Annotated in this window: 41 protein-coding genes and 2 tRNA genes (2 of these 43 running past the window's edge); 21 read left to right on the forward strand and 22 right to left on the reverse strand. The window is 41.1% G+C overall.

What is annotated here, in order from left to right:
- Together R2Q66_RS16300 and R2Q66_RS16305 are read right to left on the reverse strand one after the other, a co-directional pair.
- Window positions 1-2,102, reverse strand: the 5' portion of a protein-coding gene (locus R2Q66_RS16300) for a DNA gyrase/topoisomerase IV subunit A (RefSeq protein ID WP_316750887.1). 1,042 nt of this gene lie to the left of the window's left edge; 2,102 of the gene's 3,144 nt are visible here — the first part of the coding sequence; the start codon lies at window positions 2,100-2,102; the stop codon falls past the left edge of the window.
- A 149-nt stretch (window positions 2,103-2,251) separates the two neighbouring features.
- A complete protein-coding gene (locus tag R2Q66_RS16305) occupies window positions 2,252-2,740 on the reverse strand; it encodes a cytidine deaminase (protein WP_316750889.1) in 489 nt (162 codons plus the stop codon).
- A gap of 166 nt (window positions 2,741-2,906) precedes the next feature.
- Here R2Q66_RS16305 and R2Q66_RS16310 point away from each other — a divergent pair, with 166 nt between their 5' ends.
- Genes R2Q66_RS16310 through R2Q66_RS16320 form a run of 3 tightly spaced genes read left to right on the forward strand, consistent with a single transcriptional unit; the run spans window position 2,907 to window position 11,368 of the window.
- Complete coding sequence (locus tag R2Q66_RS16310) at window positions 2,907-8,096, forward strand: translocation/assembly module TamB domain-containing protein (protein ID WP_316750891.1); 5,190 nt, start codon at window positions 2,907-2,909, stop codon at window positions 8,094-8,096.
- Window positions 8,080-10,365, forward strand: a complete 2,286-nt coding sequence (locus R2Q66_RS16315; protein ID WP_316750893.1) for a BamA/TamA family outer membrane protein — start codon at window positions 8,080-8,082, stop codon at window positions 10,363-10,365. The genes R2Q66_RS16310 and R2Q66_RS16315 overlap by 17 nt, the downstream gene beginning before the upstream one ends.
- A gap of 7 nt (window positions 10,366-10,372) precedes the next feature.
- A complete protein-coding gene (locus tag R2Q66_RS16320; RefSeq protein ID WP_316750895.1) occupies window positions 10,373-11,368 on the forward strand; it encodes a YihY/virulence factor BrkB family protein in 996 nt (331 codons plus the stop codon).
- A gap of 78 nt (window positions 11,369-11,446) precedes the next feature.
- Here R2Q66_RS16320 and R2Q66_RS16325 read toward each other — a convergent pair whose 3' ends face one another.
- Window positions 11,447-13,381, reverse strand: coding sequence for a DNA topoisomerase IV subunit B (locus R2Q66_RS16325; protein ID WP_316750897.1), 1,935 nt, complete (start codon window positions 13,379-13,381; stop codon window positions 11,447-11,449).
- A gap of 109 nt (window positions 13,382-13,490) precedes the next feature.
- Here R2Q66_RS16325 and R2Q66_RS16330 point away from each other — a divergent pair, with 109 nt between their 5' ends.
- The 5 genes from R2Q66_RS16330 (at window position 13,491) to R2Q66_RS16350 (ending at window position 19,041) form a co-directional block, all read left to right on the forward strand.
- The gene (locus R2Q66_RS16330) at window positions 13,491-14,849 is read left to right on the forward strand and encodes an APC family permease (RefSeq protein ID WP_316750899.1); all 1,359 of its coding nucleotides are present in this window, start codon (window positions 13,491-13,493) and stop codon (window positions 14,847-14,849) included.
- Between the two features lie 49 nt (window positions 14,850-14,898).
- Entirely contained in the window at window positions 14,899-16,266 is a 1,368-nt protein-coding gene (locus tag R2Q66_RS16335; RefSeq protein ID WP_316750901.1) for an MFS transporter, read from the forward strand.
- 89 nt (window positions 16,267-16,355) lie between these two features.
- Window positions 16,356-17,708: a DEAD/DEAH box helicase gene (locus R2Q66_RS16340; RefSeq protein ID WP_316750903.1), complete on the forward strand. Its 1,353-nt coding sequence runs from the start codon at window positions 16,356-16,358 to the stop codon at window positions 17,706-17,708.
- 402 nt (window positions 17,709-18,110) lie between these two features.
- On the forward strand, window positions 18,111-18,602 hold the full coding sequence (locus R2Q66_RS16345) for a BON domain-containing protein (RefSeq protein WP_316750905.1): 492 nt from the start codon (window positions 18,111-18,113) through the stop codon (window positions 18,600-18,602).
- Between the two features lie 16 nt (window positions 18,603-18,618).
- Window positions 18,619-19,041 (forward strand): SH3 domain-containing protein, encoded by a 423-nt coding sequence (locus tag R2Q66_RS16350; protein ID WP_316750907.1) that lies wholly within the window; start codon window positions 18,619-18,621, stop codon window positions 19,039-19,041.
- 211 nt (window positions 19,042-19,252) lie between these two features.
- Here the strand turns inward: R2Q66_RS16350 and R2Q66_RS16355 are convergent, their stop codons facing one another.
- From R2Q66_RS16355 to R2Q66_RS16380, 6 genes are all read right to left on the reverse strand, one after another.
- Window positions 19,253-20,278, reverse strand: coding sequence for an SAM-dependent methyltransferase (locus tag R2Q66_RS16355; protein ID WP_316750909.1), 1,026 nt, complete (start codon window positions 20,276-20,278; stop codon window positions 19,253-19,255).
- Between the two features lie 285 nt (window positions 20,279-20,563).
- Complete coding sequence (locus tag R2Q66_RS16360) at window positions 20,564-21,292, reverse strand: acyl-CoA desaturase (protein ID WP_316750911.1); 729 nt, start codon at window positions 21,290-21,292, stop codon at window positions 20,564-20,566.
- Between the two features lie 118 nt (window positions 21,293-21,410).
- The gene (locus R2Q66_RS16365; protein ID WP_316750913.1) at window positions 21,411-21,908 is read right to left on the reverse strand and encodes a phosphoheptose isomerase; all 498 of its coding nucleotides are present in this window, start codon (window positions 21,906-21,908) and stop codon (window positions 21,411-21,413) included.
- Window positions 21,909-22,388: 480 nt separating this feature from the next.
- The gene (locus R2Q66_RS16370) at window positions 22,389-22,751 is read right to left on the reverse strand and encodes a response regulator transcription factor (protein ID WP_316750915.1); all 363 of its coding nucleotides are present in this window, start codon (window positions 22,749-22,751) and stop codon (window positions 22,389-22,391) included.
- Window positions 22,752-22,858: 107 nt separating this feature from the next.
- The gene (locus tag R2Q66_RS16375) at window positions 22,859-24,043 is read right to left on the reverse strand and encodes a PAS domain S-box protein (protein ID WP_316750918.1); all 1,185 of its coding nucleotides are present in this window, start codon (window positions 24,041-24,043) and stop codon (window positions 22,859-22,861) included.
- 15 nt (window positions 24,044-24,058) lie between these two features.
- Window positions 24,059-24,280 carry a helix-turn-helix transcriptional regulator gene (locus R2Q66_RS16380; RefSeq protein WP_316750920.1) on the reverse strand — a complete coding sequence of 74 codons (222 nt, stop codon included), beginning with the start codon at window positions 24,278-24,280 and terminating at the stop codon, window positions 24,059-24,061.
- Window positions 24,281-24,424: 144 nt separating this feature from the next.
- On the opposite strand from R2Q66_RS16380, the gene R2Q66_RS16385 reads away from it, so the two are divergent.
- Genes R2Q66_RS16385 through R2Q66_RS16400 form a run of 4 tightly spaced genes read left to right on the forward strand, consistent with a single transcriptional unit; the run spans window position 24,425 to window position 26,952 of the window.
- Window positions 24,425-25,087, forward strand: coding sequence for a hypothetical protein (locus R2Q66_RS16385; protein WP_316750922.1), 663 nt, complete (start codon window positions 24,425-24,427; stop codon window positions 25,085-25,087).
- Window positions 25,087-25,806: a hypothetical protein gene (locus R2Q66_RS16390; protein WP_316750925.1), complete on the forward strand. Its 720-nt coding sequence runs from the start codon at window positions 25,087-25,089 to the stop codon at window positions 25,804-25,806. The genes R2Q66_RS16385 and R2Q66_RS16390 overlap by 1 nt, the downstream gene beginning before the upstream one ends.
- A gap of 3 nt (window positions 25,807-25,809) precedes the next feature.
- Window positions 25,810-26,577: a hypothetical protein gene (locus tag R2Q66_RS16395; RefSeq protein ID WP_316750927.1), complete on the forward strand. Its 768-nt coding sequence runs from the start codon at window positions 25,810-25,812 to the stop codon at window positions 26,575-26,577.
- Window positions 26,578-26,592: 15 nt separating this feature from the next.
- The gene (locus tag R2Q66_RS16400) at window positions 26,593-26,952 is read left to right on the forward strand and encodes a hypothetical protein (RefSeq protein ID WP_316750929.1); all 360 of its coding nucleotides are present in this window, start codon (window positions 26,593-26,595) and stop codon (window positions 26,950-26,952) included.
- A gap of 13 nt (window positions 26,953-26,965) precedes the next feature.
- Here the strand turns inward: R2Q66_RS16400 and R2Q66_RS16405 are convergent, their stop codons facing one another.
- The 10 genes from R2Q66_RS16405 to R2Q66_RS16450 all read right to left on the reverse strand — a co-directional run bounded on the left by R2Q66_RS16405 (window position 26,966) and on the right by R2Q66_RS16450 (window position 43,807).
- Entirely contained in the window at window positions 26,966-28,282 is a 1,317-nt protein-coding gene (locus R2Q66_RS16405; protein WP_316750932.1) for a DUF3887 domain-containing protein, read from the reverse strand.
- 144 nt (window positions 28,283-28,426) lie between these two features.
- Window positions 28,427-30,151, reverse strand: coding sequence for a RagB/SusD family nutrient uptake outer membrane protein (locus R2Q66_RS16410; RefSeq protein WP_316750935.1), 1,725 nt, complete (start codon window positions 30,149-30,151; stop codon window positions 28,427-28,429).
- Between the two features lie 18 nt (window positions 30,152-30,169).
- Window positions 30,170-33,403 (reverse strand): TonB-dependent receptor, encoded by a 3,234-nt coding sequence (locus tag R2Q66_RS16415; protein ID WP_316750937.1) that lies wholly within the window; start codon window positions 33,401-33,403, stop codon window positions 30,170-30,172.
- 435 nt (window positions 33,404-33,838) lie between these two features.
- Entirely contained in the window at window positions 33,839-34,660 is an 822-nt protein-coding gene (locus R2Q66_RS16420; protein WP_316750939.1) for a glutaminyl-peptide cyclotransferase, read from the reverse strand.
- A 21-nt stretch (window positions 34,661-34,681) separates the two neighbouring features.
- Window positions 34,682-35,554, reverse strand: a complete 873-nt coding sequence (locus R2Q66_RS16425) for a hypothetical protein (protein ID WP_316750941.1) — start codon at window positions 35,552-35,554, stop codon at window positions 34,682-34,684.
- Window positions 35,555-35,631: 77 nt separating this feature from the next.
- Window positions 35,632-37,407, reverse strand: a complete 1,776-nt coding sequence (locus tag R2Q66_RS16430) for an aryl-sulfate sulfotransferase (protein WP_316750943.1) — start codon at window positions 37,405-37,407, stop codon at window positions 35,632-35,634.
- A 20-nt stretch (window positions 37,408-37,427) separates the two neighbouring features.
- Window positions 37,428-39,056 carry a RagB/SusD family nutrient uptake outer membrane protein gene (locus R2Q66_RS16435; protein WP_316750945.1) on the reverse strand — a complete coding sequence of 543 codons (1,629 nt, stop codon included), beginning with the start codon at window positions 39,054-39,056 and terminating at the stop codon, window positions 37,428-37,430.
- 30 nt (window positions 39,057-39,086) lie between these two features.
- Entirely contained in the window at window positions 39,087-42,107 is a 3,021-nt protein-coding gene (locus R2Q66_RS16440; protein WP_316750947.1) for a TonB-dependent receptor, read from the reverse strand.
- 516 nt (window positions 42,108-42,623) lie between these two features.
- Window positions 42,624-43,499 carry an AraC family transcriptional regulator gene (locus R2Q66_RS16445; protein ID WP_316750949.1) on the reverse strand — a complete coding sequence of 292 codons (876 nt, stop codon included), beginning with the start codon at window positions 43,497-43,499 and terminating at the stop codon, window positions 42,624-42,626.
- Between the two features lie 38 nt (window positions 43,500-43,537).
- Window positions 43,538-43,807 (reverse strand): hypothetical protein, encoded by a 270-nt coding sequence (locus R2Q66_RS16450; protein ID WP_316750951.1) that lies wholly within the window; start codon window positions 43,805-43,807, stop codon window positions 43,538-43,540.
- A 200-nt stretch (window positions 43,808-44,007) separates the two neighbouring features.
- Between R2Q66_RS16450 and R2Q66_RS16455 the strand changes: the two genes are divergently transcribed.
- The 9 genes from R2Q66_RS16455 to R2Q66_RS16495 all read left to right on the forward strand — a co-directional run bounded on the left by R2Q66_RS16455 (window position 44,008) and on the right by R2Q66_RS16495 (window position 51,571).
- Window positions 44,008-44,667 (forward strand): hypothetical protein, encoded by a 660-nt coding sequence (locus R2Q66_RS16455; protein ID WP_316750953.1) that lies wholly within the window; start codon window positions 44,008-44,010, stop codon window positions 44,665-44,667.
- 139 nt (window positions 44,668-44,806) lie between these two features.
- Window positions 44,807-44,880: transfer RNA gene (locus R2Q66_RS16460), tRNA-Ala, on the forward strand.
- 93 nt (window positions 44,881-44,973) lie between these two features.
- A tRNA-Tyr gene (locus R2Q66_RS16465) sits at window positions 44,974-45,056 on the forward strand.
- Window positions 45,057-45,255: 199 nt separating this feature from the next.
- Window positions 45,256-46,038, forward strand: a complete 783-nt coding sequence (locus R2Q66_RS16470; protein ID WP_316750955.1) for a hypothetical protein — start codon at window positions 45,256-45,258, stop codon at window positions 46,036-46,038.
- Between the two features lie 1,046 nt (window positions 46,039-47,084).
- Window positions 47,085-47,579 carry a GNAT family N-acetyltransferase gene (locus tag R2Q66_RS16475; protein WP_316750957.1) on the forward strand — a complete coding sequence of 165 codons (495 nt, stop codon included), beginning with the start codon at window positions 47,085-47,087 and terminating at the stop codon, window positions 47,577-47,579.
- Window positions 47,580-47,859: 280 nt separating this feature from the next.
- Entirely contained in the window at window positions 47,860-48,702 is an 843-nt protein-coding gene (locus R2Q66_RS16480; RefSeq protein ID WP_316750959.1) for a helix-turn-helix domain-containing protein, read from the forward strand.
- Between the two features lie 139 nt (window positions 48,703-48,841).
- On the forward strand, window positions 48,842-49,447 hold the full coding sequence (locus R2Q66_RS16485; RefSeq protein WP_316750961.1) for an ankyrin repeat domain-containing protein: 606 nt from the start codon (window positions 48,842-48,844) through the stop codon (window positions 49,445-49,447).
- Window positions 49,448-49,451: 4 nt separating this feature from the next.
- Window positions 49,452-50,867, forward strand: a complete 1,416-nt coding sequence (locus tag R2Q66_RS16490; RefSeq protein ID WP_316750963.1) for an amidohydrolase family protein — start codon at window positions 49,452-49,454, stop codon at window positions 50,865-50,867.
- A gap of 59 nt (window positions 50,868-50,926) precedes the next feature.
- Window positions 50,927-51,571, forward strand: coding sequence for a response regulator transcription factor (locus tag R2Q66_RS16495; protein WP_316750965.1), 645 nt, complete (start codon window positions 50,927-50,929; stop codon window positions 51,569-51,571).
- A gap of 65 nt (window positions 51,572-51,636) precedes the next feature.
- Here the strand turns inward: R2Q66_RS16495 and R2Q66_RS16500 are convergent, their stop codons facing one another.
- The 3 genes from R2Q66_RS16500 to lpxB form a co-directional block, all read right to left on the reverse strand.
- Window positions 51,637-53,172: a RagB/SusD family nutrient uptake outer membrane protein gene (locus R2Q66_RS16500; protein ID WP_316750967.1), complete on the reverse strand. Its 1,536-nt coding sequence runs from the start codon at window positions 53,170-53,172 to the stop codon at window positions 51,637-51,639.
- A gap of 32 nt (window positions 53,173-53,204) precedes the next feature.
- Window positions 53,205-56,402, reverse strand: a complete 3,198-nt coding sequence (locus R2Q66_RS16505) for a TonB-dependent receptor (RefSeq protein WP_316750969.1) — start codon at window positions 56,400-56,402, stop codon at window positions 53,205-53,207.
- Window positions 56,403-56,906: 504 nt separating this feature from the next.
- On the reverse strand, window positions 56,907-57,671 hold the 3' portion of the coding sequence (gene lpxB / locus R2Q66_RS16510; RefSeq protein ID WP_316750971.1) for a lipid-A-disaccharide synthase. It continues 342 nt past the right edge of the window; the window shows 765 of its 1,107 coding nt (coding positions 343-1,107); its start codon lies off the right edge, out of view; its stop codon occupies window positions 56,907-56,909.

Genomic DNA, 57,671 nt, shown 5'->3' on the forward strand with positions numbered 1-57,671 from the left:
TGCACTTGCAGGATCTTATCATCCCCATCAAATTCTCCAAGATATTTACCTCTGCCATCCACATTTAACCTTCTCAACAAGTCATCATACCAGATTTTCAATCCTGATAAGGTAGACACCCCTTTACTTTTCAGTAAGATCTTTTTGATCGGGTATTTGGAAACGATATTTCCCTGCGAACCACGTCCTTTGATGGCGATTTCCGCAAGATCCAGATCGAACTGCGTTTTCTTTAATTTCGTATGTGGTTTCAATAAGACCGTCACGATTTCTGCTTCCCCGTTAGGGTTGGCTGTAAAGTAAAGCACTTTAGAGCCTTTACTTCCTTTAGTCAGGTCGTATTCCTTATCACGGGTAATGCCGACTACCGCAAAGCGTTTCACGTAAGAAATTCCACTTGCCCCATCCTTATAGATCAGGTTGTAAATCGTACGCTCATCGCCTTTTTTAAACACCTGCGCATGTAAGATTCCCTTACCTACAAAGGTTTTATCAGCCACCTTGGTGATGATACATTTTCCATCTTCCCTGAATACGATCACTTCATCGATATCCGAACAATCGGCTATAAACTCATCTTTACGCAAACCGGTACCAATGAAACCTTCTTCTCTGTTCAGGTATAACTTCACATTGGCTAAAGCCACTTTAGACGCTTCTACCCTATCGAACAAGCGGATTTCTGTTTTCCGTTCTCGTCCTTTGCCATATTTATCCAGTAATTTCTGGAACCAGGCAATGGCATAATCTGTTAAGTGACGTAAATGATTTTTTACGACTTTAATCTCATCCGCCAGTGTTTTCATCTGATCATCCGCCTTCTTCACATCGAAGCGCGTAATGCTACTCATCGGTTTATCGATCAGCTTTTTGAAATCCTCCGGCAGGATATCTCTGTACAATTGCGGCATAAAAGGAAGGAACAATTTGTTCAATACCTCTACTACAACGTCAAAGTTGCCTGAATTTTCGTATTCGGCATTTTTATACATTCCCTCCTGAATAAAGATTTTCAGCAAGGAGCTAAAGAAAATCTTCTCCTGAAGTTCGTTCAGTTTAATTTCTAATTCCAGTTTCAGTAAAGCCTTGGTGTTGTTCGTATTCTCGATCAGAATATCGTTTACACTTAAAAAGTGAGGCTTATCTCCTTTGATGATACAAGTGTTTGGGGAGATAGAAACTTCGCAGGAAGTGAAGGCATACAGTGCATCAATGGTCACATCCGGAGATATTCCAGGCGCCAGCTGCACTACAATTTCCACATGAGCGGCGGTATTGTCTTCAATCTTCTTGATTTTAATCTTTCCTTTATCATTTGCGGAAAGGATACTATCGATTACAGAACCGGTAGTGGTGCTGAATGGAATCTCCGTAATGACTAAAGTCTTCTTATCTTTCTCCGTGATTTTAGCTCTTACCCTGATTTTACCACCACGCATACCTTCATTATAAGCAGAAAAATCTGCCATACCACCGGTAAAGAAATCTGGTAATATATTTGGGCGATGACCTCTAAGCACTTCTATGGAAGCTTCCAGCAATTCGATAAAATTGTGGGGCATTACTTTCGTGGCTAAACCAACTGCAATACCTTCGGCACCCTGGGCCAATAATAAAGGAAACTTTACAGGTAAAGTAACAGGTTCATTGTTACGGCCGTCATAACTCAACTGCCATACGGTAGTATCCCCGTTGAAGACCACTTCATTGGCAAATTTCGACAAACGTGCTTCAATATAACGTGGTGCAGCAGCGCTATCACCGGTAATCGGGTCGCCCCAGTTACCCTGACAATCGATCAGCAAATCTTTTTGGCCGATCTGTACCATGGCATCGCCGATAGAGGCATCCCCATGTGGGTGATACTTCATCGTGTTCCCGATAACATTTGCGGCTTTATTGAAACGTCCGTCATCCATCTCTTTCAGCGAGTGTAAAATACGTCGCTGAACAGGCTTCAAACCGTCGTTAATGTGTGGTACGGCTCGATCCAGGATAACATAAGAAGCATAATCGAGGAACCAGTTTTCATAAAGTCCATTGATAGGAATTACGGTATGTTTGCTTTCTTCGTTTACGTTTTTTTCTATTTCGTCGCTCATCAAAAATGGATTGGATTCTGTAAATATAAGGGTTGAAATCGAAATTTTAAGCAGCGAGTTCCCAACAGTCTTTCGTTAAGAAAACCAGCATTAGGAAAGAGATATAGCTTAATTAGCCAGGAAGAACACGCCCCGGTTAGCAAAAACAATTATACTGACAGTCGCGTTTCCTTAAACAGGAAAGGCACCAGATTTTTTATCCCTTTAACTTTTAAAATTTCCCCGTTGATGCAATAAAACAAGACTACAATTTCTTGTTTTTGTCGCTGTTCAAACTCAGCCATGACCTGTAAACAGCCACCACAGCAAGTCACCGGATTTTCGATCACAAAGTTATCAGTTTTAGCGGTAATTACCATACTTTCAATCACTGCGTCAGGATCTTCTGAACCGATCTTAAACAGGGCTACCCTTTCCGCACATAAACCAGATGGATAAGCCACATTTTCCTGATTGCTGCCCAGAACTATTCTGCCACCTTTTAGCTGTACTGCCGTCCCTACTTTGAATTGCGAATATGGAGAATAAGACGTTTTCAATGCTTCCTCTGCCTTTAAGCACAAGGCTTTATCCTCCTCATTTAACTCTTCCAGTCCACTAAATGCCTGGTAGCTGATTGTGAAATTTCTTTCTTCCATGGGCTAAACATACAAATTCCGTGGCTTCCCTAAAAATCAATTTTGTAACCCTCGTCATAAACAATTTTATTATATTGATTGTACTTATAGGTATAAGCGGCTAAAACCTGCCCGGTGGCATGGTTTTAGTTAACCCGTAATACTACAAACTATCAATTTAAGCCAATTGAATAAATATCTACGCAAAAGTTTAAAAGTCATTTTATGGATCATCGCCAGCCTCATTTTGCTGGTGGTCCTGCTGGTACTTTCCCTACAGATTCCTGCTGTTCAAAATTTCGTAAAAAACCAGGCCATCAGCTACTTAAAAAACAAGACCAAAACAGAGGTGAGCCTGGAAAGCATCCATATTGCCTTCCCTAAGGACATTGTGATGAACAAGTTCTATATCGAAGACAGAAAAGGTGACACTTTGCTGTATGCGCAGAAATTGGCAGTCGACCTGGATCTCTATAAGATCTTCAACAATAAAATTGAGGTCAATAATATTTCTTTAGAAAAAATCAGGGCCAATGTGACCCGGATTAATCCGGACACAACTTTCAATTTCTCCTTTTTAGTGGACGCATTTATGTCCGATCAAAAGAAACCGGAAGATCAGGTGGAAAAAGACACCACCTCTACTCTTAAATTTTCGATCAATAAAATCAGTCTGGATGATATTGGTATTGTATATCGTGATGATGTAGCAGGAAACGAGATGAAACTTAATCTTGGTGAATTTAAAACCAATATTAAAGACTTTGATATGGATCAGCAGCGCTATGTAATCCAATCTCTTTCCTTAAAAAACACGGACTTAAAATATGCGCAGCGCAAACCACTGACGCAATTAAAAGCGCATCTGGAACAAAGTATTGATACGGCAAAAACGGAATCTGGAAAACTACCCTTAGTAGAGATCCAGAACTTCGCTTTTAACAACGTAAAGATTGGATTTGATGATCAATTGTCGCAAATGAGCGCAGATGTTAACCTGAATGAGGTAATACTGACGCAATTAATTGCCGATCTAACCAATAATAAATACAATGTTGGAGAAGGTAAAATCAACAATTCTACGGTAGATTATAAAGCGGCGGCTTCACAAATGAAGGCCAAGGTGAATCTGAAAGAATTCTCTATGAGTAAATTGATGGCTGATTTAACCAAAAGCAATTACCAGTTAGAACAAGCCAGCTTAATCAATTCTGATATCCTGTTTGCGTTTAAACCCGCAGCTGCTGCAAAACCGTCTTCATCGGCAAAATCATCCGGCTCAAAATCAGCAACAGCTGCAAAAGCAGCTACCGGTACAGATCCTGCTGCTTCAGCTCCGATTTCTTTACTACTGAGCAAGTTAAACCTTTCTAAAAACAACATACAATACGACGACCTTAGCGCGAAGCCAACCAAGGGCATGGACTTCAATCACCTAAAAATCAAAGATCTGGATGTCATTGCTGAAGGACTGGCTTATGGTCCTGATGGCATTAAAGTGAAAGTAAATAAAGGGTTTATGAGAGAAAAAAGCGGCTTCCAGTTGTCAAGGTTACAGGGAGACGTTTCTTACAGTGACAAGGCCGTTTACGTTAAAAACTTCATCTTAAAAACACCAAATACCTCAATAGAAAACGCAACTTCCCTGACCTATACTTCCATGGAGGACCTGACGAAGCATCCGGAAAGGGTGAAAATCAACATGGTGGTTAAAAATTCTACGATAGGTCTTAAAGATGCCGGCTATTTCTCTGATGCTGTTCCTGCTGCCTATAAAAATGAAAAGCTAAGGATCAACGGTAGCGTTAATGGATACCTCAACAACCTGAATATCCCGGGATTTCAGGCTTATGGTTTAAAAAGCACCAAAATCGACCTTAATGGTAAAGTGAGGGGCTTGCCGGATATGAACAAGCTTTATATTGACCTGAACATTAAACAGTTCTCCTTAACTAAACAAGACTTACTGGTTGTTATTCCTAAAAACACCTTACCCACAAACATAGAATTGCCAAACACGATTCAGGCGAATGGTAAATTTACCGGCTCCTTAACTAATTTCAACACCGGATTCAACATCAATACAGATATGGGATCGGCTAAATTACTGGCCAACATGAAAGGGCCGAAAGGAAAAGAGCAATATGCAGCCAACATCAACCTGAACAATTTCAATGTTGGAAAACTGTTGAAACAACAGGCACAGTTGGGCAAGATTACGGCAAAAGCCACCATTACCGGTACTGGTTTAGATGCAAAAACTGCCGCAGTAAAAATCAAGGGACAAATTGCAAGTGCTACCTACAACAAATACACCTACAAAAATCTGGATATCAGCGGCACTTATGCGCAGCAAAAGCTGAATCTGAAAAGCAATATGGCGGATAGTAACCTGAACTTCAACTTAACCGCAGCGGTAAATATTGCCGGTAAATATCCATCTGTAAAAGCAAAAATGGACCTGACACAGGTAGACTTGAAAGCGCTGAACTTTAGTCCGACGGAATTTAAAGTTGCCGGTACCATAGATGTAGACCTGAGTACAGCCGATGTCGACTACCTGAACGGTGATGTCTTTATTAAAGGCCTGCAAGTGGTAAAAGAAGGGCGGAGATTTAACGTAGATACGATTCAGCTTCATGCAGAAACCAGTGCAGAGAAAAGTTTACTAACCTTAAAATCGGAGCTGATGAGCGCCCGTATCGACGGAAAGTATCAATTGTCTAACCTGGCCACCGCAGTAACCAATCAAATCAATAAATACTATCAATTTGGAGAAGTAAAACAGATTCCTGATCAGCGTATCCGTTTCTTTGCCAAAATATACAACCCTAAATTTATACAGGATTTTGTGCCTGAGCTAACCACCTTCTCCCCTTCCTATATCTACGGATTACTGGATACGAAGAAAGATAGTTTAGCGATGAAAGCCTGGGTTCCGAAGGTGGTTTATGGCGATTACAAAGTAGACAGCACCAGATTGAGCATCGACAATACCGATCAGAAAATCAATTACAAGCTTACAGTAAAAAGCCTGCAAAGCGCTTCTATCAACTTGTATAATACAGAAATCAGCGGGGATGCTGTTGGCAATAACTTAGGGATTAACATTTACCTGAGAGACAGCAAGCTCAAAGACAAATACCTGCTTGGTGGTACTTTCCAATCTATCAATAAAGATTTCCGCTTTAGCCTTGATCCTCAAAAACTCTTGTTAAACTACCAGAAATGGGTGGTTGCGCCAGACAATTACATTCAGTTTGGGCAATCCGGAATTATGGCGCGGAACTTTGACATCAGCAGAGACAACCAATTACTGAGCGTCAATAGTGTGGGTAATGAAGCCAATGCGCCTTTAAAAGTATTATTTAAAGACTTCAAAATTGAGACCTTAACTAAGTTTGCCGAGCAGGACAGCTCCCTTCTTGGTGGTTCTATCAATGGAACAGTGGATGCAAAAGACCTGATGGGAACGCCCAAATTTGAAGCCGATCTTACCATTGATCAGCTCCGCTACCAAAAAGACCAGCTGGGCACCTTGCGTGTAGCCGTCAATAACAATACAGAAAACGCTTTTGAAACCAATATTGCCCTAACTGGTGTTCATGAAGTCAGGGCCAATGGCTTCTACTATACCGCACCGGAAAGCGCGCTGGATTTAACGATAAATGTGGATAAGATAGACCTGAAACAGCTGGAAAGCGTTTCTATGGGTCAGATTAGAAAAGGATCAGGAACCATCAGCGGACAAATGGCCGTGAAAGGACCTTTAACCGCTCCGAAAATAAATGGAGAAGTGAAATTTAACCAGGCTGCATTTATTGCGACCTATGTAAATTCTTACTTCAGGATGCCAAATGAAACCATCAGCTTTAATGAGGAAGGCATAAAATTTGACAACTTTACCGTATTAGATTCCTTAAATCAGCCTTTAAAAGTAAATGGAAACATTTACACCACCAATTATACAGACTTCCGTTTTAAGCTGGATATTTCTGCTAATAATTTCAGGTTGATGAACTCTACTGCTGCCGACAATGAGATGATTTATGGTAAAGTATTTGTCAGCACCAATTTCTTAAGAGTCCGTGGTGATCTATACCAGCCACAGATTAACATGAACATTACGGTAAACAAAGGCACTAAATTTTTCTTTGCCATGCCGAGTTCAGATCCTTCAATCATAGATCAGGAGGGCGTGGTGCAGTTTATAGATGAAAATGCGCCACCGTTTAATGGCAAAATCGCATTATCTACCGATAGTGTGGCTAAAGCTCCGATCAGGGGTATCAACCTGAGTGCCGACCTGACCATGGATAAAGATGCCGAATTTACTGTCGTGGTAGACCCTTCTAACGGTGACCAGCTAAAAGTAAAAGGAGAAGGAACTTTAAATACGACGATGGATCCGAGTGGTAAAATAAGCATGACCGGCAGGTATGAACTGAGTGATGGTTCTTATAAACTATCTGTGGGTGGTATTGCAACCAGAGAATTTAAAATTCAACAAGGTAGCAATATTGTCTGGACTGGCGAACCTACTTCTGCAAACGTAGACATTACCGCATTGTACGAAGTAGATGCTCCGGCAATTGACCTGATTGCTAATGAAGTGGGTGATGAATTCAGAACTCAATCCAAGCAAAAATTCCCATTCCAGGTTTACCTGATGATTACTGGTGAAATCATGAAACCGATCATTAATTTCCGTCTGGATTTACCGGAGAATGAACGTGGCATTATTGGTGGACAGGTTTATGCCAAATTGCAATCCGTAAATGCCAATGAGAATGAGCTAAACAAACAGGTATTTGCGCTGTTAGCCTTAGAACGTTTTATTGCAGACAATCCTTTCCAGAGTCTGGCAGGAAGTGGCAATGGACTGGTGGCCAACTATGCCCGACAAAGTGTGAGTAAATTACTGACAGACCAATTGAACAACCTGGCTTCCGACCTGATTAAAGGGGTAGATGTTAACTTCGGACTGAATACCTCGGAAGATTATTCTACGGGAAAACTGGAGAACCGTACAGAACTGGAGATCGGTCTTTCGAAGAAACTCTTAGACGACAGGCTGACCGTAACCGTTGGTAGTTCTTTCGGATTAGAAGGTGGTTCAAATCAAAACAATCAGAATTCCAGCAATATTGCAGGAAACGTAAACATAGAATATCTATTGTCTAAAGACGGTCGGTACCGCCTGCGTGCTTACAGAAAAAATCAAACGGATGGAATTATTGAAGGTCAGATTGTAGAAACTGGTATCGGTTTCGCACTGGTTGTCGATTACAATAAATTCCGTGAGATCTTTAAACAATTCAAAGACAGAAGAAATAATAAAAAAGAACAGAAGCCCAAAAATGAGAAAGCGAATTAGACCTTTATTTTTTATGAGTCTTTGCCTGGTGTTTTCTGCCTGTAGCAATATTAAATACCTGCCGGCAGGACAGAATCTATACACAGGTGCAACAGTAAGGATTAACCCTGATTCTGCCGCAAAAATTGCGGATGAAAAAGAGGTGAAGGATATTTTGGAAAGCAAGACCAGACCACGCCCTAACTCCTCTATTTTAGGCCTGAGGATAAAACTATACATCTATAACCTTGCCGGACAACCTAAGAAACAGAAAGGCATCCGCTACTGGTTGCGCAATAAAGTTGGAGAACCACCGGTATTACAAAGCGCAGTTAAAATCCCATATAACAATGCCGTTTTAGGTAGTTATTTGATTAGTCAGGGGTATTTACAAGCCAAAGTAACCGGAGATACCATCGTAAAAAACAGAACGGCAAAAGCCGTTTACACGGCCGAAACCGGCGACAGGTATATCATTAATAAAGTCACCTTCCCAAAAGATAGTGCAGGAATTGCAAGGCTTATCAATCAAAACTCCGCGAATTCCTTACTTAAAGTGGGGAACTTTTATGATTTCGACGTCTTTAAAGCGGAGCGCGAGCGCATCGACAACGACCTTAAGCAGAGCGGTTATTTTTACTTTAACCCCGATTACCTGATTCTTCAGGTAGACAGTGCCATTGGGAATCACCGTGTAAATGTTTTTGTAAAAATAAAGGAGATCACCCCTACTGCAGCGCTGAAACCTTACACCATCAATGACGTCACCATTTACCCGAACTTCAATCTGAGAAGAGATTCTGCCATCCGCGCCAGTAAACCGATCCTTTATAAGGATTTTATCATCAAAGACCCAACACACATGTTTAAGTTAGGGGTGTTCGACCGTCTTGTGTTTTTCCAGAAAGGTGAGCTGTACAACCGTAAAGACCATAACCAATCTTTAAACAGAATGGTAAACATCGGAACATTTAAGGTGGTAAAAGCTGACTTTATACCGGTAGACAGCTTCAAAAACGACCAGCTGAATGTGAACTTCTACCTGACCCCATTAAAGAAAAACTCCCTTTCTTTCCAGGTGTTGGGAACGAGTAAGTCCAACAACTTTGTGGGTTCAGAAGTGAAGCTAACACAGACCACCAGAAACGTATTCCGCGGTGCCGAGCAACTGGAAGTGAGTGCCAGCGGTGGTTTTGAGAAGCAAATTAAGGGATCAAACCAGAAACAAGGGAATTCCTACTCCTTAACCGGACAGGCAAAATTGATCTTCCCACGTTTTCTACTGCCATTCTTTAAGTTCAACAGTACCAATGCTTTTATCCCTAAAACCAATATTCTGGCCTCATATCAGATTCTGGATAGGGTAGATTATACCTTGAAGGCGGCAAAAGCCGAGTTTGGTTATGGCTGGAAAGAAAGCATTTATAAGGAACATATATTTAACCCGATCTCCATCAACTATGTGAAATCGAATGTAGTAGATTCTGCTACTTTGTTTGAGAAAAACCCCTCTTTAAGAACCAGTTTGGAAAACCAGTTTATCGTTGGCTTAAACTATAATTTCACCTATAATGACCAGATAGATCAGCATAAGAGAAACAATATTTATTTCTCCGGAGATCTGGAAACTTCAGGAACACTTTTCGGCATGTTTGCTTCTAAAAACGATGCAGGGAAAAAAGCTTTATTTGGCACCGCATTGTCGCAGTTTATCAGACTGGAAGGTGATGTCAGAAATTACTATAAAGTGAACAAAAAGGTAACCTGGGCCAACCGTCTGAACATCGGTTATGGCTATGCTTATGGAAACGATAGGTCCATGCCATTTGTCCGCCAGTTTTTTGCAGGTGGAAGTAGTGATATCCGGGCTTTTGGTTCCAGATTATTAGGACCGGGTTCTTATGTGATTCCAGACAGCTTAACGTTCAAAGATCAGGGTGGTGACATTAAGATCCTGTTCAATACAGAATTGCGTTTCAAAATAGTGAGCATGCTTTACGGGGCTACATTTATTGATGCCGGAAACATCTGGCTGAGAGAAAAAAACAACCTGAAACCTGGTGGGGAATTCAAATTCAACCGCTTCCTGAGTCAGATGGCCATAGGTACTGGTGCCGGATTAAGGGTGGACGCCTCTTTCTTTGTCATCCGTCTGGATGTTGCCTTCCCTGTGAGGAGACCTGATTTACCGGGTGGACCAGCATGGGTGATTAAGAACATCGATTTTGGCAGTAGTGCCTGGAGAAAACAAAACTTAACCTATAACCTGGGTATTGGTTATCCTTTTTAACAGTCATATGAAATATATCAATAAAATATTCAACTTTCTTAAAGCAACCGGTCACCTTTTTATTGCGGCCGGAAAAGGTTTTATGGAAGACCGTGTCATGAAATTAAGTGCGGCACTAGCCTATTATACCATATTTTCCTTAACACCACTGATCATTATCATCCTATCCTTAGCCAGCTTATTTCTGGGCGACAACTCCGATCTGAGTGACATCAACCCGAGGGCAAAGTTCTTTGCGGAGGTAGGAGACCTGGTAGGTCAGGATGCAGCTAATCAATTGAGAAGCTTTGTCAATAACGCCAATTACAGCGGAACAAGCACTTTCGGGCTAATCATTGGAATCGGTACTTTAATTATTGGTGCTACTGCGGTCTTTATCGAAATACAAGACAGTATCAACTTAATCTGGAAGGTGAAAGCCGTACCTAAAAAAGGCTGGAAAAAACTAATCATCAACAGACTGCTTTCTTTTTCACTGATTGCGTCCTTAGGATTTTTACTACTCGTTTCTTTGGTCGTCAATAGTCTTGTGGTTGGCCTCGGACATAAGATTGCTGCTTACATCAGCATACAAGAGGTTTCTGAACTGATGATGTTAATTGTAACCAATGCGATCACGCTGGCTGTGGTGACCAGTATTTTCACCATTATATTTAAGGTATTACCAGATGTGGAACTCAAATGGAGGCCTGCGATCATCGGTGCTTTATTTACAGCTTTGCTATTTGGAATAGGTAAATACATTATCGGCATTTACATTGAAGTTGGTAATCCTGCCTCAGCATTTGGTGCTGCCGGTTCTATCATTGTGATTCTGCTGTGGATTTATTATACGGCAATTATCCTTTATTTTGGTGCGGAGTTTACGCAGGCCTATGCAGAAAAATATAGCGATGGCATTAAACCCAGCAAGTACGCCGTACATACTAAGGTAGTGGTGGTAGAGAAAGAAGTTACCGCTTTACCTCCACAGCATCCGGAAGACACGGTGCATTTAAAATAAACCGGTAAATACTTTATATAAAAATGGCCCGTAAATCAATTGATCTACGGGCCATTTTTATATCATTTGTATCGCTTTCTAAGCTGATTCTACGATCTCTTCATCTGTCATTTCCTCAGCCTCTAAACTTCTACTCAGGACAGCTGCTTTGGAACGATCCAATGGAGCCACAATATCGTCTAAAGTATCTTTTTCGATTCTTAGGTTCTGGATAATATGACGCTGTCTGTCGGGCGTGTTTTTACCCATATAATATTCCAGCAGACTTTTGATCGTTTGATCTTTTAGGATCACCGGGTCTAACCTGATGTCTTTACCGATAAACAAGCCAAACTCATCCGGCGAGATTTCTCCCAATCCTTTAAACCTGGTGATTTCCGGTTTATTACCCAGTTTGGTGATGGCTGCTTTACGCTCTTCGTCACTATAGCAATAAATGGTTTCCTTTTTATTACGAACACGGAACAACGGTGTTTGCAGGATATACACGTGTCCTGAACGTACCAGATCCGGGAAAAACTGTAGGAAGAAAGTCATCATCAGCAACCTGATGTGCATCCCATCTACGTCGGCATCGGTGGCGATTACAATATTGTTGTAATGTAAACCATCCATACCATCTTCAATATTCAGGGCATGTTGCAGCAAGTTGAACTCTTCGTTCTCATATACTACTTTTTTAGTCAGCTCATAACAGTTTAAAGGTTTCCCTTTTAAGCTGAATACCGCCTGACAATCCACGTCCCTTGATTTGGTGATTGATCCGGAAGCCGAATCCCCCTCGGTAATGAATAGCGTAGTTTCGTATCTTTTCTCGTGGGTGCTGTTAAAATGCACCTTACAATCTCTTAGTTTTTTATTGTGCAGGGATGCTTTTTTAGCCCTGTCGTTGGCCAGTTTTTTAATTCCCGCGATGTCTTTACGTTCTCTTTCCGACTGTAAGATTCTTTTCAATAAAGCATCCGCCACATCGGTATGTTTGTGCAGGTAATCGTCTAATTCTTTCTTAACGAAATCATTGATAAAAGTTCTTACCGAAGGTCCGTCTGGTCCCATATTCTGGGAACCCAGTTTCGTTTTCGTCTGCGATTCAAATACAGGTTCTTGTACCCTGATGGAAATTGCCGCAATGATCGAAGCCCTGATATCCGCAGCGTCGTATTCTTTTTTATAAAACTCTCTTATGGTTTTCACAACCGCCTCACGGAATGCCGCCTGATGCGTACCTCCTTGTGTCGTATGTTGCCCGTTTACAAAAGAGTGGTAATCTTCACCATACTGCTGACCGTGAGTCATGGCGATCTCAATATCATTTCCTCTCAGGTGAATAATCGGATAACGGATTGTTTCTGCCCCTGCGTGTTTATGCAATAAATCATAAAGGCCACGTTCAGATAAATATTTTTGTCCGTTGAAGTTGATGGTTAATCCCGCATTCAGGAACACATAGTTCCAGATCATGCTTTCTACGAAATCTGTGATGTAATGATAGTTTCTGAAAATCGTTTCATCGGGATAAAACGTAATCGCAGTACCATTGCGTTGCGTGGTATCGATAATCGGATTGTCGAGCACCACCTCTCCTCTGGAAAACTCTACCTTTTTGGTTTTATTATCGCGGTACGATTGCACCACAAAACTGTTAGACAAAGCATTTACGGCCTTGGTACCTACCCCATTCAATCCTACAGATTTCTGAAAGGCATTGCTATCGTATTTACCACCGGTATTAATTTTCGACACACAGTCGATCACCTTACCCAGCGGGATTCCCCTGCCATAATCGCGGACGTTTACTTTCTGATCAGAAACGGTAATTTCTATGGTACGTCCGGCGCCCATCACAAACTCATCAATTGAGTTGTCGACAATCTCCTTTAGTAATACATAAATCCCGTCATCCTGAGCAGATCCATCTCCAAGTTTACCGATATACATACCGGGACGCAGCCTGATGTGTTCCTTCCAATCGAGGGAGCGTATACTATCTTCGTTATAATTCGGTTCAGCCATGATGCAATTTGAGTAGAATTACAAATTTAAGTTAATATGCCGGTGAATCAACATCAAAGTTTCAACAAATACACATTTTCATGTATATTCAAGAAATAAAACAGAGAACATGACGGATAAGAAACAGCTCTCCCTCTTCGACTTATCTATGATTGTGGTCAGTTTGGTGATCGGGATGGGTATCTTCCGCACTCCGGTCAATGTTGCGGCGGGGGCGCAGGTTCCGGAGTTGTTTTTCTCCGCATGGATCATTGGCGGACTGGTTGCCTTGTGTGGCGCCTTAACTTATGCAGAAATCGGTTCCAGATTTCCGGTTACCGGTGGTTATTATAAGATATTCTCTGCTTTTTACCACCCTTCTATTGCCTTTGCCATCAATTGTATCATCGTAGTTTCCAATGCGGCTTCCGTTGCCGGAGTCTCTCTGATCGGCGCCGAATACCTGAGTAAAATCATCCTTCCTTTAGAACTACAGACAGAATTTTACCGGATTGTCATTGCAGCAATCACCATTTTCTTGTTTTACCTGCTCAATTTATTCGGGTTAAAAGTAAGTGCGAAAGCGCAGAATATATTGTCGATGGTAAAGATTGGAATGGTGCTGATTTTGATCTGCGCTATTTTTACCGGCCCCGGAGCGGTAAGCCTAAGCAATAGTTTACCGGAATTTAAAACCACCACAGGTGTTCCACCAGATTGGATGGATTATGGAAAAGCCCTCGGCATCTGCCTGATTGCAATTTCCTTTACCTTTGGCGGCTACCAGCAAACCATCAACTTTGGCGGCGAAACCAAAGAACCCAATAAAGTAATTCCAAAGGCAATTATGACCGGACTCGCCATCATCATCGTTTTATATATGGCTATCAATTATGCTTATGTAAAGGTGATTGGGTTTGAGCAGTTGAAGACTGCGGAGAGCATCGCAGCCATCCTTGCCGGAAAAATATTCGGTCCGATAGGCTTCACCATCCTCTCCTGCCTGGTTTATTTTTCTGTGTTGGGCTATGTAAATGTAAATTTACTAAGTAACCCCAGGGTGATGTATGCCATGGGCGAAGAAAGGGCATTACCCGCCATATTCAGTAAAAAAAGCGCAAAAAATGACGTCATGTTTGTGAGCCTCACTGTATTTGCAATCATTTCTATTTTCACACTTTTCTATGCGCAGACTTTCGATAAAATTTTAAACTACACCATATTTTTAGACTGTATTGGCATGGCAACTTCCGCGGCAACGATATTTTTCCTGAGGAAAAAAACAGCGCAGCTGGATAAGAGTACCATTTACAGCATGAAACTCTACCCCCTCCTGCCCTTGATTTTCATTGCGGCTTATACTTTTGTGGGTGTTAGTATTTATTTTAATGATCCCGAAGCAGGGAGAAATGGCCTGTTGATTTTTGCCGGATTTATTCTCCTGTACTTTCTGAATGTTTTCTTAAGAAAAGGAAAAAGCAAGACCTGATGATATCAAAAAGCGACCAAACCTACACTCAGAATCCGAATTAAAGACGATGCCGATAAAACAATTACCCCTAAAGAAAGAAATCGCTTATGCTGCCGGAATGATGGGTTGGAGCATCATGACCAATCTGATCATTGTAATGCTACCTTATTTTTACCTGCCACCAAACAATTCTGGTCTTTCTCCCCTTGTACCGCAGCTGCTGGTTTTCGGTGCCTTCAATATTTTATCACTCATCGCAGCTTCCGGCAGATTATTTGACGCGCTCTATGATCCATTTATTGCTTCACTAAGTGACGCAAGTGCCAATCCCAAAGGCCGCAGAATCCCCATCATGAGGTATGCCATCGCTCCGGCAGTGATTTTTTGTGCCCTCGTTTTCTACCCCTTAGTCAAAGGCGAAAGCATCAGCAATGCCTGGTGGCTAACTATTGTACTGGCCGGTTTTTTCATTTCTGTGACGACTTATATCATTCCATACAACGCTTTACTGGCCGAGCTGACGCATAGTGCAGATCAGAAAGTCCGCCTTTCTACTTACCAGCAGGTAGGTTTTGTACTGGGGATGATTCTTGCCGCTTTGTGTAATAATTATGCGGATATGATCCAGCATTTTTTCCCGCTAACCGCACGTGCCGAAGCCTTGCAATACACCATCTGGGGGCTCAGTATTTTCTCGGGGCTAGTGATGACACTGCCTATTATTTTCATCAATGAGAAAGAGTTTACGAACGCTAAACCCACACATATTGCGCTTATTCCAGCCATAAAAAACACCTTCAGGAATTCAAATTTCAAATATTACCTGATCTCAGATTTCAGCTATTACATCGCGTTGAGTATCATTTCCAGCGGACTATTATTCTTTGTGACGGTCTTATTGGGCTTACCCGATTCGGATGGCGGAAAATTCATGGGCATCATGGTGATCCTCTCTCTGGTATTCTATCCTTTTATTAATTATGGTGCTAAAACATATGGTAAAAAACCGCTCGTACTCGTTGCTTTTGCCGTCCTCAGCCTGATATTTGTGACTATATTTTTCCTGGGACAGCTTCCTTTTTCTCCAACCATGCAGATGTATATCCTGGTTTGCTGCGCTTCTTTCCCCCTGGCGGCATTAGGAATCCTGCCCAATGCCATCCTTGCCGATATCGCCCAAAAAGACACCGAAGAAACTGGCGAGAACCATGAAGGCATGTTTTTTGCCGTAAAATACCTGTTTGTGAAACTCGGTCAGACCCTGGGAATTGCTATTTTCGCCATGCTTACCGTCTACGGAAAAGATCCCGGACATGATTATGGCCTGCGCTTAAATGGCGTGGTTGGCTTTGTGCTATGCGTTTTGGCTTTATTATTTTTCAGCCGGTTTAAAGAAAACAAACCCACTAAACAACAGCCAGTTAGCTATAAATAAGTGAATTATGTAAAAGCCAAAAGTTATACGTATCTTTGCATTGAACGATATTCTTTCGTTTCATTATTACACATTAAAAGACAAACACATTGTTATTCGAAGAATTAAACCTGATTGAGCCTATTTTAAAAGCGCTCCAAACAGAAGGTTATACACAACCTACCCCTATACAAGAACAATCCATCCCAACTATACTTCAAGGCAGAGATTTATTAGGCTGCGCGCAAACCGGTACAGGTAAAACTGCCGCTTTCGCAATTCCTATGCTTCAATTGCTGAGCAAGCCTCACGAAAACTCTAAAGTTCATAAGAACATCAAAGCATTGGTTTTAACGCCAACACGCGAATTAGCCATCCAAATTGAGGAAAGCTTTAAAGCGTATGGTAAAAATCTTCCGCTTCGTCATTTAGTGATCTTCGGTGGTGTTGGCCAAAAAGCACAAACTGATGCGCTAAACCGCGGTGTAGATATTTTGATCGCCACTCCAGGTAGACTATTAGATTTAATGAACCAAGGGTTTATCAACCTGAAGGAAGTTGAAATCTTTGTACTTGATGAGGCCGACAGAATGTTGGACATGGGATTCATTCATGATGTTAAAAAAGTAATTGCCAAGCTGCCTGTAAAAAGACAGACTTTGTTTTTCTCGGCTACCATGCCTCAGGAAATTCAAAAACTTGCGGATACGATCTTAACAAATCCTTTAAAAGTAGAGGTTACTCCAGTATCTTCTACCGCTGAAAAGATTAAACAGGAAATGTATTTCGTAAGCAAGAACGATAAGAAAAACTTATTGATTCACATCTTACAAGATAAAACAATTGAAACGGCTCTAGTTTTCACCAGAACTAAACATGGTGCTGACCGTATCGTTAAAGACCTGATTAAAGTAGGAATTAAAGCGGAAGCAATTCACGGTAATAAATCTCAAAATGCCAGACAAAGAGCATTAACTAACTTCAAAGCAAAAGCAACAAGGATTCTTGTCGCTACAGATATCGCTGCACGTGGTATTGATGTGGATGAATTAGCACACGTAATCAACTACGAATTACCAAACATTCCTGAAACTTACGTTCACAGGATCGGTCGTACTGGTCGTGCGGGATTAAGTGGAACAGCACTTTCTTTCTGCGATGCGGAAGAAAGAGATTTCCTGAAAGATATTGAGAAACTAATTGCATTGAGTATTCCGGTAACGGAAGATCATCCATATGCGATGAGCTGGCAGAGCCTGATGAGCGCGCCAACTGAAAAACCTAAAGGTGGCGGTGGTTCACGTGGTGGTGGCGGTTCTCGCGGTGGCAACAGCAGAGGCGGTAGCGGCAGTGGTAGACCAGCAGCTGGTAAAGGTCAAGGTGGTGGCGGTCAACGCGAGCCTAACCTGAGCGGCGCTAAAAGAACACCAAGCAGCGGAAGCCGCAGATGGAGCTCTAAGTAACGTTTGAGGGGGTACTTTGGTTCCTCCTAAAAAAGCAAGCAGACTATTCGAATACTGAAATCTTTCAGCCTGAAAAAGGCTGAAATTTTCTAGGTCTTCTCTTAGCATGCTTGCTTTTTTTTGCATAGAGACAAAATACTTTGGGGGAGTTGAACCGCGGGGAGTATAAGCAGGGTATTTAGGCAGGGAGTCCCTTATCAATTTTATTTGAGTTCTTTAAATAAATTGAAAACATCAATCATTTCATGGATTATTTTTGAAGCAAGTGGTTATCATTTGTTTAAATAAACAGTTTTGTTAAACATTTTTCGACATCAGACGTTAAGTATTTTAGCTATCTTGTATGTACACCTCTAACAGAAACAGGTGAGCAGCAATAGTTTAAACAAAACCTATCGAAAAATGAAAAAACTAATGAGCAAAATGATGGCTCTGGTTATGGTTACTGCCTTTATGGTGGCAACTCTTTCCGGATGTAAAAGCACGCCGAAAGATGCTGACCTAAAAACTGCGGTAGAAACTGCAATTCAGTCCAGTCCTAACTTATCAGCTTCAGGCGTAACCGTTGCCGAAGGAGTAGTTACCATTACCGGACAGGTAACTGATGAAGCCAGTAAAGATGCTTTAGAAAAAGCAGCTGCGGCAGTTCCGGGCGTTAAATCGGTGGTGAATAACCTAACCGTTGAAGTAGCTCAGGTGGAAGTTAGTGCGGATACCCCATTAGCATTGGCTGTAAAAGATGCCACCAAAGATTTCCCTACAGTTGCTGCAACAGTAAATGATGGTGTAGTTACGCTAAAAGGTGAGCTTAACAAAGGCGACCTGCAAAAGTTAATGATGGCAGTGAATGCCTTGAAACCTAAAAAAGTTGACAATCAATTGGTGATTAAATAATCCAGGAGGACCGAAAATGGCTTTACAAGAAAAATATAAAGAACTGATTGATGCTGCTACCGCCGCTGGCGTAAACGACTTAAATGTTCGTGAACAAGATGGTGTATTGTATATTGATGGCGCTACTAGTGGCACTGTAAAACAACAGCTATGGGATACCTACGAACGTCTTGATCCTAATTATGCCTCAGGAGACCTCGTAATGAATATAAACAGTGTAGCAGGTGTTCCTGAAGGTGCCAAACTAAAAGTGACCACCAACAGCTCCAACCTCAACATCCGCAAAGGACCAAGTACCAATGATGATATCGTTGGTAAAGCTGCCCGCCATGAAGTGGTCACCCTTGTTGGAAAAGAAAATGACCAATGGTGGATGATTAAAACCGACGCCGGAGAACAGGGCTATTCCTTTACGCAATACCTGACTCCTGTAGAGTAAATATAAAGCCTACTATAAATGAAATGTAAAACCCGGCATATGTGATCATACGCCGGGTTTTTACACCTGAAAAATCTGTATCCTAATTTATTAGACCTAGAAAATTTTGTCCCCTTCAGGGCAAAAGATTTCAGACAAATAAATTAGGATATAGATTTGGAGTGGTGTTCTCTTTGCTCCCAATCGGGTTCTTTGCCCTCCAAATCTGTACTCAGGATTTCTTCTTAAACAGGTAATGACACACCATCCATTCATTGCCCTCGTTATAACCAAATAACTCTGCGCAAGACATATAAAACAAGCGCTGGTATACCCAACATTTCAGGGCCTCCTCTTCATCAGCATACCTTTCTTTTAAAAGGAGCATAATTTCCTGCTGATGGCCATCCATATTTTTAAGCCAGGCTTCGGCAGTTTTAGCATAATTTGTACCGTTCACTACCCAATGTTTTTCTGCCAGCAGAGATTCATTAAAATAAAGCAACATCGCATTGGAAGGCATCAGACCCCGGCTAAAGAAGTATTTCTTCAGCCATTCCGGTTCATCCCCGGGTTCAAACTTATAAGCCAGCTTTTCATGACTAAAGAGCTGTACAAACAACCGCCCCTCAGCTTTCAGGAAAGAGGAGATTTTCCCCATTAATAATTCATAATTACGCAGCTGCCCGAACAGTTCTACAGACAGTACGCGGTCGAACCGGGTTGAACTATTGAAAACATTGATATCTTCTATAATCACCCTGATGTTAGCTAAGTTTCTTTCTTTTGCGACCTCCTCAATGAAAGTCTTTTGAACCGCAGAACCGCAGACTGCAGTAATGTGACTATCGGGATACTTCTGCGCCATAAATAAGGTTAGTGAGCCCCAACCACAGCCCAGTTCCAGAATGTACTGGCGGTCTTTCAGGTCTGCACGCCTGCAGGTCAGTTCCAGCATATCCTGCTCAGCCACATCAATAGAACTCACACCTGCGTTCCAATAGCTACAGGAATCTTTTAAATGTTTCCCCAGACAGTATTGATAAAAAGTAACAGGGAGCACTTGCTCCTTTTCGGTAGCAGGGATGGCTATAGGTTCCGTTTTCAGCTTCGCCATCAGCTTATTCAGCCGATGTTGCTGTGCCTCTGCATCCCCCAGAGTTTCATCCTCCAGGCGTTGTTTTAACAACTTTCTAATCCCAATTCGCAGTATAAAATCAGGCAATCTATTCTGTGCAATTAAACGATCGTACCACATCAATCTTCTGGTTAAAAGTAGGAGGAAAACAAAGCGATAATTGAGGAACAAAAATTAACGCATATTAGTTTAATTATACGTTATTTAAAAGACAACGGATTTCATTTTACAGCAGAAAACCTGCTTTTTAAACCGGGAAAGAAATAGGCTATTGTTTTTTGTGGCAGCGCTACCAGGTTAGCTAAAAGAGTCAGGTAACCAATGGGGAAACAAGCGATAAAAAGCGCTGTAATGAACAGACAACACGCTAAGAAATAAATCGGCATGTTGTCTGTATTAAGTATTTTAAACCTTCCGGATGCGGATGATATGCAACCAGTGCATCACTTTCATCAATGGGTAAGTAGGGTCAAATTCAAACCAGCGCGAAGCGAAGTTTGGGTTATTCGGTTTTTTATGGTGGTTATTCTGGAACAACTCGCCCAGCATCAGAAAATCCAAAGGCAAAGAGTTTTTACTATGATCGTTATTATCATGGTTAGAGTAACCGTATTTATGACCGCACCAGTTCACAATAGCACCATGAATAGGCCCCATTAAGAAATGGATCGGCAATAAAAGGAACATCCACCATGCGGTTGCAAAAGTGACATAAAACCATACGTAGAAACAAATAAACACGCTTCTGGTGATCCATGAATCACCAATTTTATCAATAATTGGCCAGGAAGGATAGTTATCTCTAAACTGCTCTTCAGGCTCAATGTTATGTTTCGAATAATTCAGGTAGATGTCTTTAGTTTTGATCATCATTCCCCATACATCTTTAACGAAATGTGGAGAGTGTGGATCCTTCTCTGTATCGCTAAAAGCGTGGTGCATCCGGTGAAGGATGGCATAAGCTCTTGGATTTAAAAAAGAAGATCCCTGCGACAGGAAAGTAATGGTATAGAAAAACTTCTCCCAAAAAGCATTCATTTTAAACATTTTATGCGAGGCATAGCGATGTAGAAAGAAAGTTTGTGAAAATAGAGAGAGGAACCAGTGTAAAAGAAAGAAAACTAAAATAATCATATTTGTATATAAACGGTAATACGGATCTGTGACAGACCTGGATGTTTGGATTGCAAAATAGCAAAAAAAATCCCGTATAAGTTTTACAAATACGGGATTAAATGATATCTACTCGGTATTATCTACCAAAATCGTCTTGTACTCTTACTATATCGCTTTCATCGGATGGGTTTGAGGGATCAGTATGTTGCCAGATTTCGGAAACAATTCCCCAGTCGTCCAAACCAATTAAACGGTGTCTTTCGCCTTGCTTTAATTTGATCGTTTGTCCAGGTGTCAGTTGTTTTACTGGTCCTTGTTCATCTGTATCACTGGTACATACGCCTACTGTACCATTTACCACTCTCCATATTTCTGCACGGCGGTGGTGATATTGCCAGGATAAACGGGTATTAGGTGCAACAATTAATATTTTTGGGCTCAGTTTACCTGATATTTTCAGTTCATCAACATTTAATCCATCAAAATAAACATTGGCAAATTGTTGTGCCTGGTCTTCATCAATTACGAAAAAACCACCCCATGGACGGCTTTCATCACGATTAACCACATTAAATCCTTCAATCTTTAAGCGTTGAGCTACGCCATCAAATATTTCTTTTTTCTGATCTGACATTTTATTCTCGTATTTAGGCCAAATATAATATATATCGGCCGAAAATAAGTGCCGCAGCAGAGGATTAACATAAACAACTGTGATTCAATACCTATCGATTCATAATCCCTATTAAAGGGGAGTCATTTGATCCGCCACATTGGCCTGGTCGGACCCCGGCTAATTTACCGGGCTTCTAAGTATAATCATTCGCTATTGTCATAGAAATGTTTAATTTGAAATACCTCAAACTTTCCAGTAATTATATCCGTTATAGTCGTAGTTTGTTTGGTTTAGGTTGGTCTGTGGTGGGCCAACCATCAATTAACAGGGATACCTCTCCAAGGTTTATCCCTGTTTTTATTTTATAGCTGACCAGATTTCAACCCCCAATATTTCTTTAGAATATCGTAGCCGATACCCGGCAGCCCGGGCCTATAAAAAAACGGCCTCCGATAGCTATAAACTATCAAAGGCCGTTTTTTTAATTTTCTTATGGTTTTAATTCACCAATAACTTTTTAATTCTTTTCACTATATAATCGATATCAAAAGGCTTACTTACATAATCATCTGCTCCCGCAGCGATACTTAGCTCTTTATTCTGGTCATTTGCAGACATTACAATAATAGGAATGTGTTTAGTGAACATATCCGACTTTAAATCTTTACAGATTTCGGCACCATCGCCATCAGGTAACATCACATCCAAAATGAATAAATCGGGCACTGAATCTTTCAATTTCCCTTTTAGCTCTGAAAAAGTAGACGATAGTTGCAATTCATATCCTTCATCTTTAAGCAAAACGCCTATGATATATCTGATATCTTCATCATCTTCAAGCACATGTATTCTTTTGATCATATTAAATTGTTTTTAAATTGAACTTCTGCTGAGTACTAGCAACAATTTTGCCACATATTATAAACTCGCCATAATGATAGCATAAAACTATAGAAATTAAGAAAAAACTAGTCCTTTTGCCCGATATTGCTGGTACTATCATTGATTCTGCTGATCATTTCGTCCAGTTCCAGGGCCGAACGTTCCAACATCTCTATTAAAGCCGGATCGGCAGTTTTCGATTCAACCTTGAGGAGGTTAACAATCCCGATGATATTGCTGACCGGTTTACGGAATTCATGGGAATTCTCCCAGGCAATCTTTTTAAGGATCTCATTTTTCCGCAGCAGTCGATGTTCATAATCCTTACGGATGGTAATATCCCGCAAAGCACCAACCATCTTTTCCGCATTCCCTTCCGTATCCAGGAGGATAAACGCCTGGTTAGAAACATATTTATAGAGACCATCTGCACATTGCAGGCGATATTCACAAGACCAGGAATTGCTCAGTTGCTCCAGACTTTCGGCCATGCTCTTCTCCACAAGCTCCCCATCCTCAGGGTGGACTTTACTCAGAATCCATTCTTTAGTATTTTCCCTTAAAGCTTCGGTATAGCCATAGATTTCGGAAAAGCCATTTTGCCATTTCAGTTCATTTGTTGCCGGGCAATACTCCCAGATCACATCATTGGTAACACGGGTTACCGTTTCATAAACTTTCAGCAATTCCTTGATCCTTTCCTCCGCTTTCACATACCTTTCGATATCGAGTGCAATCACCGTATAAGCCGCCTGCCCCTTGTATATCGCTTTATGATGAGAAATCAACACATGAAAAGCTTTTCCGTTTTTCATTTTGTGTAACCAGACCTCTGTTGCAGAGCCCTCCAGATGGGAGGTTTTCAGGTAATTATCCAGTTTCTCCTGCTCCTCTACCGACCTCAGGTCCATTACAGACATGGTTAACAATTCCTGCCTCGTATAACCATACTTCTCCAGCATCCGCTCATTCACCTCCAGCAAGCGGTAACTGCTGCGGTCGAACACATAAATCATGGCAATAGAGCCTTCAAAAAGTTGTTTATAACTGTTTTCTACGGCAGAAAGACTCCTGCGATACATTTCTATCAGAAAAAACAGGAGGAACCCTGAAATAATCAGAAAGATGAAATTCTTATAATCATATAGAAAACGCATATCTCTATCCGGAATTTGCTGGTCCAGATATTTAATCGCCTTACTCCCCATTATAAGCCATAATACGCCTAAAATGAGATATAGGAAGGTGATGAAAGCTGTTTTTCTACGCATGCTAATTAAAGGTTTTTAACTTTCCGACAGCAATGTTAATCCTTCACAAATATCGCCAAGCATTTCGCAGGGGTTCACATTGATCGCCAGCGCAATAAGATACAACTCGTCTGCCCTTAGTTTGGCTGTTTCCGTCAAAGTGAGCTCGTTCATCCTTGCTTTTGTTAAGCCGGTTCTTTTAGCAACAAGCGATTTATTCACCGATCTCTTAGCTAAATAATATCCCAATTTGGTCATGATAAGTATGTTTTTTCTTACAATAAGTATAGATAAATATATAAATGAGAAAGATAATCTGAATTCTAACTGGTTAATTACATAGATTATACATACGTTTGTATTGATATTCTATACTAGTAATGCATTTTATAACCTATTTGTATGAAAAAGAAGAACAACGACACCAGTCCCCTGATTTCCCGGGCTACACTTTCCTCCGTAAATGTAGGCATGCTATACAGTTTTATGGTAAAAAGAATAGCTAAAGGTTACAGCACCTCAGAAGTTTCCTTTTTAATGGGATACACCAATGATTATATGAAGCAAAAAGAGGAACTCGATAGTATTGGTTTCTCTTTTGAAGACATGCATTGTTTTCGCCATGCGGTGGAAGAAAAATCATTGAATGGTATAATTTCCAACTTCGAACATCAAAAGGCCACGGCCAGTTATCAACTGACAAAAATCAGCGATCCGGTTAAAACAGCAGTCAGAATGTGCCGCATGGAAGAAGATGGTACAGAGACACAAATCTTCCATCTGGTAGAGAGTAATATGGGACATGGCAGTCTCAAGACCACAGAAATGGAAAATGAGGCCGAAGTTGCAGCCATGCTCAACGTACTTTTTGAGGGCAGGATGTTTTACACGCCACAATCGCCACTCCAGATTTTCCAGAAATGCCGCAATACCTTATCGGATACGGTAGCGCCAAGACACCTGCAAACGGCATTACAGACCCTAACAAAGAAGAAGGAATTTCCAAAACTGAAAAGGATCAAGTCCAAAGACAATGGTTGTATGTATGAAAAAGTATTTGAGTGATGGTAGTGCCGGGCCAAAGAATTTTAGTTGTTCAAAGTATTATCAACAAGATCAACGCAGATAAGATTTATTTATACACCGTTCATATCAATGGCTGCGACACCCATTATGCAACCGTCATTGTGAATAACGACACTGAAATCAATATGGAAGAAATCCTGACCAGCGTTTACCACCCCCTTCAAGGGCATAAAGGACTGTTATCCGTCATCACGCTTGCGGAAGACCTGATTGGCATTTCAAACCTCCATACCACCATTAAAATTATAACTGCTCCGGCAGAGGATCTTATCTTAACCAAAGTCAATTACTATAACCGGATGAACCGGGCAAAGGCCTTAATTAAAGCCGGAGAAAGTCTGCTTCATGCCAGACAACCGGAAGTCAGCACCACCCTTTTTTCGCAATGTATTTCGCAGGTATGTATCGCAGTCATCCGTCTTTATTCCGGCGGATACGAACCCAAAAACCTGCTGCTACCTGAGCTGCTGGATCTCTGTAAGAGCCATTGGCCCGATCATTATTTACAAGTGCAGCGGCAAGAGCCCAAACACCAGGCACTTTATCAATTACTTTATAAAAGTGAACACCCCTACAAACATGATTCCCGCCTGACCATCAAACGTGAAGAAATGCTGGCCATCCATCAGCTCTGTAAAGACTTTCTTTACGAGGCTGGAATTGCAGGAATAAAAAAACTCGATGAACTAACCACTTAAACCATGAAAATGACACCAACAACCTTAGTCCCTATTCCATTGGAATTTAAGATTGCCTGTGCAACCTATGATTTACAACTATCGGAAGTCCTCCAGCTTTTCATTGACCATGTTTCATTTTATGATTCATTGAGCCAGAAATCTGATGACATTTACCGTTCTGCAACCAATACGGTGATAATATATTCCCTTTCTTTATGTAGAGCGCACAGCACCTCCTTCTTAAAACAGCGGGAAAAGATTTTGAAATACATCAAAGAGGTCATCCGGATTGCCATTACACGCGAACTAACACCTACAAAAAAAAGAAAACTGTGTGTGCCTGTCGTGAAAAAAATCTACCAGATAATGGAGCGGACGAATACTAAAGAAACCACCATAATACTAGATGAAGGGATTACTTTACAACTTAAAATGGATTTCTGTCTGTTATGCGAAATCCACAACTGTACACCGGAAGAATACCTGGAGCACTTTATGTCGCAGATTTCCTTGCCCGAAACTCATGCTAATTTCGAACTAAAAAAGAAACCAGAAAACCAGGCGATGGGCTTTTTTCAAAAGGCGCTGAATATCTACGAGGAGAAGCCCAGCATCAGTGCTCACCGACATTTACAGGTGCAATTTATAGACGAGATACAGGAATTACACCTCTGGCTATTTATCATCAGAAGCTTCGGGAAACGGGTAGAAAAATACCGGGAGCTCTATTACCGATATTATCAGCAGCTACTCAAAGCCACTGACACTCAAAATACGCTCAAAAAATAACCAAATCCATAAACTATGAAAATGAATGTAACCATTAATCCTACGGAAGACTTTAGTGTACTCTGCGACCTCTTCAAAGTGGCGCCTCAGGCCCTGCTTCAGGAATTCGTGAACCAGGTTTCTTTTCCCTTTTATTACAGTCAGCCAGACGGCGATGAGCGTTGGGCTACGCTATTCTTCCTGTATTACCTTGGCAAATATGGACAGGATAATGAGGCAGATATGCCGATGCATGAACCTTTTATGAATCAAATGGCGGAGGTGGTATTCAAAGAATTGGAGAATGGCCATCAAAACTCCAAAAAAGCGGAGACTGCCGGGCGTAAAGTAATGAAGAACTGGCACAAGCAGATCATGGAAAAAAGGGGGGCCTAACCCCCTTTTTTTATTATTTTGCTTTAATCCAATTCGCTAAATCATCCACAAGCGTTCCGGAAACACTACCTGGTATGCCATATTGTGCCATATTTCCTTTCTCCGTCTGAGGGATAAACAAGTGATTTAAATCCGGGTACAACTTCAGGGTCACATTGCCTTTTTTGCCTAATCCAGCTTTCCAAAGGTCGAAATCCTGTGTAGAAACCTGGAAATCAAAAGCACCCTGAGCTACAAAAATCTTTTGCTTAGTCAGTTTTTTAGCTGTTGCCACCTGATCATACTGATTGAGGTCTGCCCAATACGAAGCTGGTAAACCCAATAATACTGAATCCGGCTTCATTTTACCGATTGTCTTAAATCTGGTTTTTGCAGTTTCTTTCAACACTTCTACCAGTTGTTTTTGTAGGTTACCAGTAGTATCCTTTGCCTGTTCAACGGCATATTTATTTTGTTCCTCGATAATATCCGTTAAGGTTCTTGCAGGAGCTGCGGCAAGTACGATTCCTTTTAATTCCGGTGCCATCAGCGCCAGTTTTGGTGCCAGCATACCGCCTAAACTGTGCCCGAATAAAAAGATCTTATTCTTATCCACACCAGGAATGGTTTTCGCTAAGGCGATTGCCGCAAGTGCATCGTCCAATACCTCTTCTTTTACCGTAAAGACTTTGTTAAATTCACCTGGATAAGCCAGGGTTCTTTTTACATAACGGATACTCGCAATCCCTTTACTGGCTAAACCACCGGCAAGGTCTTTGAAAGGCTTATTAGGACCAACAGTCTCGTCCATATCGCTTGGTCCGGAACCGTGCAATAGCACCACAAGCGGGAAATTACTACCCGTAGCAGGTGTTGTTAACAAACCCACCAGACTATGTCCGGGCGTTTCAATATAAATCTCCTTTTCTTTATAAGCGGCAGTATCCACATAAGCAGGTTTGGTATAAGGGGTTACTTTTTTCAACTGTCTTGGGAATAACCCTACTAATTTCTCTGCTTTATTGTAAACCAGCAGGAAACCCTGGGTTCCTTTTTCAAATTCCGCATCAACGGATACGGTAAAAAATTCGCCTTCTGATTTACTTTGCACCACATCCATACCTACATACTTGCCATAGTTGGTGGTTAATGTGCCCCAGATTGTTTTCAGGTTTTCCGCAGAGATTTTAGACTGTACACTCACATCAAAAAAGCCCTGAGCTTCCGGAAACTTTTCCTGTTCCATAGTTTTCAAGAAATCTTCGGAACGTGAAAACAGCGACAATATGCCTTGTGAAAACCCGGCAACCGAGATCAGCAGGACAAAAAATAATAAAATAACTTTCTTCATGTAGTGGTATGGATTGTGTTTTACTTAATTGGTTCTAAACCAAAGTTAGCATTATTTGATTCCCTTTCGAGGATTTCTAATTCAAAAAAAAACCGGGTGTTCATATCGTATGAACACCCGGTTTAAACACAAAATCAAGGGGATTTAATAGCCTGGATTTTGCTTCAATATACCTTTACTACGATCTATCTGAGTTTGAGGAATCGGGAAATATTCATCCCGATCTTCCATGGTTACAGGCGCCAGATAAGAAAAATACTTACCTTCAGATTTGAAATAATCATTCAACGTTTGTTTCGCAATGCCCCATCTCACTAAATCATAAAAACGGTGACCTTCCAGGGCCAGTTCCAGGCGACGTTCGGCACGAACCGCGTTACGCGCATAAACCTGATCCGGAAAAACAAGGTAAGGATTCACGCGATAGACTGCGGCATCCACCAGACCTTCCTTAACCAGAGTTACCTTTTTCTTAGGTAATAGTGCGGCCCTTGCCCTGATCCTATTCACTAATATCATGGCATTTCCCACAGTACCCACTTCTACTTCACATTCTGCGGCCATCAGGTATACATCCGCAAGGCGGATAATATTCACATTTAGGCCGGTCACATTTGTATTTCCAGGACCGGTATTGGCCGGAACATCAGCCGCATTAATTACATTTTTTATGGCAAGGAAAGGACCGCCATTGGCAGCATCCCTAATCCAGGTATCACCTGCCATAATACCCCAATCCAGGTAAGGCACCCCTCTTCTACCCAATGTATAATCAATACGTGGATCAAAAGGGATTTCGACATCCACTTCATAAGCTGCCTTTTCCTCTTTTGTCAACCCACGATCAGAAATATAAACTTCACCGGGAACTACAGCACCCAGAAAAGGTAATCCGGCAGGAGTTACTTTAAAAGAGTTCGCCAGGTCAATAGAAGGCTGGAAGAAACCGCAGCAGGTGATCGGCAAACCACTGTTATATGGGAAATTAAGAATATCGCCCACATTACCATTGTCGCCACCCGTACCATCAGCACCTACAGAATGTTGCACTGCAAAAATTGCTTCCGGGCCGTTCTCTTTATTGACATTAAAATTATCGGTATAAGGGATGGTTTCAATGCCAGGTCTGGCCGCGATCACATCATTAAATAAAGGTAAAGCCTCCCCATATTTCTTTTGATACAAGTAAACTTTTCCTAAATAAGCCTTTGCAGCAATCTGATTCATGCGTCCTATTTGTCCTTTAGGAAAAGCAGGGGTAAGATTGGCTACCGCAAATTTCAGGTCCTCTACAATTGCAGGGTAAATATCCTTCATATTGTCTACAGCCAGTTCAGTGGTTGCTTCTGTAATTAAAGGCACATTTTTAAAGATCCTCACCAGGAAGAAATTATAGTGTGCGCGTAATAATCTGGCTTCAGCAGTAAGCTCATTAGCTCTGGCATCAGGGAATTTTTTCTCCGTAGCCTGTACCAGGGCAAGAAACCTTAAAGTATTATTACAACGTGCAATACCTTCAAAGCAGCGATTCCAGACATTTTCTAAATTGTCATTGGTACTCGTCGGCGAATGTCTTTCCAATAAATTCATATTGGGCTGATCCCCGTTCTCGCTTCCTTTATGTGCATTATCAGAAGTAACTTCTCCCAATAACCACTGACTCGGTGCGGCCCCATAGTTACCGAAAGTCCCATTTACATTCCCATTTAACAAGGCATATGCACCTGTCAACAATCCTTCTACACCATCTTGTGTAGTCAATTGAGGAGCCGTTAATTCCCCTTGGGGATTCTTATCTAAAAAGGACTTACTGCAACCTGTTGCGATAAGCACAGCCATTGCGAATATGATATAGTTAATCTTTTTCATACGTTTCATATTTAATCATTAAAAGCCTACACTTAAACCTAACAGAAACTGACGTGGACTTGGATAAATCCCCCTGTCTACCCCTAGTGCAGAATAGGTTTCTGTTTCCTGACTCACTTCCGGATCAAGTCCTGTGTATTTGGTAATGGTAAACAGATTCGTTGCACTTGCATAAATCCTCAATTTGTTTACGCCCCATTTAGGTCCAAATACTTTATCAACAGGCAAAGAATAGCCGATTTGAAGATTTTTCATACGTAAATAACTACCATCCTGTATGTAATAACTGGAAGAAGCATATTCAAAATCACTGGCTTTGATGTTTGGTGATGGAATCATGCTACCCGTATTGGTAGGACTCCAGGCATCCAGCATTCTCGCGCTTTTTGCACCGGTAAAGGTGGAGAAGTCAGTGAAATATCTGGTAGCTTCATACAAATCAATTCCCTGCACCCCATTAAAGAACATCGAGATATCGAAGTTTTTATAAGAAGCATTTAAGCTCAGTGCGTACATGAAATCCGGATTTGGGTTCCCGATAATGGTACGGTCTAAAGGTGAAATAATACCATCACCATTTACATCTCTGAATTTCAATCCACCAACTCTGGCGTCCGTATACGATGCACTTTGACTCACATCAGCAGCACTCTGGTAAATACCCACAACATCATAGCCATAGAAAGAGCCAAATGGCGAACCTTCCTTAAGGATACTCGTTGTTAAGCTTCTGAATGTACCGTACAATTGCTCTGTAATTCCCGGCGCTAGTTTTTCGATTTTATTGGTGTTCTTAGAGAAGTTTACACCTACATCAAATTTAAAAGGTTTATTGTCAACTTTTCCATAATGATAAGCCACATTCAACTCGATACCTTTGTTGCTCATATCTCCTGCATTCACAAACGGAGAGGCACCCATACCCACTCCTGTAACAGGCAATGGCACGGTAAAAAGCATATCGCTGGTTTTCTTGTTGTACCAATCTACGGAACCGTCAATTGTAGCATTAAATAACGTAAAATCCATACCCACATTGATCGAGCTTAAAGATTCCCATTTGATGCCAGGATTTGCATAAGCATTTTGCCATACCCCGGTGGATACTGCATTTCCACCACCCAGGCCATAGGCCGAATTGATTAAGGACGATTGGAATCTGTTCAGGTATTGATTAGAAGAAATCCGTTGATTTCCGGTTTCCCCATAACCCACTCTTAGTTTCAAATCTTCAATCCATTTCACTTTATCTTTAAGGAATCCTTCTTCAGAAAGTCTCCAGGCTACACTTCCTGCAGGGAAATAACCATATTTATTTTCCGGTCCGAAGTTAGAAGATCCATCTCTACGAAGGGTTACACTGGCCAGATAGCGGTCGTTGAAGGAATAATCTGCACGTCCAAAAATGGAGAACAAACTACCTACAGAACCTGTACTCGCATTGCTGATATTGGCAGTACCTCCATTCAGGTAATAATAATCCAAATCTCCAAGCAGGAAGAATTCATTACGTCCGGCATTTAACTGACGGTTTCTGGAGCTGATCGCTTCCGTACCTAACAGCAGGTTCAAACGGTGTTTTTCTGCAAATACTTTGCTATAGGTTAAGGTATTTGTCCAGGTCCACTCGCTGTTATAGCCCTGATATTCGTTCAGGTTATTAGAGTTATTCCCTTCTGAGAATTCCAGATTAGGGTAGCGCATGCTCATCCCGTTATAGTTCTCATAGCGAAGACCAAAACTGGTTTTAGCTGTCAGGCCTTCAGCAAGGTCTAATTCCGCAAAAAGATTTCCGAAGAAGAAGTTACTTTTATTCACATTGTCTTTAGCACGGTATAAAGTAGCCAGTGGGTTTTCAGAGTTACCCAGCTGACTGCCGCGGCTACCTGCAAAATTACCCTTGATATCGTATACCGGAATGATGGTATTCATCCGGTATGCCCAGCCAATCGGACTACCTTCATCCTGATAGTCACCAGCAACATTAGGATTTACCCCAACACCGAAACCTTCAGAGTAAGAATATTGCAGGTTTTCTCCGAATCGGAGTTTTTTATCCAGCGCTGAAAAGCTGGTATTTGCACGGACATTATAACGTTTAAAGCCTGTATGTTTAATCGTACCCTCCTGGTTGAGGTGTCCAGCAGAGAAACTATACGTTGCATTCTCTCCACCACCGGCAGCACTTAACTGGTAATTTTGGATCGGTGCATTTTGGGTGATCTCGTCAAACCATCGGGTTCCTTCCTGATTTGCTTTCGTAATCTGATAAAAGGTTTTCGGATCTCTGCTATAATTATACAAAGCCGGATTGGCATCTGCTGCGGTTACTAATTGTCCGAATTTTTCTCCTGCAACCAGGTATTCCGGAAGTGTTGGTGTTGCGCCGCTACCGTAATTGGCACCTGCTTCAACTGGTTGTCCTGCATTTTTATAGGCCGCAAACATGTATTCTGCGTACTGCATTGGATTTAACATTTCCGGGAACGTTCCCTTTCTTGGGGCCTGACGACCGTAATAAGTATCGAAAGTAATACGTGGCGGACCTACTACCCCTTTTTTGGTGGTAATGATCACGACACCGTTATTTGCTCTTGAACCATATATTGAGGCAGAAGAAGCGTCTTTTAACACCTGCATAGATTCTATATCGTTCTGGTTTAACCAACTGAGTTTTCCTTCATAAGGCACCCCGTCGATCACATATAGCGGATCATTGTTACCAATAGTAGTTGTACCACGGATACGGATCTGCGGGGTAGAACCCGGGGCACCGTCATTGATAATCTGAACACCTGGTGCTTTACCTTGCAAAGCTTCCACTGCACTTGCTGCGGGTTGTTCTTTTAACTGGGATATATTAACCACAGAGACTGCACCGGTCAGGTCTTTTTTCCGCTGACTGGTATAACCCGTAACCACAATCTCGTTTAGGTTACTGGCATCTGGATTCAATACAACATTAATAATGGTTTTATTACCAACTAGAATTTCTTTGGTAATATAGCCTACAAAGGAAATAGAAAGGATGTCTGTAGGTTTGACCTGGAGTGCAAAAGCGCCATTGGGATCGGTCAGCGTCCCCTGGGTCGTGTTTTTAACTTTCACTGTTGCTCCTATAATCGGGAGCTTGTCGTCACTGCTGGTAACTTTACCAGTGACTTTGACTTGCGCGCTGACTCCGAAGGAAAGGAACAGGCAAGCCAGCAAAAGGAGAGACCTCCTTTTGAGATTTAGTTTGTTTTTAAACATAAGATATTTGGTTAGGATAGTTAATAGTCAGGTTAGTTAATGTTTCACTACATAGGCTTTAGGATTTAGTAAAAATTAAGATTGTTTAGCCAACATTTTGCCACGTTCATAAAAATGTTGATAATCCAATATACAGATAGTGTATTTAACACACAAGGACTTAGTGATATTTATTTTACAAAATTTTTACTTTAAAATGAAAATGCCCTTCCGGAAGAAGGGCATCACGATAAATATTCTAATTAGGTTTAATTTCAATCGTCTATTCTCTTTTTAAGTCGAAATCATTTCTTTTTGTTAACAATTTCCCCTTTATTTCTATTTTTTTAAAAGCCCCTAAGGTATCCAGAATCTGAAAAGTAATCTCTGTTCTTGAGGATTCGAAATCCGCAGCTCTGGTTTCTGATTCAATATAATTGGCAAAATAATAAACACTTATTTGTTGAAGTCAATTTCATAGATATGCGCCCATAATTTACCGGTAATATAAACCTTATCGGCAATCGGGTCGTAAGCGATCCCATTCATTTCCAAAGCGCCACGATTCATATTTTGCTCGCTGATGCAAACTTTAGTCAGGTCTAATTTACCTACCACATCCCCAGTGGAAGGGTCTATTTTAACGATAAAATTAGTCCCATATACATTGGCATAGATATAACCTTTGATAAATTCCAGTTCATTGAGCTGCGTTAGTGGTTGTCCGTTTTCACTAACGGAGATGGTCTTTAAAGGCGACATGGTATTCGGGCTGATATAAGTCAGGTTATCAGTTCCATCACTCATAATTAAGCTTTTATCATCGGTAGTGAGGCCCCAGCCTTCTAAATTCGCATACCTGAATTCCGATATCTTTTTGAAAGTGGTCGCATCATAGATGAAACCCAGTTGATTTTTATAAGTCAGCTGGTATAATTTGTTTTTTAAAACGGCAATCCCTTCCCCAAAATATTTCGATTTGTCCAGCGCTACCTTAATTTCCAGCTTTCCTGTGGACAGGTTTTGTATACCGATTAAACTGCGGGTATTAACCAATTCGAGCGGGGCACCGGTACTTTCCATCAACCGACCGCGGTGAAACAAGAAACCCTCCGTAAATAAAGAGTTATCATGTGGAAAACTATTGGTCACATAATGGCTGATGACAGACATCGTTCCATTTTGCTGCGCTTCATTTCTCACAGCCCCGGCTTGCTGGTTATTCCGGCAACCGATCATCACAACCAATAGTAAGCCACAGGCGAATGTTCTTTTCATCGTAGGAAAGATATAGATAATTTATAAGGTAAGCCAGGAGATTAGTTCTACCGGCTCTGCCAAACTCCAGGCATGCGGATGTCTTTGTCCTCCGTATCTATAGCCACGATCATTTGTGAGGATCAATTCCACCTGATTTTCTTTATCCTTTTTCAATAAGCGATTCACATACCCCGCTTCATCTACGACATTGATATCGGAGTAATCAAGCCCCCTGTTTTTTATCCACCAAAGTATATCAGGTTCTGCATACAAACGCAAGGCCGTGGTTTTATAATCCGGTAATTGTTTAAAATCCATACCAGGCGTATAAATAGAGTTGGTATTATTTAAAGATTCTATTTCTTTGATCAACAGCTGTTCTCCCAACCGCGAGAACGACTGGTACATCCTGTTCATATCCAATGGCGGATCTATGGCAAAGATTTTCTTAGGAATAGGAAAAGCCTTTCCCTGATTCTTTTGCTGGTGTGTATAATAAGCGATTACGGTGGTTCCTCCGATAGAAAATCCACCCAGATATAAGGGCACAGTGGCTTTTAACTTATTTACAGCATAGAAATGGATGATCATCTGCCCGAGTCTGTTGGTTGCGGCTTCAGTAATGCTAAACTTGTCGCTTTTTGGCGATAAAGCCGGCATGATCACTGCAATATCTTTTTTCAGGGCTTCTTGTACGATGGAAGTTTGGGCGGTTACCGAATAAGGATGTTCTCCAAATCCGGGAACCAATACCAACACTCCTTTGATCACCGACGTTGCCGGCATTTCGGGCAAATAATAGCAATCTTTCCCAAATAGTTTTTCATTGACGACCTTTTCTGGTCCTTGCGCCATACTATTGGAAACAAATACAATGATTAGTACGCAAGCCCTTACAATTAATTTCAGCATGATTATTTTTTCTGCCTGTAAGGTATTGTACAAATCTGATATATCAAATCCAAAAGCAGCAGCAAATCATAGCATCGTTACTTATTATCGGGGTACATGGCCATCCGTGTGACGCGATGAAAAGCGGAGACACTAGGCGCAGTAATTTCCAGATCATAAATCACCTCCTTTGTTTTAGGATCAAGCTCTACAATCCGGCCACCTAAACCCTTATTGGTCGTCACGCCCATACCCGGACAAAACATCACATGACCAGTTTTCGGCAAATACTGCACCCCGGAAAGTGCCGCAGAAAAACCTTTTTCCCCTCTGCTTTCTCCGTATGCCCATACCTGCTGTACCGTTCGCTTCGCCTCATCTACCTTATATTCTACAATCCTGCTGTAACCACTGCTACTACCCAGGGTTTGATTCTGAAAATGGCGGTTGTATCCATTATCAAAAACCAGGATATTGCCGTTAGGCATCCACACAGGCGTATGCATGCCCCATGACCAGTCGAAATCAGGATGGGCAAGCTCACCGGAAATCACTTTTTGGTCTGTAATTAACACTCCACGGCCATCTACCGGCGCTAACAAATATTGCTGATAAGCAGTGCTCCAGTTTTTATGCGGAGAAATGATCCATTTCACTGCTCCTCCCCTGGTAAAGGATGTAATTCCCTGAAAACGTACCGTAGCCAGAAAATCATCGCCCATTGTGGCAATAGAATTATTATGTGCCCAATTTCCTGGTGTTTGCGAATAATCTATTCCGGCCAGATCAGCTTTATGGTCGTAACGGGAACTATCCAGCATATTCGCTAAATCCCATTCTTTCAGCACCATCCCCGATATCGGATTTAATTCTATAATATGGTCGTTGATACGTGGTTTTCCGTTGACCAAACGGGCGGCAGATTTAGAAACCGTGATCAGGAAATTGCCATTGGCAGCTTCCGTTACCTCATGATGAAAAGTATAGCCCAGCTTCCGGAGATCCCATTCGTTAACCAGATTACCGAACATATCTATTTCCACAATCCGACTTCCCTGTCCGTCGCCACTGAGGAAATTCCCATTCTTCATTCGTTTTAACCCAATGGAGGCGGCAAGTCTTTGCAGTTTGGGCGATTGCTTTAACAACAATATCCAACGGATTTCTCCATCGGCATCCAGCATATAAGGGCAGGAAACATCCAGTTCACTTTCTCCGGGATAGCTCACCAGGTTTAATCCGGGTTCCATTTTATCTTTCTGCGCCACAATGGTTTCGAAGGTTGGAAAAGCTTTCACATCCAGCGCGGCTGTTTGTATCTGAACACGGGTACGGCCCCGTTCCTTGCCCTCCATATCTGTAAAAATAAGGTCTACCTGATTGTTGTAATTGGCATAAAGCCCGAATACAGGGATCACTTGCCGGGGATTTGACGCGGTAAATAAATGGGTAATCGTACCTGTAGTACCCAGTTTCCCTTGTACAACCACCTGTATCCTTCCCCTACCGGGCAACAATACTTCCACTGTTGCTGATAAGGGGTTATATCCCGAAGGGTTTAATTCCCGGTCTTTCAGGATAAAATCCAGCTTATCCCCTTTTGAAAGTAAGGAAAGGCTGGTTTTATCATTAAAACTGACCACTGTTTTCCATAGCTCAGGTTGCTCCTGAATCGTCGAAATCAGTGCCTGGGGAACTGTAATATCACCTTTCTCAAAATGAAAAACATAGTACTCCTTCTCTTTCGTATAGCTGTTGAGCAAAATGCCATTATTCACCATACCTTCCAGTGAATTCTGGAACTCCTGTCCTGCTGAGGGCAGCACCTGATCTTTTTTACAGGCTATAAAAAACAGAAATGCTAAACCTAGCATTCCTGTTTTAAAAAAAATCCTTATCTCCATAATGGATGTTGCTGAATAGCAGTATTGGTATTCAGTTCATTCTGTGGAATTGGCAGATAAAAATGTTTCGCCTGGAAGTTCTCGGCGCCTTGTTTTTTATTATCCGTCAGCACCTTTTTCATTTCACTATAGTTATAAAAACGTTTCAGGTCGAAGAAGCGGTGACCTTCAAAGAAAAACTCCAGCTCATTCTGATGAATCACTTCTTTCCATAAATCGTCGGCACCTGCCCAGGTTTTATTCGCTAGTCCGGCACGGTCGCGGATCCGCTTCAAATCATTGGCAGCATCACCGGTTTTCCCGGTTTTAATCGCGGCTTCTGCATGCAATAACAGCACTTCTGCAAAGCGCATCACACGCAGGTTGTTATTCTGGTTTTTCTGACTATACATACTATTGGCATCTTTCTCATTCTTATAAAAGTTGGTAAACTTCTTAATCAGGAAGCGACCTTTTACACCATTGATGATTGGGTAATCCGGTTCACCTCTTAGTCGTTTGGTAGCCGATTCTTCCCAGATTTTATCAAAAGTCATATTGCCAAACCAGGCACCATCCGGTGTAGCCGTTTCAAAATCCGAATGTTTCCAAAAAAGACTGGTGTACATCCGTTTATCAAATTTCGAATCTGAACCTGCTGGTCTTTCTTCCGCAATAAAATCCGCTACGATAGATGCTGTTGGCATCCATTTAAACCAACCACCGGTTCCCTGCGGACCTACGAAATTGGGGATTACAAAACCTTGTGTACTGGTTGCTTCTTCCGAACCCCAAGAGCCTTCTCCAAAAGCACCATCATAAATCAGTTCAAAAACAGATTCCTTGTTTAATTCGGTATTTTCGGTAAAGTTATCCTCGAATTTAGTGGTCAGATCATAGCTATAAGGTGCTTTCATAATGATGCTCAATTCCGCTTCCGCTTCATTGTACATCTTTCTATAATTGTAGGATTTCCCTAAATAGGCAATTGCGGCACCTTTGGTTACCCTTCCGGTTTCTCCGGCAGGGCGTGTAATTGGTAAAAACTCTTTAGCAACTTTAAAATCTGCTTCAATTTGTTTCCAAACCAATTCTTCCGGAGAAGAGGCTTTCATAATTTCCTCCGCATTCTCACCCGCAGAAACTAAACGTAACGGTACATCTCCAAAATTAGTGGCCAGCAGAAAATAAGAATAGCCCCTTAAGAAACTCGCTTCGGCAGAAAGCTCATCCATTTTTGCCTGGCTCATCGGCACATTTTTGATATTTTTCAAAAGCACGTTCGCGCGGTTGATCGTGTTATACAACCTACCAAAATCACTTTCCGCAGTACTGGCGGTATTGGTATAGGTAGCTGGCTGCCAGTTGATCATTTCTTCGCCTAAAATAAACCAGACATCATCAGCACGGTTCATGGTATGCCAACCGGTATAGCCACCGAAGTAGCCATACATTTGTCCGCGGATAGGAGAATAAATAGTGGCCATTGCAGCCTGTGCATTCGCTTCTGAAACCCAGAAAGTTCTTTCTGTTGCCTGGTTTGGATTCACACGATCCAGAAATTCGGACTCTTTACAGCTCCCCATAGAGATCGCCATAACGGCAACAAAAGACAGTTGTTTCAATATATTCGTTTTCATACTTGTTGTTTTTAGGAATTCCTTGTTGGATTAGAAATTTAGTTGAAGGCCAAAGATTAAGGTTCTGGAAGAAGGGAAACGACCGTGGTCTGTTCCTCTCGACATGGTGCTCGAACCACCGCCATTCTGATCATCATTCTGACCAAGATCCGGGGTATAGCCTTTGTACTTAGTGCGCACAAATACATTATCCATAGAGGCAAAAACTCTTAAATCTCTGACATGGATTTTTTTAACCACTTCATTAGAAAAAGTATAGCCAAGTTCAATAGTTTTCAAACGGGTAAATGAACCGTCCTCTATCCAACGGTCACTCACGCGACGGCTGTTTAAATTTTCATCCTTTTGAGTAAAGCGGGGAACATCTGTATTTCTATTGTCCGGAGTCCAGGCATTCAATACGTTTGAACCGAAATTGGTAAACTCATTCATCGATTCCATACGTGCACGGGTATAGTTATAGATCTTATTGCCTTGCACACCATCAAAGAAAACAGCGAAATCAAAGCCTTTATAAGCCACACTACCACGGATACCGTAGCTGAAATCCGGGAACGGACTACCTGCATACTGACGGTCATCTTCTGAAATCTGTCCATCACCATTAAAATCTATAAAGCGGATATCCCCTGCTTTAGCATTTGGCTGAATAACTTTCCCCCCCGCAGTTTTATAGGCTTGTGCTTCTTCATCCGACTGGAATAAACCAGCGGTTTTAATCAGGTAGAATGCGCCAATCGGATCACCTACTTTTGCCCAGGTTACGGTGCCTTCTCCCTGAGGATTGTACCCACCGAATTCTTGTTTTGAACTACCAACTGTAATGGCTTTCACCGTATTTTTTACTGTAGATGCGTTTACACCGACATTGTAAGTGACTTCGCCAACGGTATTTTTATGGTTCAAAAACAATTCAAAACCTTTATTCTCGATCACACCAGCATTCATAGTCGGACTGCCGTTGATACCTGCAGAACCAGGCATTGCAATACTTAACAATACATCGTCTGTTTTCTTAACATAGTAATCTGCCGTAAGTGACAACTTGCCATTGAAGAAGCTACCATCTAATCCGATGTTACTCGTTTTAGTCTCTTCCCAGGTCAGGTTTCCCGGAGATACCCAGGTTACCCCTGTATTGCTACCCATCCAGTATTTTCCACCCTGGATATAGTTGATACCGCTACTGCTGATATTCTGAGTCGTATAATTACCGATCTCCTGGTTACCCAGCACCCCATAACTCACACGAAGTTTTAACTCATTGATTGTGTTTTTCAAATCGCCAAAGAAGTTCTCATTCATCATATTCCATCCCAAAGCAACGGAAGGGAATACGCCATAACGGTGTCCTTGTGCAAAGCGCGAAGAACCATCTCTACGCACAGAAGCAGAGAATAAATATTTCGAATCATAGCTATACATTACCCTCGAAAAAAGAGAAACTAAAGCATACTCCTGTAAAGACCCTGAAGTAGTTTGTTGCGTAGTTGCACCTGCACCGATAGAATTGGTTCCGAAAGGAATGTCGGAACGACCGGCACCGAAAGAACGGTTTGAATTTTCCTGAGCAGAATAGCCTAATAAAGCCGATACGGTATGTTTACCGAAAGTACGGTCGAAATGTAAAGTGTGTTCTAATAACCATTGGTTGCTAAAATAAGCAGATTCATTAAGTTTTGACTGAACCGCACCGGAACCAAAATTGTATGGCGAATTGAAATTATAGTTACGTCCGTTATTTCTGTTGTAACCGAAGTTGAGTTTGTATTTCAATCCTTCAATTCCCAGATCTACTTCTGCGTAAGCGTTCAATAAAATATCTGTTTTATTCAACTCATTGTCGAACAGATTAGAATAGCCAACAGGGTTATCCATATTTTTCATCCATGGGGAAATCCCTGCATAGCCACCGATCTGAGTAGGATCATAAACAGCTAATAATGGGTTTTGTCGCAATGGATCGGTGATTGTTAAGCGGTTATCTTTTTTCTCGGCAGTAGTTAATAACAAGGTATTACCCACGCGGAAATGGTTGTTAAAGAAAGAGAAGGTGTTTTTTGTACGAACGTTAAAGGCTTCATATCCTGAATTGATCAAAATACCTTTCTGATTGATATAACCGGCAGACACGTTATAAGTACTCGTTTCTGAACCTCCGGTGATGCCTAAATTTGCCTTTGTAATTGGCGCAGTACGGTAAACTTCGTCCTGCCAGTTGGTACCCTCCCCTTCAAAATTAATGGCTTCTTGTGGCAGATAACCACTTTGCTTCATAAACGTTTTCCATTCCTGCGCATTGAGTACATCCAGTTTTTTAGCAATCTTTTGCACACCGGTATATACGCTGGTGCTGATGGCTGCTGCCGTATTTTTCTTACCACCTTTTGTAGTGATCAAAACCACGCCATTTGCTGCACGGGAACCATAAATGGCCGCCGCCGCCGCATCTTTCAGGACTTCCAGTGAAGCAATATCTGAAGGATCTACCTGATTGATATCGCCATATACTCCATCAATTACATATAAAGGAGTGTTGGAACCGATAGAACTCAGACCACGAATGTTAATACTCATTCCTGCGCCTGGCTGACCGCTCACATTGGAAACGGTTACCCCGGCAATACGGCCCTGTAAGGCACCGCTGGTAGTTTTTGCCACATCGGCCTGCATTTCTTTTCCACTTAAGGAAGCGATGGCACCAGTCAGGTCTTTTCTTTTGACCGTACCGTAACCGATGACTACGACTTCATCCAACTGTTCATCAGCAGACAGAACTACCTGAATAGTCGTTGAGTTTCCTACAGTAACTTCTTGCTTCTGCATACCTACATAAGAAAACACAAGTATCTTTCCTTTGGCGGCATTGATGCTGAAATTTCCCTCGGTATTGGTCATCGTGCCACCCGGAGATCCTTTGATCACAACGGAAACACCAGACAAGGGGTTATTCTCCTTGTCTTTCACTATGCCTTTCACAGTAATTGCTTGCTGCGCCCATGAAAACAGGCTTAATGTAGCAAGAAACAGCATTAGTACAATTCTTTTCATATTTGGTTTTTATTTGGTTTATTAAGGAACGAGGCCTGGACATCCCTGAATTGCCTTTCGGCAAACAGGCGATAAGCTTCGCTGTCTCATACGGTTTAATTTGATTTGGTTTATAGGATAAAGTTAGCCGAAAAGAAAATTGAGAAATTGCATAATCTGCTCATTTGAATTGGACTTTTCGTTCTTTATTTAGGCTTGAATTGTTTAAAACAAGGCCAAAAAGAGGAAATAACGCTAAAATTGCTGCTGTCTACCTGGTAAGTGGCTGGATTTAAGACGTTAAAAAGCGCTTACACTCCTTTATTTAAACGCATGAATATCAATCAATTAACCTTTAGGAAGCCCCTGTTAAATTGTACAATTGGCTCAACAGACTTGAACTCTGCGCTCTTTTCTCCCCCTCAGATGCGGTCTATTACGCAAAAAAGGCCTTGATTTCTGAGAATCAAGACCTTTTAAAACCCAAAGTATATGGCAGTTACCAAAAAACTGCTCCTATTCGTTTGGAAGCTTAACTTAAATGATGAGTTGCTGTTGTTGCTTATGGCTGTCGCGAAACTCAGCCGGCGTAATTCCTTTTGCTTTTTTAAATACACGGTAGAAATAGGAAATGCTGTTGAATCCACAATGTGCAACGACCTCCGCAATAGGCGTAGATTTTTTTAGCTTTTGCATGGCCATATTCACCCTGAAATCGAACAGGTAATCTGTGAAATTCATTTGCGTATTGCATTTTATGAAACGAGCAAAGGTAGATCTGCTCATGTTTAAGGCCGCAGCGGCATCCGAAACGCAAATCATTTTAGAAATATTGCCGGAAATATAGCCGTGTAATTTATTGACCATAATTTCATTAGTAGTCATTTCGGGAGAAGATGCACTGGAAAGTTCCCGCAGATCCTCCCCTTTCGACAATTCATACAAGAGGATAAATAACTTCATCACGGAGTAAAATCCATCTTTTTCCATGGTAATGATCCTTAAAAGCGGAAGAATCCGTTCGATAGTTGCCGCGCCAAAAATAACGCCTTTGGCCGCACGGGTAAATAGTTCCTGAATACTTTGAAATTGCTTTTTATCTAAACATTGTTCGATTAACGAGGGATGAAACTGCAAGGTGATTTCATGGATATCGGTAGCCATTCCTTCCCCATCTTTCCAGGCGTGTTTTAATTCGGGGTTGGCGATAAACACGAGGTCTTTATCCCCAATGGTCTCGATGGAGTCGCCAACAATACGTTGCGCACCAGCTGCACCTTCTACAAAATTTAATTCATACTCGGGATGCACGTGCACTGGAAATGTAAATGATGATTTGGTGCGGTCGAAAACTACAAAACAGTCTTTCTCCGACAGCGGAGATTTTTCCCTGTATATATCTGATATCATCATTCTTTTATGCTCTATTTGGTTAGCTGATTCTAAGCTAGTTATTTTCGGGAATTATCATAGTTAATCTGATAAAAAGCAGGTAAAAGACCTGCTTTTATATTACCACCCAATAATAAAGTATTGAATCTTAGCTTGTCTTTACAAAGGTTCTCGCTGTTCAAAATCTTATTACTTAATGCATCAGATTGGCCACCTAAAAAATCCGCCCATGATGATGAGATTTCTGATAATAATCCCGTCCCTGTTACAGATTGAGCGCTTATAATGCCAATTGGATCATAATCCCAATTGCTGGGATTAACCATCATTAATATTGGAATCAGATGCAATTGATGTTTTAAATCCTAAATTAATGTACCATCTAGTTTCCTATCATAGTTAGGACATGTTTTAGAGCTCATTAAGCAGTGCTTCTAATAGAAACCCTAACCTTTGGTTTAAGATAAAATTTAACATCATCGTTGTGGAATTCAGCCTTGATCATCATCATTAGTAAAACCAAAAGACCATGTTGAAGAAAGTATTAATGCACTCCCTATTATTCTCCTTTATCTTTACTTCGTCTAAAGCCCAGGAAAAATTCGATTTCAAAAATGCCCCACAAATTAACCGGTATTTCGAATCACTGGTCAAGTCTCTGCCAAAGAAAACACTTGACCACCCCGAATTTCAATTAAGACTCTGGTTTGCAGTAAAACCATGGACCCAAGGTAATGACAGTGAAGGCCTGCTTTTAATCACTTACAAGAATAAGCAATGGAGGGCTAATAAAATCTCATTTACTAATATCAAAAGAATACAGGAGAAAAACATCATCACCACCTCCATGAAAATAAAGATGCTCCCCTTAAAATCTTTCGATATAGCCGACCAGTTCAAAGCACTAAAAGCAGATGGTTTGTTCAATGCCAAAACTATAACCGGAGACCAGATTTACGAATTAGCCATAAAAAGGGGATTTAACACAAATAAAGGATTTCCGACAGTGGAGGATGGTTTTGTGTTTACCTTTGAACTAATCTCAGACAAGGCGAAAAGAACTTTCCAAAGTCTGTACCCAAAACATTTCTATGATGGCACAGATAAACTAATCCCCGAACTCATACCAATAATTAAAATACAAGATAGACTTTTCAATATCGCAGGCATCACGCCTGGCCAGTTTTAGTCGTTTTTAACAGGGTTTTCACACACATTTCTAAAGCGCGGTAACTCTTAAAAAAATAATGGGCTGTTTTTAAGCTCATTATATGTTTTAATTTGCTTTACACAAAGTAATTGCTATTTTTGCCACCCACAAGCCACAAGGGGGATTAGCTCAGTTGGCTAGAGCGCTTGCCTGGCAGGCAAGAGGTCAGCGGTTCGACTCCGCTATTCTCCACTCTTAAAAACGTTCAGGGATCTGAAAGTTTTAGTAATACTGAGTCGGTTCCTGAAGATAAACGTTCTCGTTTATTTGATAGAAAGACAAAATGGGGGGATACCAGAGTGGCCAAATGGGACAGACTGTAACTCTGTTGTCGCAAGACTTCGAAGGTTCGAATCCTTCTCCCCCCACTCCAATAGCAAAAAACCTTTCAGTGAAAACTGGAAGGTTTTTTTGTTTTAAAATCAGATTTCCGGTACACATTGAGCACGATATCTACTCACAATACCATTATTCAATCCGAAGTAATTTAAACTCATCTATTAAAGCTATCTGATTATAAAGTACATTGAATGCTGAATTACAGTTAATACACGTTTTTATAGAATTATGAAAGGAAAGCAAACGCAATTAATGGATGGTACTGCAGTCTCTAATCCAACTGAATATTTAATACTAGGTATCGACACCTGTATATATTATGTTTTAGATGAATCGAATAACGTTGACATGCTTGGAAAGAGCCAGATTGAAATAACGGATGAAAGTAAACCAGAGTTCTGGATTGAGAAAGATGGTAGGTTACTGCCGGAAGAATGGTTTTGGGAGAACTTCTTTAATCTACATGATAGTGATCTCTCTGATGAATGGGATGAAATTTGGTTTATTACCCAATTTGCCAAAGGTCTTTCGAAATTCAATCTACCCAGCGTTCCCTTACACTTTAGACAAGCATTTGACAAAGATTATAAGATACAGTTGATCGGAAATTATCTCGAAATGGCAGGATGTTATGATAACCTTGTTGATGAATACATAGAACACAAATATACATTCGGAAAGTTCAATGATGAGCTTACCTGCTTTAGATGGTCAAATAACACTCCCGAATACTTCACAAAGAAGTTAATGTCTATAAAGACTTCTGGCTTTAATACATTAAAGGAAATATTGGAGATATTAGGAGAATCTTTTAAAAATGCAAAGATTAATATCAATGACCATTGGCTTGATATAATAAGAAATAGGGTATTGTATTCGATCTGGTCTCTATTTGGAACAAAACACTTTGAAGTTTACGAACTCATTGATACTGGACATTCATACTCAGATTACATGATAAAATATGAAGAGGAAACTTACCTACTTTCATTTGAAAGTTTTTACGGGTAAAATGAGTTTGATAGAAAGAAAAAATGATGGATACCAGAGTGGCCAAATGGGGCAGACTGTAACTCTGTTGTCGCAAGACTTCGAAGGTTCGAATCCTTCTCCCCCCACTCCAATAGAAAAACATTTCAATGAAATCTGGAAGTTTTTTTGTTTAAAGCAGATGTTCTATGCACAAATCGAGCATCATATCTAACCATAACCAACGAAAGCTATGGTAACTATAACAGTTGTCTTAGATAAGAGAAGAAAAAAAGAGATGGTACTTATCCTGTAAACTTCAGGATATACTATCAAAGTAAAACCAGTAAACGATAAGAAGCAGAACTCCAAAGGTAAATGGGTAAATGGATACAAGATCTTAAGGAAACAGTTTGATCTATCCGTAGACAGACAGTTCGAGCGTTGTTACCTTATAAAGGGTGAAGGTGGGGAGGCTCTGGCTCAATCTTATAAAGTAATATCCCTAAAATCAATGGCAAAGAGTATGAAGTTATTCAATGGAAACCATTCAGTTTACTTACCAAAAAGATGCTAAAGGAAATGTCGTTAGTATAAAGAATTCAACATCTTACATTCCTTTTAGAGAGACCGGTATCTCAAATGAAGAATATAAATTTTCATACCAATGCAACCAGTAAAACTCCTGTAAGTCCTGCCTCTAAATGTATTTTAGTATAAAACAGTTCGTATAGCAAAGCTATACTGCTGCTAGTTGATTAAGGATTGCTGAGGGGTTGATCAAGAGTTGCTCAGGAATAAGCCCTAATCAACCGTCACCAACCCCTCAGCACCCCTACGTCAACTCTTCGTCAACCAGCACCAGTATAGCATCCGTATCACACCAATATAGCCATCCTCATACAGATGATTAAGCCAGCCTAAAAAACTGATGTCGTAAGAATATTTCCTGATAAACAGTCTATAAACATATTCATTATCCAGTTACCCTTTGCATATTGAACAAAAAATAATTACTTTCCCCTAACCAACTACCAAAGCATCCAATTGACATTATTAATGCACTCCGCAATCAGTGTGCTGACCTTATGATTAAATCCTACATCAGTTCCGATTTCGACACCATTGCCTCCTGGGTAACTGATGAAGATCTACTGCTTCAGTTTGCAGGAACAGATTTCTCATTCCCGCTAACGCGAAAGCAACTGGAAGATTACCAGATTTCCCATCCGGATCGTTGTTTTTATATCGGGTATCTGATTGATCAGGTTCCTTTTGCCTTTGGCGAGATCATCCCACAGGAAGGCGGAACACCCAGACTTGCACGAATACTTATTGGAGAACCTTCCAGAAGAAGTCAGGGATTAGGACGCCACTTTATAGGCTTACTATTGGAAGAAATCCGGCTACATTACCATAGCAGTACAGTTGATTTGTACGTCTGGGAAAAGAATGATGCCGCAATAAAATGTTATGAATCAGTTGGGTTTATCCTCTGCCCGGAACGCGCCATGACTATGCTCCATAAAGACCGCAGTTATCACATTCATAAAATGACCTATACCGCTGGTTTTAGCGTTTAGTTAAGGGCAGTATAGGCAAAGGCGCCAATAACAGTCCCAAATTTATAGATGGCAACACCAGCTAAAAGCAACAAGAAAATGGTTATTTTTTTATGTTTAAGGATGCGGTTTAGAAGAGCGTTATTTTCCATTTAAAAGGTATTTTACAGATTTAAATTGATTAATGATATCTGAAAGATAATAAAAGTTAGCTACAAAAAAGATAGTTGCGCAAAATCCTGAAGCGTATTACAATTATTTATATCTTTAAATTCCCTGATCCCATTCATTGGCCCTTAAGATGCTATTACCAACTGTAGGCATTGAGCAAATTTTCAACCTCCCTTATACTAAGGAGGATTTTAAACTTGTCCACCACCAACCCATCAATATGACCGTTATTCCTCATGCCCATAAGCATGATTTTTACATGATCTTATTGATTGAAAAAGGAGGCGGTACCCATACCATAGATTTTAAAGCGCATGAGGTGAAGGATCGAATGGTGTTTTTTCTGGCTCCCGGACAAGCCCATCAATGGGAATTGTCGGATGATACTTCGGGCTATCAACTCATGTTTTCCATGAAATTCCTGTTGTCAGGAAGTCAGCGTTTTCCCTATTTCAATTTATCAGCAGATCCTTACCTACCGCTTAAAACGGAACAGTATGAAGCTTTAATTACCGAATTGAAACAGATAGAAAAGGAGGAAGAGATTGGCGACGACCTTTATATCGACCTTATTCAAACCCGCTTACAGGTGATACTTTTGCTCCTGAAAAGATGGTATTCTGACAATTTTGATGTGCATGAATATGCACCAGATCATCGCATTATCAACAACTTTCTGGCCTTATTAGAAAGGCATTATACGGAACACAGCGAAGTTGGATTTTATGCCAGCGAGATGAGCGTTACGCCAAATTACCTGAATCAGGTATGTCGGAAAAAGGCCGGAATTACGGCTGGGGATTTGATCAGAGACCGGATTTTACTGGAAGCAAAAAGACTGCTCACCTTAACTCAGCTGGATATTAAAGAGATTGCTTATACCCTCGGCTTCAACGATTCTTCCTACTTTTCGAGGTTTTTCAAGAAATACACGGACATTTCTCCTCAGGAATTCCGCAAAATGAATAATTAGTACCCTTGATGTGCTAACCTGTCCTGCTCCATTAATTTCTGGAAATATAAATTTGTGTATGAAATACCGAATGATCCTATTGTTGTCTTCGCTGTTTTTCAGCTTAAACACTTTAACCGCCTGTTCACAGGAAAAAACTATGACTAGTAATACAACTGAGATCTTCCAGATCATTGCCAGACAGGACATCCCTGGATTGGAACTCTGGCTTGCTAAAAAGCCAGATCTGGAACTGAAAAACAAAAAAGGAGAAACACCACTGATGGCTGCTACGTACCTGAACCACCTCCCAATGGTGAAGTTGCTGATTGCTGCCGGAGCCAATGTAAATGCTCAGGACAGTATGTTGAACAGTCCGTTTTTATATGCCGGTGCTTCCGGATATCTGGAGATGGTGAAACTGTGTGTGAAATCAGGAGCCGATTACACCGTTTTCAACCGCTATAACGGATCTGCTTTAATTCCTGCCTGCGAAAAAGGCCATGTAGCTGTAGTGGCGGAGTTGCTAAAAGATAAAAAATACCCTATTGACCACATCAACAGATTAGGCTGGACGGCCTTATTGGAAGCCGTTATCTTAGGCGATGGCGGAGCAAAACAGGTGGAAATCGTACAATTACTGGTTGATGCCGGTTGCGATATCAGCATCAAGGACAAAGATGGTATCACCTCTTTAGAACATGCTAAAAAGAAAAACTTTAAAGAGATCATAACCATTCTGGAAAAAGCCGCTGCTAAAAAATAAGTATATGAGAAAACTACAATTAATGCTACTGGGCGTATTGTTCAGCCAGTTTAGCTTTGCACAAAAAATAACGGCAGATTTATTAATTAAATCCGCCACGATTATCGACATCAAAACAGGGAAACTGATCCCAAAACAAGGCATTGCCATCAAAGATGGAATGATTACGGCTGTATTTCCGGAAAGTCAGCTTTCTAAATATACTGCCGCTCAGACGCTGGATGCTACAGGGAAATTTGTCATGCCGGGTCTTTGGGACAACCACATGCACTTTGGCGGTGGCAAGGAACTGATCGAAGAAAACAAGAACCTATTGCCTTTGTACCTTGCTTATGGGATCACCACCATTCGCGATGCAGCGGCAGATATTAGTCCGAGTGTATTGCAATGGCGCGAAGAAATTGCCGCAGGAAAGCTACAAGGCCCAACTATTCTAACCTCCGGTCCGAAACTGGAAGGCTATAATTCGAGCTGGATTGGCGACATCGAAGTGGGAAATACCGCAGAAATCCTGGCTGCTTTGGATTCTTTGAAAAACATGAAAGTGGATTTTGTGAAGATTACAGACAATACCTTGAGTCCGCCGTTATTTTTAGAAAGCATTACCCTGGCACGTAAAGCAGGATATCAGGTTTCTGCACACATTCCAAATTCCATTACCATGGAGCAGATTGCCGCAGCTGGTTTAAGCTCGGTTGAACACCTGGGTTATGCCCTAAAAGCAGGCTCTAAAGTAGAGCAGGAAATCTCCAGAGAAGTTGCCGAAGGGAAATTGAAAGGGAAAGCTTTCAACCAGAAAGTGATGGATACTTTTGATGAAACCGCAGCCTTAGCTACTTATAGAAATATGGCGAAACATGGCATGTATCTTACGCCTACCCTATCACTGAGTTACATCCTGACTTACTTTGAAAAAGACAACCATAAGAATGACGATTACCTGAAATACATTGGTAAAGGATTACAACAAACTTATGTGGGTCGTGTAAAAAGAGTAGAACAGGACGATGCGGCGGCTATTGAATTCAGACATCAGCTATTTGAAAAAACAGCAAAAACACTTCCATTGTTACAAAAAGCAGGGGTAAAAATTATGGCTGGAACAGATGCCGGTTACCTCAACTCTTACACTTACCCAGGCATCGGTCTACATAAAGAATTGGAATTGATGGTGAAATATGGCTTAACCCCATTGCAGGCCTTACAGGCTTCCGTGATCAACTCACCTGCTTTCTTACATAAAACTGCTTATGGAAGTCTGAGTAAAGGCAAAAAAGCAGATCTACTGCTACTGGATGAAAACCCTTTGCAAAACATTAGCGCTACTCAAAAAATCTATGCAGTTGTGGCAAAAGGAACGGTATTAGACCGTAACACATTGAACAACATGCTGGAAGAAGTTAAAAAGAAAAACGATTAGACACCATAAAATCGCTTTACATTTTCTAATTTAGGGTTGAATAAGACAATTCAACCCTAATGAAGATCTCTCTCATTCTGGCAGATGACCATCCTGCAATTCTGGAAGGTATACAAGCCTACCTTCAAAAAGACGCTCAGTTTACCATCATTGACACGGTAAATAATGGGCTAAACCTCTTAAATTCTCCAAGACTCCGGGAGGCAGATGTGATTTTGCTGGACTTAAATATGCCTGGTCTCGACGGACTCAAAACGCTGGAAGAACTGAAAAAAATGTCGGTAAATGCCAGGGTCATCATCATGACCAATTACGATACGCAGGAACTCATCAAGGATTGCCGTTTAAAAGGTGCCGCTGGTTATGTGATCAAATCCGGAAAATTAACACAGCTTACTGAAGTAATTTTAAAGGTCTTTAAAGGGAAACGCTCCTTCCCCATTCTGGAAGAGCAATCAAACGAAGGCCCCTCCTATTCCTTTTTTGATGATTTCCTGAAAAAGCATAAGCTCACAAAAAGAGAAGTGGAAATTATACGGCTGGTGTGTCAGAATATGAAAACAAAAGAAATTGCCGGGCGACTGTATCTTTCCGAATTCACGATTCATACCCATCGGAAAAACATCATCAGGAAGCTTGAAATCGGGGATTCTACCCTTGCATTATATGATTTTGCCATTAAGAATAAACTGATCCTGAATTAAAAAAACAGGCATAAAAAAACAGGGTACCTTTCTAAAGGCACCCTGTTTTTCATTGGTTCAATCAATTAATAACCTGGATTCTGAGGTCTCAGGTTAGGATTATTTTTGTAATCTACTGATGGTAAAGGGAACAATAAATGTTTCTCTTTCAGGATCACATTCGGTGTTGCTGCAAAAGCATGTCCCACGAAATTGTCAAAACCATTGGTTGATTCATTGTACACTTTTCTTAAGCGCACCATATCAAACCAGGTAATTCCTTCATAGCACAGCTCATGCCAGCGTTCGCGCAATACTGCTTCTTCAAACTGTGTCTGACCTAAAGCAGCAATTGGTGTTAACAGAGCACGCTTTCTGATGGCATTTACCGCATCTAAAGCGTCCTGATTTGGCGAACCATCTGCACGGTTTTGTGCTTCTGCATAAGTTAATAAAACTTCTGCATAGCGGATTTGTGGCCAGTTGATACTGCTTTGAGCAGTACCTTTAACACCCAATGTTCCGTTAGCAATCACATCAAAGTGTTTAAAGATATATGGGGCATTTAATTGCACCAATTCCTTATATCCTTCTTTATAGTAAGAGGTATAGAAAAATCCTACCCTATCCTTTGTTCTTAAATCGCCCGGCTCATATGAGTTGTAGAAATTAGCCGTTGGCACCGTACTTCCCACCTCATCACTATAGGCAGAAACGTCTTTAAAGTTAGGTAGTAACAGCTGTTGCATTGGATTCGTAGCCACAGAAGCCAGGTACTGAATTTCGAACATATGTTCTTTTCTGTTCTCTGTAACCAGGCTATGCAATTCTGCATAAGTATCAAATAAACCGAAGCCACCGTCTTTGATCACTTCCAGCGATTTATCCGCAGCAAGTTTGTAATAAGCTTGTCCTTTGTTTAAAGGAAAACCAGCCATTGTTAAATATACTTTAGACAATAAAGCTTTCACAGCACCTTTACTGGCTGTTCCACTTGCGGTTTGCCATGGCAATCCTGCTGCTTCGGCAATAGTTAAATCTTCTACAATTTGACCGTAAACGGCTTCCGTTCCTGTTCTTGTCGGGTAAAAATCTGGTGATTTAATGTCCTGAGGGATCAGAATCACGGGTACATCACCGTATAATCTTACCAGGTAGAAATAGGCCCATGCACGTAAAAATCTAGCTTCGCCCAGCACTTGTTTTCTTCTGGTTTCATCCATTACCGCAATTGCAGGCACCTTTTGTATAGTTAGGTTGGTCTGCGCAATCACATTATACAAACCTGCCCACCAGTTTCTAATCAATAGATTTTCTCCGGTGAAAGATAAACCAGCAAGGTTATTCAGGTCCGAATTTTGTCCGGTTTCCGTCTTTGCAGTTCCGGTTACCAGCTCCAACATAGAGAAATTGGCCGCAAATATACCTGCCCCATTTCCGATGAAACGGGTCTGTGCATAACCTGCAGCAATAGAAGCTTCAGCATGCTCAGGAATGGTATAATAGGTTTCCGGTTCCAGGTTGGAGGGATCTTTTTCTTCGAGGAATTTCTTACATCCGGTTCCAAATACCACCATTGCAATCAGGAGGATTTTGCTTGAGGATTTTATATTTAATTTCATGATATCTTAATTAGTATGGTCAATTTTTAGAACTATAAACTCACATTTAAGCCCACCATAAACGTAGTTGGCTTAGGATAATCGAAGAACGTTTGTCCCTGTGCAAAAGCATTGGAATACGTAGTTACTTCAGGATCATTTCCAGAGAATTTAGTGGCCAGGAAGAAGTTTTGCACACTACCATAAACCCTCATTCTGCTTATTTTCAATTTCTTGGTGATGTTTTCGTTGAATGTATAACCCAGTAAAAGGTTTCTACCGCGGATAAACGAACCATCTTCTACCCAGTGACTATCCACATTGGTTACATAACCAGCTCTGGTATCACGAATTGCTGCGATAGGCGTGTTTTGGTTTTGAGGAGTCCATGCGTTTAAAACAGTCGCATAGCTATTGGCAATTCCAACGCGATCTTCGGCAGAGTGTTTGGTCATATCCAACACATCATTACCAGCAGAATATTGAAGTTCAATGGTTAAGTCTAAGTTTTTATACTTAAAAGTATTAGAGAAAGCACCCCATGCTTTAGGACTACCATTACCGATAATACCACGGTCATCATCATTGATCTGGTAATCACCATTCACATCCAGGTACTTAATATCTCCCGGAAGCACTGGCTTACCTGCTCTGTAATTATATTTTGCAGCTTCTGCGCGTTCGCTTTCGCTCCAGGTACCAAGGCGTGTTAATCCCCAGAAAGAACCTACTGCTTCACCCACACGGATAATTCCTGTTTCATTGGTAAATCCAGGATTTCCTACACCGAAAATATCTGCTGGTGTAGCCAGTGAAAGCACTTTATTTCTGTTAAAGGAAACGTTAAAGCTGGTATTCCAGGTGAAATTATCATTGGTAATATTCACCGTATTGATGGCCAACTCTAATCCTTTATTTTCCATGCTACCAATATTTCTGGTAATAGAAGCGTATCCACTGGTTAATGGAACCGGTGCATCCAATAGCATATCTGTGGTTTTACGGTAATACACATCCGCTTCCAGGTTAATTCTGTTTTTGAATAAGCCTAATTCTACACCAATATCAGATTGCCCTACTTTTTCCCATTTCAAGTCTGGATTGGCAAGACGGTTTGTACCTACACCACCAACTCTGGTATCGTCAATGATAGCCGCATATCCTGTACCCAGAACTCCTAATGATAAATAACTAGGGATTTCAGAGTTACCGGTTACCCCATAACTAGCACGTAATTTCAGGTTCGAGATCACGTTACTTTCTTTAATAAAATTCTCTTCTGAGACTTTCCAGGCTACCGCAGCAGATGGGAAGAAAGCATATTTGTTGTTTGCTCCGAATTTAGAAGAACCATCCGCACGACCAGTTGCCGTGAACAGGTACTTATCTTTGAAGCTATAATTTAAACGTCCGAAGTAAGAGTTAAAACCAAAACGTTCTGCTCTTGAAGAACCAGGAAGAGGCTTACTTGCTGCACCAAGGTTATTGTATTGTAAATAATCGGTAGAGAAGTTTTCGCCACTGGCACCAAAGCCAAAGATATTTGTTTCCTGCCATGACAAACCTAATAATGCAGTGATTGCATGATCTTTAGAAAAACGTTTATTGTAAGTCAGGTAATTTTCAAATGACCAATAAGTTTCTCTGTTGTTGTCTAAAGCAGCAGTACCTTTCTGATCAAAAGCGATTCCGTAAAGACTACGTCCATTAAATTCAGAACGACCACGGGTCACAACATTTGCGCCTAATACCGAACGGAATTCTAATCCTTCAGCAAGGTTGATATTCGCATAGGTATTTCCTAAAACACTTTGTGTCTGTAATAAATATTTACGGTCTGTTAGGATATGCACCGGGTTAGAACCTCCTTCTGCGCCTGGATAGTTGACATTGTCTGCCCAGGTACCATCAGGATATTTAACAGGTAGGAAAGGGAAACTTTCCGTGATCATCCTTACCGAGTTTAGTCCGCCTGTACCGATATCTACCAGATTTTCTGTTTGATTGGTATAGCTTAAACTACCGCCTACTTTCAACCATGTTTTCATTTGACTATCCATCGTAAACCTTCCCGAATAACGTTTCAGGTAAGAGTTTTTCAAGAGTCCGTTATCGTCTCTATAGCTCAGGAAGAATCCGTAAGTAGTTTCTGCATTACCGCCTGTAAATCCTAACTGGTGATTTTGAGACAGCTTATTTTGCGTCGCTTCTTCTAACCAATCCGTATCATACAATGGCTTTCCATTAGCATCAAAAAGCAAAGGCAATGATTTTCTTTTGATCCTTGGGTCTGTATAATTATTCGCTGCCCATCCTACAGGATCATAGATCTTCGCATTGTCGTAGGCTAAGTTTTCTACATCTACAAATTCCTGAGCATTCAGCATTTTGACGCGTTTTGGTCCGATGGTAGGCACACTAAAATCTACATCATAAGTGATTCTGTTACCAACAGTTCCTTTTTTAGTGGTGATCAGGATAACTCCGTTGGCACCTCTTGCCCCATAAATCGCTACTGATGACGCATCTTTCAATACTTCAACAGAGGCAATATCGCCAGGATTCAGGAAGTCGATTGCATTACTGCTTTGTGTTTGTGAACCTACCGGAAGGATTACACCATCCACTACATATAAAGGGTTGTTGGTGGTTTTGATGGAACTGAAGCCACGGATACGGATATTCGTTTGTCCACCCGGGCGACCAGAATTGGAGTTCACCTGTACCCCCGGAATACGTCCGGCTAAAGCCTGGTTTAAAGAAGCTGCCGGGCGTTCTTTCAATTGTTCTTCTTTTACAGAACCTACTGCCCCTGTTAAGTCAGATTTTTTTCGTGTTCCGTAACCTACTACGACCACATCATCCAGGTCTACGCCTGATGCTGGTTTCAGTTTAATTTTCAGCGGTGTTGCACCCGATCCTGCTTCGCGCGTTTGCGAATCATAGCCGATATAACTGAAGGTCAGCTGATCTGTTGGGTTTTCTACTTCAATACTGAATCTACCCGCAGCATCCGTTACCGTTGCTTTGTTGTTTTTTAGTGATTTAACGCCTACACCGGGTACTGGTTGAGAATTTTCATCTACTACTGTTCCAGTAATCAATATTTTCAGCGCATTGTTATTGGGAAACAAAAAAGTAGAGTGGGATTTCGCGGCCTTTCTCATCAGCTCAGATGAGGTTGCATTTGCCTGCAGTCCCGTTAAACAGAGCAAAGGAAGCCCTGCAAAAACTAAGTTTTTAATGTTCATTAGAATTTATATTTAGGTTAGTTTATTGGTTGTTTTGCATTCCCCGGATGCAAACTGCTTGTCGGAGCATGTTATAGAGGAGCTGATCTAAGCCGTTTTAACGATTTAGCTTTTCGGTCTGGTTAGCTTATTTACTCATAGTGATCCGTTTAGGTGAAACATCGGTTATCTATTTGGTTCTGGTAATTCGTTTTATTAATTTTTAAAGCGGACATAGCAATTCCTTCCCGATGCTAAAATCAGGTTCCCTATTTCTAAGGGAATCGGTTAAATCGAATATGGAATAGTATTTCCGCTAATTAGATGTGCTAATACGTTTTAAAAAATAGCGAGGTGTATATAATAAAAGTAGAATCATTCATATCTGGTTATATTTTGGTTAATGATCGTTTTATCAAAATGCATTAGCAGTTACTAATACGTTTTACTAAATCAATGATAGAGAATAATTCCTAAATATCAAATAATTTGTGAAACTAAATGTAAATCAGGTTCTTGGGGTGTTTAACGCCCTTTTAGATAGGAAATAATGAGTTTTGCGGTTCGTTCGGAAGCACCGGCTGTTCCCATCTTTCCGGACAATTCTGCGTAATCGGCCAACATCGTGGTCCTGACTTCCCCTTGAAGCAAGTCTTTTACCCTGGCCGTGATTTGCTGGGTGTTACAGTCTTCCTGAATGAGTTCGGTAACCACTTTACGGTCCATAATCAGGTTTACCAGCGAGATAAAGCGGATATTGACCAACATACGGGCAATGGCGACAGATATTTTACCGCCACGATACACCACTACTTGTGGCACATGGAATAAAGCCGTTTCCAGGGTTGCAGTCCCGGAAGCGACAATGGCTGCTTTGGCCACATGGAGCAATTGGTAGGTTTGTCCGAACACCAGGGTTACATTTGCCGTACTGATAAATTGCTCGTAATAGGCGGCCTCAAAACTAGGTGCGGCAGCTACTACAAACTGCTGATCAGGGAAAGCAGCGGTAACACTCAACATGTCTGGCAATAAGCGTTCAATTTCCTGTTTCCTGCTGCCTGGTAACAAGGCAATGATGTCTTTATCGAGCTTGTATTTAGTTTTAAAGTCCGGATCTGGTGTAAACTGTGCAATTTCATCCAGTAATGGGTTCCCTACATAATCTACTTCCATACCCCAGCCTTTGTAGAATTCTACTTCAAATGGCAGGATACAAAACAGCTTGTCAACGATCTTTTTGATCTTTAATACTCTCTTTTGATTCCATGCCCATACTTTAGGCGAGAT

This window comes from Pedobacter gandavensis (genome assembly GCF_032677645.1).
In the GTDB taxonomy this organism is placed as follows: domain Bacteria; phylum Bacteroidota; class Bacteroidia; order Sphingobacteriales; family Sphingobacteriaceae; genus Pedobacter; species Pedobacter gandavensis_A.

Excerpts from the sequence above, each read along its gene's own strand:
- R2Q66_RS16485 (WP_316750961.1), top strand. The coding sequence starts at position 48,842 with ATGACTAGTAATACAACTGAGATCTTCCAGATCATTGCCAGACAGGAC.
- R2Q66_RS16320 (WP_316750895.1), top strand. The coding sequence starts at position 10,373 with ATGAAATATATCAATAAAATATTCAACTTTCTTAAAGCAACCGGTCAC.
- R2Q66_RS16400 (WP_316750929.1), top strand. The coding sequence starts at position 26,593 with ATGAAAATGAATGTAACCATTAATCCTACGGAAGACTTTAGTGTACTC.
- R2Q66_RS16305 (WP_316750889.1), bottom strand. The coding sequence starts at position 2,740 with ATGGAAGAAAGAAATTTCACAATCAGCTACCAGGCATTTAGTGGACTG.
- R2Q66_RS16490 (WP_316750963.1), top strand. The coding sequence starts at position 49,452 with ATGAGAAAACTACAATTAATGCTACTGGGCGTATTGTTCAGCCAGTTT.
- R2Q66_RS16505 (WP_316750969.1), bottom strand. The coding sequence starts at position 56,402 with ATGAACATTAAAAACTTAGTTTTTGCAGGGCTTCCTTTGCTCTGTTTA.
- R2Q66_RS16380 (WP_316750920.1), bottom strand. The coding sequence starts at position 24,280 with ATGACCAAATTGGGATATTATTTAGCTAAGAGATCGGTGAATAAATCG.
- R2Q66_RS16390 (WP_316750925.1), top strand. The coding sequence starts at position 25,087 with ATGGTAGTGCCGGGCCAAAGAATTTTAGTTGTTCAAAGTATTATCAAC.
- R2Q66_RS16330 (WP_316750899.1), top strand. The coding sequence starts at position 13,491 with ATGACGGATAAGAAACAGCTCTCCCTCTTCGACTTATCTATGATTGTG.
- R2Q66_RS16445 (WP_316750949.1), bottom strand. The coding sequence starts at position 43,499 with ATGATGATATCAGATATATACAGGGAAAAATCTCCGCTGTCGGAGAAA.
- R2Q66_RS16450 (WP_316750951.1), bottom strand. The coding sequence starts at position 43,807 with ATGATGGTTAATCCCAGCAATTGGGATTATGATCCAATTGGCATTATA.
- R2Q66_RS16405 (WP_316750932.1), bottom strand. The coding sequence starts at position 28,282 with ATGAAGAAAGTTATTTTATTATTTTTTGTCCTGCTGATCTCGGTTGCC.
- R2Q66_RS16440 (WP_316750947.1), bottom strand. The coding sequence starts at position 42,107 with ATGAAAAGAATTGTACTAATGCTGTTTCTTGCTACATTAAGCCTGTTT.
- R2Q66_RS16355 (WP_316750909.1), bottom strand. The coding sequence starts at position 20,278 with ATGTGGTACGATCGTTTAATTGCACAGAATAGATTGCCTGATTTTATA.
- R2Q66_RS16500 (WP_316750967.1), bottom strand. The coding sequence starts at position 53,172 with ATGAAATTAAATATAAAATCCTCAAGCAAAATCCTCCTGATTGCAATG.
- R2Q66_RS16475 (WP_316750957.1), top strand. The coding sequence starts at position 47,085 with ATGATTAAATCCTACATCAGTTCCGATTTCGACACCATTGCCTCCTGG.
- R2Q66_RS16410 (WP_316750935.1), bottom strand. The coding sequence starts at position 30,151 with ATGAAAAAGATTAACTATATCATATTCGCAATGGCTGTGCTTATCGCA.
- R2Q66_RS16350 (WP_316750907.1), top strand. The coding sequence starts at position 18,619 with ATGGCTTTACAAGAAAAATATAAAGAACTGATTGATGCTGCTACCGCC.
- R2Q66_RS16375 (WP_316750918.1), bottom strand. The coding sequence starts at position 24,043 with ATGCGTAGAAAAACAGCTTTCATCACCTTCCTATATCTCATTTTAGGC.
- R2Q66_RS16315 (WP_316750893.1), top strand. The coding sequence starts at position 8,080 with ATGAGAAAGCGAATTAGACCTTTATTTTTTATGAGTCTTTGCCTGGTG.
- R2Q66_RS16420 (WP_316750939.1), bottom strand. The coding sequence starts at position 34,660 with ATGAAAAGAACATTCGCCTGTGGCTTACTATTGGTTGTGATGATCGGT.
- R2Q66_RS16430 (WP_316750943.1), bottom strand. The coding sequence starts at position 37,407 with ATGCTAGGTTTAGCATTTCTGTTTTTTATAGCCTGTAAAAAAGATCAG.
- R2Q66_RS16455 (WP_316750953.1), top strand. The coding sequence starts at position 44,008 with ATGTTGAAGAAAGTATTAATGCACTCCCTATTATTCTCCTTTATCTTT.
- R2Q66_RS16325 (WP_316750897.1), bottom strand. The coding sequence starts at position 13,381 with ATGGCTGAACCGAATTATAACGAAGATAGTATACGCTCCCTCGATTGG.
- R2Q66_RS16495 (WP_316750965.1), top strand. The coding sequence starts at position 50,927 with ATGAAGATCTCTCTCATTCTGGCAGATGACCATCCTGCAATTCTGGAA.
- R2Q66_RS16345 (WP_316750905.1), top strand. The coding sequence starts at position 18,111 with ATGAAAAAACTAATGAGCAAAATGATGGCTCTGGTTATGGTTACTGCC.
- R2Q66_RS16335 (WP_316750901.1), top strand. The coding sequence starts at position 14,899 with ATGCCGATAAAACAATTACCCCTAAAGAAAGAAATCGCTTATGCTGCC.
- R2Q66_RS16370 (WP_316750915.1), bottom strand. The coding sequence starts at position 22,751 with ATGATCAAAAGAATACATGTGCTTGAAGATGATGAAGATATCAGATAT.
- R2Q66_RS16480 (WP_316750959.1), top strand. The coding sequence starts at position 47,860 with ATGCTATTACCAACTGTAGGCATTGAGCAAATTTTCAACCTCCCTTAT.
- R2Q66_RS16435 (WP_316750945.1), bottom strand. The coding sequence starts at position 39,056 with ATGAAAACGAATATATTGAAACAACTGTCTTTTGTTGCCGTTATGGCG.
- R2Q66_RS16470 (WP_316750955.1), top strand. The coding sequence starts at position 45,256 with ATGAAAGGAAAGCAAACGCAATTAATGGATGGTACTGCAGTCTCTAAT.
- R2Q66_RS16385 (WP_316750922.1), top strand. The coding sequence starts at position 24,425 with ATGAAAAAGAAGAACAACGACACCAGTCCCCTGATTTCCCGGGCTACA.
- R2Q66_RS16360 (WP_316750911.1), bottom strand. The coding sequence starts at position 21,292 with ATGATTATTTTAGTTTTCTTTCTTTTACACTGGTTCCTCTCTCTATTT.
- R2Q66_RS16395 (WP_316750927.1), top strand. The coding sequence starts at position 25,810 with ATGAAAATGACACCAACAACCTTAGTCCCTATTCCATTGGAATTTAAG.
- R2Q66_RS16425 (WP_316750941.1), bottom strand. The coding sequence starts at position 35,554 with ATGCTGAAATTAATTGTAAGGGCTTGCGTACTAATCATTGTATTTGTT.
- R2Q66_RS16415 (WP_316750937.1), bottom strand. The coding sequence starts at position 33,403 with ATGTTTAAAAACAAACTAAATCTCAAAAGGAGGTCTCTCCTTTTGCTG.
- R2Q66_RS16365 (WP_316750913.1), bottom strand. The coding sequence starts at position 21,908 with ATGTCAGATCAGAAAAAAGAAATATTTGATGGCGTAGCTCAACGCTTA.